Origin of the sequence: Qipengyuania soli (genome assembly GCF_015529805.1) — a bacterium.
Taxonomy (GTDB): domain Bacteria; phylum Pseudomonadota; class Alphaproteobacteria; order Sphingomonadales; family Sphingomonadaceae; genus Qipengyuania; species Qipengyuania soli.
This window is the reverse complement of the sequence record NZ_CP064654.1, coordinates 1,691,268-1,746,792: the sequence shown is the minus strand read 5'-3', so window position 1 is coordinate 1,746,792 and position 55,525 is coordinate 1,691,268. Positions and strand designations below refer to the sequence as shown.

Sequence of the window (55,525 nt, the reverse complement as noted above, 5' to 3'; positions counted from 1 at the left end):
CGGAACATCTCGGGTATCGGGTGTTCAGCATCATCCCTTCGAAGCATCGGAGGCAAACTCCCAAGCGGAACGATTCAGACTTGTGCAAACGCCGCGTGTTTCGTCGTTGCCGGAATCTAGGGGTCAGTAGCCTCATCCGACGCCTTCGCCGCTTCCTGCTCGTACCGGATCGCGTCGAGGATCTTTGCGCCGCCGAGGAACACTGCACCGGCAGTGGCTGCGAACAGCAGGTAGCCGCCGAAACCCGGATACTGCGTGGTGTAATGCGCACCGCGGGTCATGGCGCCGAGGGCCAGGGCATAGATGATCAGGTACGCTTCGAAGCGCGTCTTGATCACGAACAGCCTTTTGACCTTCTTCCACACGTTCCTGCGGTCTCCTTGTTTAACCTTTCGGACTGCAAATCCCGTGCCATCAACGATGTGCTGCGGGGTCCGGTGGTTAACGCAAGGAGAAGTGTAAGACCGCCCGACGAATGGTGTCCAGCGTGTTAACCACGCCGTCCCGGAATTAGGCGAGTTCGTCCAAGGACAGGACAGAAAGCAACGCCTCGCGCGCTTCAATCACTGTCTTTGCAAGGGCTTGGCTGCCGATATCGGACGGATCGATCTGTTCGGGCCACATCTCTGCGATCACCGATTCGATGCGATCCGCGCGCGCCTCGTCGAGCATGAAGCGGCCATCGACCGTGGCGGGATCGGCGACCACGCGCAGGCGCAGGCAGGCGGGACCGCCGCCATTGGCCATCGACTGGCGCACATCGACCGGAATGACCTGGCGGATCGGGCCGTTCGAGGCGATCATGCTCTCGCACCAACCCCATACGGCCGAGTTGTCCTGGCACTCGCTCGGCACAACCAAGGCCATCTCGCCAGAGGGCAGGGTGAGCAGCTGCGCGTTGAAGAGGTAGGACTTGATCGCATCGGCGAGGCTGACTGCGCTGTCGGGCACTTCGACCACTTCGAGCGCGGGGAAGGCGGCGCGGATCGCGTCATAGGCACCCTGCCGGTCGGCAAAGGCGCGCTCGTGGGTGAACAGCACGCGCTCGTTGGCGACGGAGACCACGTCATTGTGGAACGCGCCTGCCTCGATCGCCTCGGGGTTCTGCTCGATGAAGACGCAGGCCTCGGGGTCTAGGCCGTGGAGGCGCGCGACCGCACGGCTGGCCTGCTCGTGCTGGCGCGCGGGGAAGCGGCCACCGGGGCGGCCATAGACGAAGACTTCGACGCCCTTCGATCCGTGCCCTTCGCAAAAGCGCATGTGGTTGGCCGCACCTTCGTCACCGAAGGTCGGCGGGACGGCGTCGTGGACTGCGAAGTGGCGCTCGTCGCCGAAGGCGATCTTCAGCTGCGCCTGCGTGTCGCGCCATTCCTGGGCGCGGTGGATCATGGTGACGAGGTTGGCAGGGGTCAGGTGGCAGCGCCCGTCCGCCGTATCGGGGGCGGGGCTGACCGTCGCCGCATTGGCGGTCCACATCGAACTCGCCGACCATGCGGCTGCGAGCAGGGCGCGGTCGTGTTGCGGATCGACCGCAAGTTGATGCAGCAGCTCGTTGTTCGGACGCGGCAGGGGCAGGAGGTAGCCCTGCGCCAGCCCGCGCGCCATGTTGCCGCGCATCTTGGCGACACCCTGCAGCGCCGCTGCGCGTGGATAGCTGGGATCGCCCTTGTGGCTCGCGCTGGCGATGTTGCCGAGGCTGAGGCCGGCGTAATTGTGCGAGGGGCCGACGATGCCGTCGAAATTGATCTCGACGAGCTTGCTCATCGCGCCACGCTCCACACTTCGTCGCCTTCGCCGACGCCGAGTACCTTGGCGCAATTGGCGTCGATCGCGACCGTTCCGTCCTCGCGCAATTCGCGCAGGCCATAAGCGCAGCGGAAGGTGTCGAGATGGCCGGTGGCGATGAGGGCCTTTTCGCCGGCTTCGACATCGGTCGACTCAAGCTTGGCCGCCACGGCCTCGCGCACGCTGCGCACCTGGTCGGTACGCGCGGTCATGGTCGGCCCGCCGTCGAAGATGTCGACATAGCCTTCTGCGGCGAAGCCCTCGTCTTCGAGCATCCGCATCGCCGCGCGTCCGGTCGGATGCGGCACGCCGATGACCTTGCGCGCCTCGCTGTTGAGCATGGCGACATAGACCGGATGCTTGGGCATCAGGTCGGCGATGAACTGGTTGCCGTTGATCGCGTTGAAATAGTCCGCTTCCTGAAAGCCCATGCCGAAGAAACGGCCCGCGACACCGTCCCAGAATGGCGATCCGCCGCGGTCGTCGATCACGCCGCGCAGTTCGGCGAGGATACGGTCGGCAAAGCGCTTCCGGTGCATCGCGACGAAGAGGTAGCGGCTGCGCGCGAGCAGCAGGCCGAGACCGCCTGCGCGGGCTGCGGGGTGGAGGAACAGCCCGCCGACTTCGGACGAACCTTCGAGATCGGTGACGAGGCTCAGCAGTTCGGCGCGCACGGTGCGGTCGAGTTCCTGGCTGTGCTGGGTCAGCGTGTTGAGGCGATAGGAATAAAACGGCCACTGCTGGCCGACCATGCTCATCAGCTGGCAGGTGCCGCGCACCTCGCCGGTCTCGCTATCTTCCAGGATGAGGACGAACTGGTCGTCGCCGATGGTATCGTCGTCGCGTCCGAAAGCGGCCGCGGCCCGTTCCAGCTTGCGGGCAAGTGCGGCGCGGTCGGCGGGCAGGTTGGTGAAGCCGCCACCGGTCAGCTTGGCCATTTCGTAAAGGTGTTCGAGGTCGCCCGTATTGGCGGCACGAAGGCGGAAGGTCACAAATGGTCTCCGGTGGAAAGCCTCGTGAGGACGAGGGCGGACAGCGCCGCGCGCTCCCTCAGCGAAGGAACGATCATGAACTCGTCGGGTGAATGGATCGCACCGCCGCGCACGCCCATGGTGTCGACCACGGGCACGCCGCAGGCGGCAATGTTGTTGCCGTCGCAGACGCCGCCGCTGGGTATCCAGCCGATGGTCTGGCCCAGTTCCGCGCCGCAGGACTTAACGAGGTCGAACAGGCGCTGCGCCTTTTCATCGACCGGCTTGGGCGGGCGGGTGACGCCGCCGTGGCGATGGATGCCTACCTCGTGCTCGGCCTTGATCGCGGCAAGGACCGCATCGAGCTGCGCGTCGAAGCGGGTCATCGCCTCGGTCGACTTGGGGCGGATGTTGAAACGCAACACGGCAAGGTCGGGGACGACGTTGTTGGCCGAGCCGCCCTCGATCTTGGCCGGGTTCACGGTGATGTCGTCCGCCGCCAGCGCGGCGATCCGCAGGACCAGGTCGGATGCCGCGACCACGGCATTGCGCCCCTCGTGCGGGTTGCGTCCAGCGTGTGCCGAGCGGCCGTGGATGGTGATCGAGTAATTGCCCGTGCCGCCGCGCGCGTGGGCCAGCGTCCCGTCGGGCAGGGCGGAGGGTTCGTAGGTCAGCGCGGCATATTTCCCGCGCGCGAGCGCCTCGATGAGGCCGCGGCTGGCGAGGCTGCCGGTTTCCTCGTCCGAATTGATCATCACATCATAGCCGACGCGGTCCGAACCCTCGACCGTCTCGAACAGCTTCAATGCGTGCAAGATGACGTCGAGCCCGCCCTTCATGTCCGCAGTGCCGGGGCCGTTGAGTGTGTCGTCGTCAAGCCAGCCGACCTGCTGAAACGGGTGGTCGACGGGGAAAACCGTGTCCATGTGCCCGGTCAAAACGAAGCGTCGCTCTGCCTGGGGGCGTACCCGCAGGACCATGTGGCGGCCATGCGGTTTCTCGAACTCGTGGCCGTCCGCCGAAATCGCGGTGACGGGTGCGGGGTCGACCAGCTCGACCGCGCCGGGCAGGGCGGAGAAGGCATCGGCCAGCACGCCGGCCATCGTGTCGAGCCCGGCAATGTTGGCGGTGCCGGTGTTGATCGCCGCCCACTCCTGCACTTCGCGCAGCATGGTTTCGCCGTCCACGGCGTCGAGCAGGGCTTGCGGGGCGCTATCCGGTTTCATCGGAAACGGTCTCTACGCTTCGCCGCGCCCGAGTCCACCCCTCGGCCATTGGGCGAGGTTGCAAAGCGGTGGATGCTTGGTATGGGGATGCCTCCTCCCCGGGACCGACATTGCCATTCGCTTACCCAACGAGGAGTTCCATGACCGAATATGTGACGCGCGCCGGTATCGAGACCGATCCGCAGCTGGCTGCCTTCATCGAAACCGAAGTGCTTGGGCCGCTGGGGCGCGATGTGGATGCCTTCTGGCAGGGATTCGCCGCGTTGCTGGGCGAGTTTGCACCGCGCAATGCCGCGCTGCTGGCCAAGCGCGATGACCTCCAGGCGCAGATCGACGCATGGCACGTCGCGCGCAAGGGCCAGCCAATCGACCAGGGTGAATACCAGGCCTTCCTGCGCGAGATCGGTTACCTCGTGACCGAGCCGGGCGATTTCGCCATCGGCACGCAGAACGTCGATCCCGAGATCGCGACCATGGCCGGACCGCAATTGGTGGTGCCGATCCTCAACGCACGCTTCCTCTTGAACGCCGCCAATGCGCGCTGGGGCAGCCTCTACGATGCCTTCTATGGCACCGATGCACTCGACGCGCCGCCCGCGCGGCCCGGCGGCTATGACGAGGAGCGAGGCGCGGCGGTGATCGCTGCGGGGCGCAAGTTCCTCGACGAGGCGCTGCCGCTGGTCGGCCAGAGCTGGGCCGACATCGCCGACGAGCACGACGGCAAGCTCCAGGACGAGAGCCAGTATGTCGGCAAGACCGCGAAGGGCCTGCTCTTCCGCCAGAACGGCCTCCACATCGAGGTCCAGTTCGACCGCGAGAGCCCGATCGGCAAGACCGACAGGGCGGGCATCTCCGATATCGTCCTCGAAGCCGCGCTGACGACCATCGCGGACTGCGAGGATTCGGTGGCTGCCGTCGATGCCGAGGACAAGCTGCTCGCCTATTCGAACTGGCTCGGCGTCATTCGCGGCGACCTTTCGGAAAGCTTCGAGAAGGGCGGACGGACCCTGACCCGCACGCTGGCAGGCGACAAGGACTACACCACGTCCGACGGCAGCGCGCACAGCCTGCCGGGCCGCAGCCTGATGTTCGTTCGCAATGTCGGCCACCTGATGACCAATCCGGCGATGCGCTGGGACGGCAGGGAAATCCCCGAGGGCATCCTCGACGCGGTCGTCACCAGCGCCATCGGCGCGCACGACGTTGCGGGTCTCGGCAAGTTCGGCAATTCGCGCCGCGGTTCGATCTACATCGTGAAGCCCAAGATGCACGGGCCCGAAGAGTGCGGTTTCACCAACGACCTGTTCGACGCGGTGGAGGACCTGCTCGGCCTGCCGCGCCACACGATCAAGGTCGGCGTGATGGACGAGGAGCGCCGTACTTCGGCCAATCTCGCCGCCTGCATCCACGCGGTGAAGGACCGCATCGTCTTCATCAACACCGGCTTCCTCGACCGTACGGGCGACGAAATCCACACCTCGATGCGAGCCGGCCCGATGCTGCGCAAGGGCGCGATGAAGACCAGCACCTGGCTCACCGCCTACGAGAAGCGCAACGTCGGCATCGGCCTCAAGCACGGCCTTTCGGGCAAGGCGCAGATCGGCAAGGGCATGTGGGCAGCACCCGACCTGATGGGCCAGATGATGGTCGAGAAGATCGGCCATTTGCGCGCCGGGGCCAATACCGCCTGGGTACCGTCGCCCACCGCCGCGACGCTCCACGCGATCCACTATCACCGCGAGGACGTGTTCGCGATCCAGAAGGGCCTCGGAGACATCCCGCCACTCGACCAGCTGCTCTCGATCCCGCTGGCCGACGGCGTGAACTGGTCGGCGGAGGAAATCCGCGAGGAACTCGACAACAACTGCCAGGGCCTGCTCGGCTACGTGGTGCGCTGGATCGACCAGGGCGTCGGCTGTTCCAAGGTGCCCGACATCAACGACGTCGGCCTGATGGAAGACCGCGCGACGCTGCGCATTTCCAGCCAGCACATCGCCAACTGGCTGCTCCACGGGGTGATCTCCAAGGAGCAGGTGATGGAATCGCTGCGCCGCATGGCCGCCAAGGTGGACCAACAGAACGCGGGCGACCCGTTCTACGAGCCGTTGCTGGCAAACGAGGGCGGCGCCGCCTTCAGCGCGGCGAAATTGCTAATCTTCCTAGGCATGGAGCAGCCGAGCGGCTACACCGAACCGCTGCTCCACGCCTGGCGGAGGCGCAAGAAGGCGGGGGGCTGACCCCCGCCGACCGGCTCTATTCGGGCATTCCCGACAGTCCGCTGGCCTTGCGCAGCGCGTCGCCCGAGAGGCGGTAGCCGTCGAGGAAGACGGTCTCCACCTTGCGCAGCTTGCCGATGTCCTGCGACACGTCGCCATCGACGAGGACGAGGTTGGCGACCTTGCCTTCGGTCACCGAGCCGAAATCCTTGTCCATGCCTGTGAGGCGGGCAGGGATGATCGTGGCGGTCTGCAGCGCCTCGGCGTTGGTCAGGCCGGCGTCCTCGTAAAGTTCGAGTTCGCGCACGAGTTCAAGGCCCCAGCCATCGGTCCCGGCGACGATCGGCGCACCCGCCTCGTGGAGACGGCCGACCAGCCCGACCAGCTTGTCGAAGCTCTTGCGGAAGTCGTCACGGGTCAGGCCGTCGAACAGCGGATAACCGGCAATCTTCCATCCGCGCGAGACGCCGGGAGGCGAGATTTTCGCAAACGGCGCATAGCCGGGGGCGATCTCGCTGCCGTCGGAAGTCAGCGCCGGTTCCCACACGACGAGCGTCGGGTCGATATAGGTCCCGCGCTCGCCAAGCTCCTTGTAGAAGGCGGTCATCTCGGGGGAATCGAGGTCAACGTCCTTGCCGTACTTGGCCGGACCTTCGAGCCGCGCGGCAGTGTTGGACTTGTCGACCACCTCCTGCGGCATGGCCTGCATCATGATGAAGTTGATGTGCGTGACCTCGTCGTAGCCCGCACGCACGGCGTCGAGCGGACGCATCCCCGCCGGGATGTGGCCGTGAACGTGCAGGCCGAGCTTGTGGGCTTCGGCTGCGGCCGGTGCGATCCAGGCGGGGGTCATCGAGGTGTAGAACTTCACCCCCCACATTCCTGCATCCTTGATCTGGTGGACCGCAGCGATCGTTTCTTCGAGCGAGGAAACCGTCAGCGAACCCTGGGCAGCAAGCGGGTCCTTGCGGTCGACGATGATCGAGGTCATGCCCTCGGGCGCCAGCAAATCGCCGGCGGCGCGCCGGGTGACGATGCTGTGCACGTCGTCGATCTCGGATCCGGGGCTGCGGTAATTGGTCATGCCGGTGGCGACATTCTGCAGCAGGTTCCAGTCGTCACCCCCACCGACGTGCCGGTGCGCATCCCAAAGGCCTGGGACGAGCGTCTTGCCCTTGCCGTCGATGACGGTGGCGAGCTTGGAGGCCTTTACCGTTCCGGCGGGGCCGACCTTGGCGATCTTGCCGTCGGCGATCAGCACCGAGCGGCCGGCGAGGTAGGTGCCCGCGAGCGAATCGAACACGGTGACATTGTCCACCAGCGTCGGGGTCTGGTTGGCTGGGGTCAGGAACGTGTGCGCGACTTCCTTGACCTTGTCGGCAGTGGCGGCATCCTGGATTTCCTTCAGCTTCAGCGCATTGGCTTCATAGCCTTCGGGCAGCATCGACATGCCGCCGGCAAATCCGAAGAGCCGGTTGTCCTCGGTCAGCCAAAAGGGCGAGGGCGAAAAGCCGTAGCCCTGCACGAAGGCGAGGCGGACTTTCTCGGGCCCGTTCGGTCCGTCGATGTCGACCAGCTGGCCGAGCGAAACCTCGGCATGTCCGGAAGGAAGGAGGTCGAGCCCCTTCTCCCCCGCAGCGATCAACCCGGCGAGATCGTTCTCCGCCGCTACCCAGGGACCGCCGTAATTGCTGTAGAACTTGCCGGCGTAAGGTGCCGATCCCTCGTCGACCGAGGTTTTCCAATGGGCGATACCGTCAGCATCGACCGTCAGGCTCTCGGTCGCGTCGCCGGAATCGGTAAAGCCGTGCACGGCAACCTTGATTGGGCGCCCATCCGCGCCGTTGACGATCGTCTGGTCGGTCTCGGTAATCCAGCCGCGCAGGCTCATCGACATGCGATAGGCCTTGGTCCCGTCGGGCTGCTCCCAAGCCCACAAATCGCCGTGCTTGCCGGCCTGCGAGACGATGACGTAGTGGCGCGCGCCATCGGGGGCGACCATCAGGTCTTCCTTCTTGGCAGGCTCTGCCAGAGCGGCAGTCGAAAGGCTGGTGGTGATGGTGAACGCAAGCAGCGATGCCGCAAGGAATTTGCGCATGGACTCGACTCCCTCCCAATAGGACCGCCGAGGGAGTGGCACTGCAATGCAGCCTCCGCAATTACTTAAGCTACATGCTACCTCGCATTAGTCGCGGACACGCCCGTGATCGGGCCTCTCCTGACGCCGATTGGGAAACCATCGGCAATCCGTCGTGCCTCCATCATGGTCGCGTGAGCCATGGGCATTCACCTTCTCGGACAAACGAGGAGAAGCGTGATGTCAAAGGGTTCAAATATCTTGGCAAGCATCCTGGCCACCTGCCTGCTCGCTTCATGCGGGGGTGACGATGGTATGCCGACTTCGGGTGGGGGTGGGACCAGTTCTACACCAACTCCCACCCCAACTCCCACCCCGACCCCGACACCGGTGGGAGCTACGGACAAGATCATTTACAATGCGACAGAGTCGATGCTGTTCGCCGATGCGGGGCAATATTTCACCGATGGGGGCCTGCGGCTTGCGTTCGACGCACCGACGGGGACCTACCACGTCACCAATCCAGCTTCGACTTCCTTCGAGATCGTCGAGCGTAACCCGAACTACGCACCCCAGGCCGGCGACCCCTGGGTGGTGTTCATCGTCGGGGGCTATCTGAGCCTCAATCTCAGGGTGTCGGGCGGATATTCGGATTCTGATCTGCGTTATCTCTATTCCAACCTCATAACCTGGAGTTTCGGATCATCTCCCTCCGTCGCACTCGGAACGACAGCTGTCGGCATGCCGGGGCCGGGCCTTACGAGCGGCAGTGCGATCTACGAGGGCAGGTTCGAAGTCGAAAGCTCTCGCCGGGTGGTTTACGAAGGAACGCCTGTGCCGGACATGTTCGATGGCACTGTACAGCTCGTCTTCGATGCATCGGCAAATACGGCGAGGCTGACCTTGGTCCCTTCGCCATCCGGTGACGCCGATCCGGATTCCGTCACTCCTGTTGACCTTGTCTGGAGCGCCGGTGCCTCGCTGTTCCACCAGCCAGACCCTGCAAGTTCCACCAGCCTGAATTATCCGGTGATAGGTCGGTTTGCGGGACCGGCCGGACAAGAGCTGATAGGCGGGGTGCGGTTCGAATATACCTCGAAGGCCGACGGCAAGACCTACGAGGCGAGGGGGGCCTTCGTAGCCAAGAAATGATGCGGGTGTCGGCTCAGCGCGACAGCGTGCGCGCAAGCTCGACGAACTCCGCCACGCTAACCGTTTCGGCGCGGCGCTGGGGGTCGATGCCCAGTGCCTCGGCAGCCTCGACCGCGCCGGGTACGCCCTTGAGGCTCTGGCGCAGCATCTTGCGACGCTGGCCGAAGGCGGCCTCGGTCAGGCGTTCGAGCACGCGGGCGCTGACGCCATCGGGCATTGCATCCGGCTCGACATGGACAATGGCGCTCATGACCTTGGGCGGCGGGGTGAAGGCGCTGCGGTGGACCTTCATCGCCATCTTCGCCTTGGAACGCCACTGCGCGAGGACGGCAAGACGGCCATAGGCGGAGGTGTCCGGTGCGGCGACGATGCGCTGTGCGACTTCCTGCTGGAACATCAGCGTCAGGCTGGTCCACAGCGGGGGCCATTCCTCGCCCCCAAGCCACCGTACGAACAGTGCGGTGCCGACATTGTAGGGCAGGTTGGAGAGGACCGCGAAGGGCTCGCCGCCCATCAGTTCGCCATGGTCGATCTTGAGCGCATCGCCCTCGATCACGCGCAACTGGCCGTGAAAGGCCTCGCCCAGTTCGGCAAGCGCGGGAAGGCAGCGCCGGTCCATCTCGATCGCGGTCACGCGCGCTCCGGCTCGGAGAAGGGCGCGGGTCAGGCCGCCCGGACCGGGTCCGACCTCGAGCACTTGCCTGCCGGCAAGGTCGCCGGGAATGGCGGCAATGCGGTCGAGCAATTGCTCGTCGAAAAGGAAGTTCTGGCCGAGCGCCTTGGACGCGGAGAGCCCGTGGCGCGCAATCACTTCGCGCAAGGGAGGGAGATCAGCCATGCGCGGCCCGTCGTGCGGCAATCTCGCCTGCCATCTTCAGGGCCGCAATCATCGCGCCGGGATCGGCGATGTTCCTGCCCGCGATGTCGAAAGCGGTGCCGTGGTCGGGGCTGGTCCGAACGATGGGCAGGCCCAGCGTCACGTTGACGCCCTCGTCGAAATCGAGCGCCTTGAGGGGCACGAGCGCCTGGTCGTGATACATTGCCAGCGCCACGTCGTAGGTCGCGCGGGCGCGCGGCGTGAAGATCGCGTCGGCGGGGTGGGGCCCTGTCACCGCGAAGCCCTCGTCGCGCAGCTGCGCTATGGCGGGTTCGATGATCTCGCGTTCCTCGGTGCCGAACTTGCCACCTTCGCCGGCGTGCGGATTGAGGCCGCAGATCGCGATGCGCGGCGCGGGGATGCCGAAATCGCGGCGCAGCGCATCGGCAACGATGCGGGCCTTGGCGTAGATCATGGAAGTAGTGAGGGAGCCGGGCACGTCGGCCAGCGCGCAGTGCACGGTGAGTGGCACTGCCTTGAGGCTCGGCCCAGCCAGCATCATCACCCCGTCGTCGACCGGCAAGCCGCAGGCGAAGGCGAGGAATTCGGTCTGGCCGGGAAATTCGAAGCCGACCTTGGCCAGCTGTGATTTTGCCACCGGCGCGGTGACGATGCCGCCGGCCTTGCCGAGCAAAGCCATGCGCGTGGCTTCCGCGAGCGACGACAACGCCAGTGCCGCGCCTTGCTCGTCGGGGAGGCCGGGCATGTACTCGCAATCGTCGACGCCCATGACCGGTATGCCGCGTGCGAAGGCCTCGCTCGCCTCGTCCGGCTCGTCGATCCGCACAACCGGGCAATCGAGCTTGCGGGAGCCTGCCGCAGCTTCGAGCAATCCCGCCCCGCCGACGACGAAGAAGGGCGCGAGGTCCTTTTCGGTGCGTCGCGCCCAGCTTGCGGCGATGATCTCGGGCCCGATCCCCGCCGGATCACCGATGGATACGGCGAGGGGAGCCACGGCCTGCGTCAATTGTACTCGATGTAGGCGTCGTTGCGCAGGTCGCGCAGGTAACGCTGGGCACGCTTCTGGATACGCTCGTCCTCGAGCTGGCCCATCAGCGTGTCGAAGTCCGGACCCGCCGCCGACTTGGGATCGTCGCGACCGCAGAGCATGAGCACGCGGACGCTGTCGTCGATTGAGCCGAACGGCGGCGAAAGCTGGCCGACCTGCATCTGCAGCATGATCTGCTGGAGCTGTTCGGGCAGCGCGCGGACCGCGATCTGGTCGTTGGTCACTACCGTTGCACCAAGTGCGCCGGCGGCGTTTTCCGCATCACCACAACCGCGAACCTGGCCGATACCCTGGAGGAAGGTCTGGAGTTTGCTGTTGCGATCCGCGCCGGACATCCCCGGTTCGAAAGACAGCTGGATCTGCTTGAGCGAAAGCATCGCGTCGCGCGGGTCGGCCATCAGGACCTGACGCTTGTCGATGAGGACACCGATCCAGTAGCCGCCGGGAATCTCGATCGGACCAACCAGCTGGCCGGGGCTCATTTCTGCGGCCACCGCTTCAAGAGTTGCGTTCTTGAGCTGTCCGAGCTGGATCCAGCCGAGGTCGCCGCCGACCGCAGCGGTCGACGCTTCGGAGAACTGGCGGGCATAGGCAACGAAGCTGCCGCCCTGGCGCAGCTGTTCGACGATCTTCTCGGCATTGGCCTTGACCTGCCCCGCATTTTCAGGGGTCGCCGAAAGATAGATTTCGCCGAGACGATACTCGTCGGTACCGCGGCTGGCTTCGAGCCGCTGGATGAGTTCGTTCACCTCGTCGGTCGATACGTTGACGAAGGGCGCGACATTGCGACGCAACAGGCGCTGCCAGGCGAGTTCGCCCTGGATCTGGCGCTTGAGCGAAGCGGGCGAGGATCCGATCGAGCGCAGGTATTCGTCCATCGCCTGCGGGCGCTGTTCGAAATTCTGCGCAGCGACGCGGGCATAGGTCTGGTCGATTTCGGCCTGCGGGATATCCATTTCCTGCGCCTGCGCAGCCTGGATCTGCAGCGTTTCGTCGATCAGGTTACGCAGCACCTGCATCTTGACGCGCTCGAGCTCCTCGTCGGGAATGCCCTGCCGGTTGGCCGCCACGAGAAGCGCGGTGCGCTGGTCAACGTCGGTCCCGGTGATCACGTAGCCGTTCACAACCGCGGTCGCCTTGCGGACGTTGGGATTGGCATTTCCGAGCACGCTGACATTTGCCGGAAGGTTCAGCGGGGCGTCAGCGCCAGCCGCTTCCTGGGCCGCGCCAGCGACTGGCGACAGCGCCAGACTGGTCGCCGCTGCGAACGAGAGGAACTTGGAAATCGAGTGTGCGCTCACGTGTGATACCCAGTTGCGATACGGCCAGCGTATCCGGATTGAGCCAGGCCTGTGCCGCTGCGCGGCTTAACCAAAGCTGATTGCCCCATAATTTCGGCGTGGCGGCGGATAGCGTGTTTGCGCTGGGCTGCCAACGGTTGCGCCTTAGCGAAATCCCAGATTTCGCAAACTGAAATATAGCTGGAAGGTATTGCCGCGCCGGGCATCGCCCGAGTTCACGTAGTCGCGCCGCCAGGTCAGGCCCATTTCGAGACAGTCGTCGGCATAGGCAATGCCGAGGCGGGTGCGGATCGGTTCGAACCCGTCGGACTGCAGTGTCGGGTCCTCCTCGCGATCAGTCAGATTGAACACGCCCGATCCGAACAGCGACCAGTAGTTGGCAAAAGCGACACGCACTGCGCCGCGCAATTCCTCGCGGTCCTGCAAATCCTCGACCTGGGTAATGTCGCGATTGAGGCGCAGGTAGCCGAGTTCGACGTAAGTGCGGCTGGTCCCGACCGTCGCATCGACCTCGTTGCGGCGAACCGCGAAATTGTCCTTGTCGAGCCGGAAGCGGTGGGTGAGCTTCACGAGGTCGCGATAACGCACTTCGGTGCGACCGACGAAGTCCGAAACCTGCTCAGATAGTCCCGTCCCGTCGGGCAGGATGTCGCGATCGGTATCGAAGCGATAGGACTGGCCCAGCGTAGTCTTCAGTTCCCAATCGGGAATGCGCAGCTGCCAGTCGAAGCCATAGGTGATCCGCGCCCCGTCCTCGACTCGGTCGTACCCGGGAAAACGGTTGAGCGCGAAGAGGTTCGAATCCTCGAGGTCGATCGCGCGGGCATCCTCGTTGGGAATGGCGAGGTTGCGGATCGGCGGCGTCGCGACCAGCTGCACGCGCGGAGTGAACACCTGCTCGCCGCCGAACGCCTGCCCGACGAAGGGCCATTCGACGTCGACTGCAGCGAGTGCGACACCGCGTGTCTGCCAGCCCGGATTGCCGCGATAGGACGCGGTATCGGTCAGATAGTTTTCGTCGGAATGGTAGACGTCGCCGCGCACGAGGCCGGTCAGCGTCACCACCTGGCCAAGGCCGGTGACGCGGCTGAGATCCCACTGCGCCTTGGCAAAGGCACGCTGTGTGTCCTGTCCCGTGCTGCGCGCGATGGCGAGCGTATTCGCCTGCAATTCGACCTTGCCGCCGAGAACCGGCTCGTCGAGGCGGTAACGGAAGTCGATGACGGGCAGGGCAACGGGCACCTCGCCCTGCGGCTGGTTGAGACGCAGCGTCTGCGTTGCCCAGCCGGACAGCGAGAAATAGCTGTTGTCGACAATGCGCTCGGCATTGAACATCGAACGCAGGCGGTCGTCGCGGCTTATGTCGTAACGGCGCAGGAAGGTCCGGTCGCTGGCCACGCGGATCGAGCTCGTCAGGCTCCATGACGGGGAGAACTGGAACTTGCCGTTGGTGAACAGGTAGCCGCGGAAGTCCTTGGACTGGGTCGGCGTGGTGCTGGCGATGCCAACACGCTCGCTATAGGTCGCGTAGCCAGAGATCTGGTAGGCGCCCTTGTCGGTCAGGTGACGCCACTGCGCCCCGACCATCGGCGGCGCCTCGCTATAGACATGCGCGTTGAGCGTCAGGTCCTTGTTGTTGCCAAGCCGCAGGTAATAGCTGCCGCTGACCTCGACGCCGTTGCTTTCGGAAAAGCGCAGGTCGGGAACGAGGAAGCCGGATACAGCACCGCCATCGGTTCGCACGGCCAGCCCGGGCAACGGCAGGATGCGCATGCCGAAGAGCTCGAGGAAGGCGCCGCGAAAGGAAATGCGTTGCTGGTCGGGATCGTAGATCACCCGTTCGGCGGTGATCCGCCAGCTCGGCTCCTTGGGACACCCATCGGGCGTCACGACCTCACAGCCCGAATAGACCGCCTGGCTCAGCGCCACGGTCCCGTCGCTTTCGCGAATCCCCTTGTTGGCGGCAAGGCGGCCGCCCTGGCGCAGGGCGAGGAGGAGGTTGTCCATCGCGCCCGCTTCGAATTCGTCGGTCAGTTCGATGCGGTCGGTGAAGAGCTGGTTGCCGTTCTCGTCGACGAAACGGACCCGCCCTTCGGCAAGGATGACACCGGTTCGCCTGCTCCAGCTGACCGAATCCGCGCGAAGCGAGCGGTCTTCGCTGCGCAGCACGACATTGCCGGTTGCAGTCACGATGTCCGCATCGGAATCGTAGGAGAGGATATCCGCCTCGAAGGCGATCTGCCGATTGCCTTCTGCGTCCACGCCCGGCCCGGTCGTGGCGGGCGGCGGATCGAGTTCGGGATAGGGTGCCTGCAACGAAGGCTGGTCGCCCGGCTGGCCCTGCGGATCGACCACCGTGCCGAGATCGTCGGCAGCATCCTGCGCGGCAAGCGGCGCGGCCATGGCGAGCGCCGAAGCCAGCGCGAGCGAACGCGCCGCCAGCCGGCTGGCTTCGAAAGCTGTCTCGGCGGGCGGGACCATGCCTTGCCTATCGCATCGGCCACGCCTAATCGCAATCGCCATCCTACGGGGCGTTCCGCAGGCCGGTCCGTCGCCACCAGCAAATTCTTCGGGAGAACCCATGCACATCCAGTTCAGCCAGACCCGTCCGCAATCGGCGCGCCTTCTTGCGCATGTCGTCGACAAGGGCAAGCTGCCATCGGATATAGAAAAATCGATCAGCGAAGGTGCCGCCGCAGCCCGCTTCAAGGGCAATGCAGGACAGCTCTTCGAAGGCTTCGTCGAACGTGACGGCAATGTCGTCCACCTCGCGCTGGTGGGCGCCGGCGACAAGAGCGACGAGGGCCGTCAGGCGAATCTGGAAAAGGCCGGCGCAGCGCTGACCGCCAAATACCAGTGCAGCGGTTACGGCGAGCTGCTGCTCGACCTTGCGGGCAGCGGCCTTTCGGCAAGCGATACTGCGGCGGTCCTCCTCGGACTGCGCCTGCGCAACTGGCGTTACGACATCTACCGCACCAAGATGAAGGACGAGCAGAAGGTCACGCTCGAAACCGTCACCGTGGTCAATGCGCCCGAGGGTGCCGAAGCAGCCTGGGCGGAAATGTCCCACCTCGCGGCCGGTGTGGAATTTACTCGCGAACTCGTCACCGAGCCCGCCAACATCATCTACCCCGAAAGCTTCGTCGAACGGTGCCGCAAGCGGTTCGAAGGCACGGGTGCGGAGCTGATCGTGCTCGACGAATACCAGATGGAACAGCTCGGCATGGGCTCGCTCCTCGGTGTTGGCCTCGGCTCGGAGAAGGAATCGCGCATCCTCGCGATCCGCTGGAACGGCGGCAAGCCGGGTGAGGCGCCGACCGCGTTCGTGGGCAAGGGCGTCACCTTCGACACCGGCGGCATCAGCCTGAAGCCGGGGCCGGGCATGTGGGACATGAAGTGGGACATGGGCGGCGCAGGTGCCGTGGCTGGTGCCATGCTCGCCATCGTCGGGCGCAAGGCCAAGGCCAATGTCGTCGGCGTGATGGGCCTCGTCGAGAACATGCCCGACGGCAAGGCGCAGCGTCCCGGCGACGTCGTGACGTCCATGTCCGGGCAGACGATCGAGGTGCTCAACACCGACGCCGAAGGGCGCCTGGTCCTTGCCGATGCGCTGCACTGGACGCAGGAAGAGTTCCAGCCCGCGCGCGTCATCGACTTCGCCACGCTGACCGGCGCGATGATCATCGCGCTCGGCCATGAACATGGCGGCCTGTTCTCGAACAACGACAAGCTGGCAAAGGACCTGACCGAAGCGGGTCTCGCGACGGGTGACAAGCTGTGGCGGATGCCGCTTGGACCGGCCTATGACAAGCTGATCGATAGCCCGATCGCCGACATGAAGAACATCGGCGACAAGGGCGCCGGGTCGATTACCGCAGCCCAGTTCCTCCAGCGCTTCATCGCCGACGATACGGCTTGGGCGCACTGCGACATCGCGGGCATGGTCTGGTCGGACAAGCCGGGGCAGACCTGGGCCAAGGGCGCGACCGGCTATGGCGTGCGCCTTATGGACCGGCTGATCGCCGACACGGCCGAGAAGTAAGGACGAGGGAGGTCCCCCGATGGCGAAAATGCGCCGCAAGGGGGACCTGCCGACCAAGACCTGCGCCACCTGCGGCCTCGAGTTCGCCTGGCGCAAGAAGTGGGCGAAGGACTGGGACGAGGTGAAATACTGCTCCGAACGGTGCCGGCGGAACAAGGGCGTACCTGCGTGAGGGTCGACTTCTACCAGCTCAGCCGCGATCCGGTGGATCTGACCGTGGCCAAGCTTGCCCGCAAGGCCTTGCAGGCGGGCGAACGGCTGGTGGTCGTGAGCAGCGACAGTTCTCAGCGCGAGGCTGTTTCCAAGGCGCTGTGGGAGCAGGGTGGTTCCGCCTTCCTTGCCCATGGCAATGCCGGCGAGCCGCACGAGGCACGCCAGCCGATCCTGCTATCCGATAGCTGTGTCGCACCCAACGAAGCGCGCATGGCGATCATCGCCGACGGCACCTGGCGCGAGGAAGCTTCGGGTTTTGCGCGGGTCATGTTGCTGTTCGATCCGCAGGGACGCGATGCTGCTGCGCAATTGTGGCGCCGCTTTGCCGCGGACGAGGCGGTCGACAACCGAATATTCAAGCAGGATACCAACGGTTCTTGGCGCGAAGGCGCCTAATTCCTACCTAAGTCCCCGATACAGGGGAGAATTTCTACAATGCGTCTTCTGCTTCTGGTCGGCCCTATGCTGCTGGCTGCCTGCAGTCCGGGTAACAAGGAAGCGGCGGACGCGGAAACCACCTCTAACGAGGTCGGCTCCTATGAAATGAGCGGCGGTGAAACCACTGCCCGCATCCGCGCGGAAGACGGTTCAATTACCTCCATGCGGTCCGGTTCCCAGGTTCCCGTTAGCCTGCCTGCGGGCTTTTCCGTCGCGCCCGGCCTCACAGTGCTCAACAACACCCATGTCGAGCGCGGCGACGCGCGCTACGTCCTGCTGACAATGGAGGGCGCGCAACCGGTTGCGCAGGTTGTCGGTTTCTATCGCAAGCAGGCCGAAGCCGCCGGCATCGAGGTCAATGTCGATGTGACAGCCGCTGATTCGACCACGATTGCGGGAGAAAGCCGGTCGGGGCTGGCCTTCTCGCTGATGGCCGGCCGTAGCGGCGACAAAACCACCGTGCAGCTGACCCTCAACAAGGGCATGGATCGATCGACGCAAGGCGGAGGCCTCTAGCCTCTTGCCCGCGCGCACGCGCGGCGCTAGGGGCGCGCGCAATCCAATTCCCCCAAATCCTGCAAGGACATTTCCCATGGCGGTCACCCGCACCTTTTCGATCATCAAGCCCGACGCCACCCGCCGCAACCTGACCGGTGCGGTTACGAAGATGCTGGAAGATGCCGGCCTGCGCGTCGTCGCATCGAAGCGCATCCACATGACCCGCGAACAGGCCGAAGGCTTCTACGCCGTCCACAGCGAGCGTCCCTTCTTCGGCGAACTGTGCGACTTCATGATGAGCGAGCCCGTCGTTGTGCAGGTTCTCGAAGGTGAAGACGCCGTGACCCGCAACCGCGACATCATGGGCGCAACCAACCCGGCCGACGCCGCCGAGGGCACCATCCGCAAGGCCTATGCCCTGTCGATCGGCGAGAACACCGTCCACGGTTCGGACAGCGAAGAGAACGCCAAGATCGAGATCGACTTCTTCTTCAAGCCCGAAGAAATCGTCGGCTGACCTTGCTTGCGGCGACCAATTCGGTCGCGCGCAGACAGAAATTAGACGTTTTGACGGGCCGGCTTCGTGGTAAGCACGGCCCGTCATGCTGTTTGGCGGATTCTTCGGGGGCCTGACGGGCAAGCGCAAGCGCACGCAGACCGTGCATCGCTTGGCTGCGGCGCTGAACACGCTCGACTATGACATCGTGCGTTCGCTGGTGACGCCCGACATCAAGATCCGTGATGCAGCGAACCGAAGTATCGAAGGGGCCGATGCCTTCATCGCTGCCGACCGACGCTTCCGCGAGGATACTCACAGACCCCAGGTTCGTTTCGACCAGATTACCGAGCATGACGACTGGTTGCTCGTGTCCGGCAAGTTGGAAAGCGCGCTTCCCGAACTCGATGGACCGGTGCTACTGCGCATACGATTCGAAGGGTCGCAAATTGCCGAAATCGAGATCACCCGGGCCGAACCACAGCTGAGCGTGACCAAGTACGACCGGATGATTCGTCGCTAGGCATCCCTGGCCGGTCAGCGGCGCATTCCGCCGGATTTGGCGTCCCACCCAGATTGCTGTATGAGTTTGCGAACAGGTCGCAAGAACTTGGGTCGCGCCTCTGAGGGGAGGACACCATGGGACGGTACCTGATCATGGCGATGGCGATCGCCATCTATTTCGCATTCTTCGGCACATTCCTCTATCTGATCGGCTTTGTCGGCGGGTTCGAGTTTATGCCGACACACGTCAACAAGGGCATCGCAGCAAGCCCGGCGACGGCGGCTTTGGTCGACCTTGCCCTGATTGCCTTGTTCGGCATCCAGCATTCGGTAATGGCACGACCCGGGTTCAAGGCAGGATGGACAAGGATCATCCCGGCCCCGCTGGAACGCAGCCTCTATTGCCTTGCGACGGTGGTCGTACTCGTCCTGATATTCGCTTTCTGGCACCCGATCGCCGGGACGGTGTGGTCGATCACCAATGAGACCGGGCGGATGATCATGTTCGCCCTGTTCTTCCTTGGCTGGGGCGTGCTGTTCATCTCGACCTGGCTGCTCAACCATTTCGAACTCTTCGGCTTGCAGCAGGCGTGGCAGAACATGATGGGCACGCATGCCAGCCCGCCGCGGATGCGCACGCCCCTTTTTTACAAGATGGTGCGGCACCCGCTCTACACCGGGTTCTTCATCGCCTTCTGGGCGACGCCCGACATGACTTTCGGACACCTGCTGTTTGCGGTGGCGATGACGATCTACATCCTGATCGGCATCGCTCACGAAGAGCGCGATCTCGTCGATGTTTTCGGCGAGGATTACATTGCCTACCGCCGGACGGTCGGAGCCTTCATTCCCGGGATCGGCAAGAAGGCCTGATCTTCAGGCGAAACTCTCGATCTGCGAGCGATGTGCATGATGCGGGTCGCTCGCGGATCGTTCGTGCTCCAGCGCCATTGCATCTAGCGACGCTTCGGGCAGGTCGAGGCCGAGGTCCATGTGGAGGTGCCGCATGGCGGCGCGCCAGTCGGCACCCAACTGGTCGAAATCGACGTGAGCCACCGGGCCGCAAAATCCTGCGAGTGCTGCGCTCATCCGTTCTTCGCGCAGTGCCAGCTTGCGCCGCCATTCGGTCTCAAGTGCGTCCAGATCGGCATGATCGGTCTGGAACGCCATCTGGCTGGCGACCATCGATACCGAGCTGCGCAGGACTGCATCGCCGCAACGCCGGGTCACGACCACCCGTGCATCGGGGAAGCGATGAAGCAGTGCTGGCAGGTCCTCGGCAAACTGCGGGCACTTGAGGACGCGGGGGCGCCCGCCATCACCCATGATGGCAGCATCGGTGCGCAGGATGCGGGCGAACTCGGCATAGATCGCGCTTGCGTCCCGTGCCTCGCTGAAGGCGACATAGGAGGGGATCCGCCACTGCGCCTCGAACGCGCACGCGTCGAGCGCGCCGGAAAGCCAGCCGATCTCCTCGTCAACACGCGTCGCGCCGAAGGGGTGGAGCATGTCGAGCCAGGGATTGATCTTCCTCGCGATCGCAAGGCCCAGAGTGCTTTTGAGCGGACGCAGGTCCGGTGTGCGGGGCACGGGATCGTGACTGTTGCAGAAACGCGTGCCGCAATTGCGCGGATCGGCGGCGAGCAGGCGGTGGACGCGTGTCGTCCCGGCGCGCATCTGGCCAACCACTATGATCGGAGGGGCAATCTCCGCAGAGGCGAGTTCGGGGGAATCGGCCCAGAAGCGCCCCATCGCATGGCGCTTGCGGATGGCCGAAGTCAGCTGGCCATATGCCATGGTGTGGCCGAGGGGATTGAGCTGCGCCTCTGCCCGCAACGCCTGGCAGAGTCGCTCCAGTCGCTCGCGAAAATCGGCCACCTCGGCATCGCTGCGGAGCGAGACTTCATCACTTTTATTGAATCCCTTGGCACCGATCGACCAGAGGTAGTCGGGCTCGAGCGGCGGCTTCTCGGTAAGGCCGCGGTCCCAGATCGCCTTGACCGCGCGGCCTGCCCACATGGCAGCCTTCGAGCGGGCGAAGGGATGCGGGCGCGGCGGTGCGTTCACTCGCGGCGGTCCCTCGACGCATTGAACTTCGCCAGTGCCGTGCGCATGCCGAAGAGGACGAGCATCACGCCGCCGACCACCAGAAGCGTCTCGGTAAGGCTGGCCTGTCCCTGGCGGCCCTCGATATCGTCGGCATTGAGGGCGATGATGACAAGGCCGATGGCCACGACGGTATAGAAGATGAAGGAGCGACCCATCCGGTCACTCTAGAACGCATCGGCCGCATCGAGAAGCCCGGTGAGGCGGGAAGGCGCGACTTGTCGCCAGCTTCGCTGCAGCCAGTCGGCGACATTGTCCCAATCGACGCCCTGCCGGTTGAGGATGATCCCGATCCACCCGCTCGCGCCGTAGTAGGCGGGCTTGTGATAGGCATGGGGCTGCGCTTCGACGAGGCCTTCGAGCTCGTCCATGCTGTCGCACTTCACCAGCAGCGAGATATGCGGCGTGCCGTGATGCTGGTCGGCGAAATAGGCGAAGAACTTTCCGGTCTTCTCGCTCCCGACACGGAAACCGGGCGAGCCATGGCTGGTCCGCTCATGCGTTTCGGGCAGGGCGAGGGCAAGTTCGGTGACCCGCTGCAGCAGCCATTGCGGATCGCTTTCGCGCGACACGAAATCGGCCAGAACGCGCGGGTAAAGCTGGTGTTCGGCGATCCGCACGCGTTCGGCGAGTGAATCAAGACCTTCATTCGCTTGTATCGCGACTGCGATCTGGCCCAGCGTTTCGCCAGAATCGAGTTCCTCGGTGACGAGGTGGACCGTCGCCCCGGCATGGCTGTCGCCCGCGGCAATCGCCCTCGCATGGGTGTCGAGCCCCGGATATTTCGGCAGGAGCGAGGGGTGGATGTTGAGCATCCGGCCGCTCCACCGCTTGACGAAACCGGGGCTGAGAATGCGCATGTAGCCGGCGAGCGCGATGACCTGTGCGCCGGCCTTCTTGGCTGCTGCCTCCATCGCGGCATCATGGTCTTCGCGGGTCATGCCCTTATGGGCGAGAGCGAAGATTTCGACGCCTTCCGACCTGGCGAGCGCCAGACCTTCGGCCGCCGGATTGTTGGAGGCGACGAGGACGATTTCATACGGGCTGCCGGGCAGGCGACTGGCATAGAGCAGGGCGGCCATATTGGTGCCCTTGCCCGAGATGAAGACGGCAACCTTCGCCTTCTCAGGCATTATGGGTCGCCGACCAGTCCTCGCGCGCGGACCAGGTACCAGTCGATCCGCGCACGGTGCAGCCCTTCGCGCCCTCGACGATCCGGCCCACCGCAAGGACGGTTTCGCCCGCGTCCTCCAGCCGGCTGCGGACCACTTCCGCATTGGCCGGATCGACCGCCAACACCATGCCGACGCCGCAGTTGAAGGTCCGCGCCATCTCGGCCGGCTCGATATTACCCTGCGCCTGCAGGAAGGCCATCAGTCCCGGCTGGTCCCACTGGTCGGCATCGACCTCCGCATGCGCGCCCTGGGGCAGCACGCGCGGGATATTCTCCAGCAGGCCACCGCCGGTAATGTGAGCGAGCGCATCGACCAGCCCGTCGCGAACGACCGGGAGCAAGCTCTTTACGTAGATCTTCGTCGGCTCGATCAGCGCATCGACCAGCAGGCGGTCCTGGTCGAACAGGGCGGGGCGGTCGAGCTTCCAGCCCTTGTCCGCGGCCAGCCTGCGGACCAGCGAATAACCGTTGGAGTGGACCCCGGAGCTCGCAAGGCCGAGAAGGATGTGCCCCGGGGCCACGCGCGCACCCGTCAACTGCTCGCCGCGTTCGACTGCGCCGACACAGAAGCCGGCAAGGTCGTAATCGCCGGCAGCATACATGCCCGGCATTTCTGCCGTCTCGCCGCCGATAAGCGCACATCCGGCCATCCTGCAGCCCTCGGCAATGCCCGCGATCACGCGTTCGGCAATACCGTTCTCGAGCTTGCCGGTGGCGAAATAGTCGAGGAAGAACAACGGCTCCGCGCCCTGCACGATGAGGTCGTTGACGCACATGGCGACGAGGTCGATCCCGACCGTGTCGTGGCGCCCGGTGTCGATGGCGAGCTTGAGCTTGGTGCCCACGCCGTCGTTGCCCGCGACCAGCAGCGGATCCTTGTAGCCCGCAGCCTTCGGATCGAAAAAGCCGCCGAAGCCGCCGATCTCGCCATCCGCACCGGGGCGCATGGTCGCCTTGACCAGCGGGCCGATCGCCTTGACCAGTGCATTGCCTGCCTCGATCGAGACACCCGCCTGCTCGTAGGTGTAGGAGGGCGTATTGTTGCGGGGTTCGTCGCTCATGCGCTCCGCCTTACGCATTCGCGCTTGGATTTCCAGTTTCCTTTCGGCAAAAGGCCCGCTGTTTCCCCGATGGACCACGCCATTTCCCTCCAGCCCGCCCTGCGCCGCCCGATTCTCGCCATTCTCGGGATCGCCTTGCTGTGCGCGCTTGCCCTTGCGGTAGTCGCGCAGGTTGGCGGCGATCGCGGCATTGCGCCCGTTGCTGCGTCGCGCGACATCCAAGTTTCGGGCATCGAGGTGGACGAGACGGCCAAGACCGGCTCGGAAGCGCGCGAAAAGGCCTGGGCGGAGGCGGCACAGCTGGCATGGGCCAAGATCAAGGGTCCCAAGCTCCCCGATTCGCAGGTCTCCGGCCTCGTCTCTTCCATAGTGATCGAGCGCGAGCGGCTCGGCCCACATCGCTATATCGCCACGCTCGGCGTCATTTTCGACCGCACCCGGGCCAGCCGCTACCTCGGCAGCGAGGGCGAGGCGGTACGTTCCGCTCCGATGCTGCTGCTTCCGGTGACGATCTCGTCGGGCACGGCAACCATGTACGAGCAGCGCACCCCCTGGCAGCGCGCCTGGGCGGAGTTCCAGGCCGGATCGAGTCGCATCGACTATGTCCGCCCGACCGGTGCAGGCGGGGATTCGCTGCTGCTTACTTACGGCCAGACAGGGCGGCGCAGCCGTATCTGGTGGCGCGGGGTACTCGACCAGTTTGGAGCCGCAGACGTTCTCGTGCCCATCGCCAAGCTGCGCTACACCTATCCCGGCGGACCCGTCGAAGGCACGTTCACCGCGCGCATGGGTCCGGACAACGAGTTCCTCGAGACCTTCAAGCTCAAGGCAGCCAATCCAGACAAGCTTCCCGAAATGCTCGGTCAAGCCGTCGTCCGCTTCGACAAGATTTACGAACAGGCGCTGGCCGACGGGAAGCTCAAGCCCGATCCGACTCTGAACCTCGGCTCGCCCGACCTTGATCCGGCGATCCAGCGCCTCGTCGAACTCGGTCGCGCCCTGCTGGCGCAGGACCGTGCCGCCGCTGAGCCGCGCCAGTCCGACCAGGCCACCAGCGAAAGCGGCGATGCCATCACTGCCGCGCCGATCCGCACGCCCCCGCCCGAGGGATCGGTGGCGCTCTACACCGTGCAGGTTGCGACGCCGGATGCAGCGGCGTTCGACGGCGCGATCTCGGCAATCCGCGGTACTTCGGGTGTTCGCAGCGCCGGTGTGCGCAGCACCGCCATCGGTGGTACCTCTGTGGTCACGGTCAGCTACTCCGGCTCGATCTCCGAGCTGGCCGACGCGCTACGGGCGCGCGGCTTCACCGTCCGCCAGGGCAGCGCTGCGCTCGCCATCAGCCGCTGAGGCGCGGCGCATGTCGCAGATTGCACTCCCGCTTTCGCTGTCCGGCTCGGGCGAGGCCGGCGTCATCGTCGTCGGTTCCGGCAACCGGGCGGTTGCAGATGCGCTCGCCGCACCCGAGACGTGGCCATATCGGACCGCGGTGCTCATGGGACCATCGCGCTCGGGCAAATCGCTGATGGCGAGATGGTTTGAGAAGTCGGGACTGGGCGATGCCATCGACGGCGCCGACGGGCTGCCGCAGGACGAGATATTCCACCGCTGGAACCGCGCGCAGGAAAGCGGCACGCCGCTGTTGCTGGTCGTGAACGGTGAGCGGTGGGACATAACCCTGCCCGACCTCGCCAGCCGCATGGGCGCAGCGCTGCAACTCGAAATCCAGCCACCCGATGACGAGATGGCCGCCGACCTCATGCTCGCCCTCGCTGCCCAGCGCGGCCTTGCGCTGGGCGAGGGCGCGCCCGCCTATCTCGTTCCACGGATGGAGCGCAGCTATGCGGCAATCGAACGCGTGGTTGGCGAAATCGACCGGCTGAGCCTTGAACGCATGGCTCCCGCAACCCTATCTATCTGGCGGGACGCGCTCGAAGCGGTGCAGGGCCCGGAGCAGGGTCGCTTGCTTTAACAGCCGCTTGATGGGAGAATAGGGTCAATGTTGGAACGGCTTGTCGCCTATCTCGACAGCGTCAAGGCACGCGATCCGGCGCCTCGTTCGCGCTGGGAAATCCTGACATATCCGGGCGTCTGGGCCTTGGGCTATCACCGCATCGCGCACTGGCTGTTCGAGGCGGAACTGTTCTTCCTTGCCCGCCTGGTGAACCACTTCAGTCGCATGCTGACCGCGATCGACATCCACCCGGGTGCGAAGATCGGGAAGAACTTCTTCATCGACCACGGCTTCTCCGTGATCGGCGAGACGGCCGAGATCGGCGACAATGTCACGATCTATCAGTGCGTCACCCTGGGCGGCACCAACCCGACCAACGGCAAGGGCGGCAAGCGCCACCCCACGATCGAGGACGATGTCATCATCGGTTCTGGCGCGCAGGTCATCGGACCCATTACCGTGCACCGCCGCGCGCGCATCGGGGCCAACGCGGTCGTCCTCGACGAGGTGCCCGAAGGCGCGACCATGATCAGCCTCAAGGCCCGCAGCACGCTCGTGCCGGCAGAGGAATGGGTGAAGGAATTCCTTCCCTACGGTACACCGTGCGACGATCCGTGCGAAAGTGCCAAGGAGCTGGGACGCGACTGCGTCGACAAGCTCGAAAGCGAGATCAAGGCCCTGCGCGCGGAGATTGCCGAACTCAGGGCAGAGCGTGAACCTGTGATGCGGAGCGGGACTGACGATTGATGAACTACCTCGGTGACACCGTCATCGCATTTCCCGGTCGGCAACCGCTGCAGATCGGCTTCACTCGCGAGGAACTGACCCGCATCCTCGATCTCTATGGGCGCATGGTCGCTGCCGGACAGTGGCGCGATTACGCGATGGACTTCGCGAAGGACGCAGCCAGCTTTGCTGCTTTCCGCCGCACCGCCGAACGCCCGCAGGCGCGGATCGAGAAACGTCCCGCACTGCGCGGCAAGCAGGGCATGTGGACGCTGTTCGGAGAACATGGGCAGGTGCTCAAGCGTGGCCATGAACTGGCCGGCGTTATTGCACCTGTAGAACGACGCCTGATGAAGGCCGTCGACGACTAGCCTGTCAGTCGCTCGCGCAGGAAGAACGCAGTCGTGATTATCGAGGGGAAGATGAACCCCTTCAGATAGGACAGCGGGTGTCGCCCGGCGACGAAGTCGGCCTGCACGAAGCCGAAGTGCGCGTAATATTGCGTGGCGATGAGCGCGGCGATGCTCGCCCACATGGTCCAGATTGCACCGCGCACCCCCAGAACGACACAGGTCAGGCTTGTCGCGATTGCCAGGCGGAGCACCAGGTGGATGGCATTGTAGCCGTTATCGCTGCTCAGGCCGCGACCCGCGAGAACGTCGTAGATCATCGTCAGGTGGTAGAAGACCAGCAGGCCGGCAGGCACCAGTATGACGATGCGCAGGAGCGGAGAAAGCCAGGCTGGCGAACCCGTGGCGAGATTGTCCATCATCGATTTCTCCTGGAAGAGAAAAGGGCCCGCGCCTGAGCGCGAGCCCTTCCTACCGTCAAATTGTCGATCAGGCCGTGGCCGGAAGGCGGCCACGCATGTCGCCCGGCAATGCCGTGACGACCGCACGGCGGATCGGTGTCCACAGTGCGCTCAGCGTCAGCAGGGCCGACCCGATGACCAGTGCCGTGAGCGCGAAATTCAGCTCCACTGCCCCGAACTGGCGGAACAGGAAGGTGAGCGCGATCAGCACGTAGGCGAGGGCCGAGACGAGCAGGGCCCGCCGGTCGACAGCCAGGGCCACGAAGGCGAAGGCTACATAGACGGCGATCACGGCCAGAGCCGCGCCGACGCCGATATTGTCGCCCTCGGTCACGCCGATGAGAGCGAAGACCGGGTGGGCGATCATCGGGGCAGCGAGGAGGTGGAGCCAGAAGGCTACGTCGCTGCGCCGGGTCGACCGCTGCGTATCGCTCATGTCCCAGCGCATGGCGAAGGCGAAGATCACCAGGCCGGCGATGAAGGTCAGGCTGAGAATGATGGTGTCGAGGTTGCTGTTCTTCGGCCCGATTGCAGCCACGATCAGCAGTATCGCCGTACCGGCCAGCGCTGCCGTTCCGGCGGCGATGGTAATCGGAACCATGAAGCGGCGCCAATGGACCCATGCGGCGCCTGCAGTGACGAGCGCCGCTGCTGCGAGGAGGATGACGCCCAGTGTTTCCTTGGTCGAATCCCCGGTGGCCACGAGCCCGGTGATCAGCCCAGCCTGTGCCACCATGACGCCGCCCACGAAGGCGAGAAGCAGGATGATGCTGGGCAAGGCCATGCGGCGCTTCAACGTAAAGAATTCGGCGAGCATCCAGGACGTGCCAGCCACCAGTGCAGCGGCAAGGCACATGGCGATGCCTTCGGCCATCTGGCGCTGCGGGCCGGTCTGTTTCCACCATTCGGCGTCCCATTCGGCCCCGGTAAAGACCGGCTTCGGATAGATGGCGCCGCCGATAGCCTGTCCAATCGCGCCCATCGCCAGCAGCATGATGACCACGCCAATTGAGACGAACACGTCGTTGAAGCCGGTGATCAGGCGGAAATGCTCGGCATCGGCCGGAACTGCATCGCGCTGCGCGGCGACATGGGCACGCAGAGCATCGGCTGCCTCGGCGCTGATTGCACCGGCGGAAACCGCAGAATTGAGGTCTTCCTGGCTGTACATCAGCCTATCCTCCCCTGTTGTTGATCGGGCAGGCTTACGCGAGGTGTATTACTTAGTCAATACGGCTCGCCGGTCAGCCCCTGACGATGTTCACCCTCGGGCGGCTCGGTGCAGGCTCGGGCAATTGCTTGGGCTCGACGGTCGGCAGGTAATCCACCTGCGCCGCAGTGATCTTGGCGGTCAGCCGGGCGAAGAGGAAGGCAGAGCCTAACAGCAGCAGGATGGCGAAGCTCAGCAGTGCGAATTCCATCCACAACGGGGTCATGATGATCATGTTCGTCCCCAGGTCGAGCGTGAACTTGACCAACAGAGCACTGAAAACGAGCAGGCCGACGATGACGGCTGTCCACCAGGCAGTCACATCTTCCACCGTCGAGTGGGCGAAATCTTCCGGCTCGCCATGGCTGCGGTTGTACAATTCGCGCATCGCCTCGAACGGCAGGATCAGGTTGATTATCGGGATGAGATAGGCGGCCACGGCCTTGCCGGGACCATATTTCGAACGAATGCCGGCTTGCGCAATGTTGGCGTGGGCGCGCCATACCCAGAACATTGCCGCAAGCAGGAAGGCGAAGGCGGCAAGGCCCATGACGACGAAGGCTATTCCCGCAGCGGACGTCCTTCCCGGGTCCTGCGGGACCGTGAGGAAGCGGCCCTCGCCAATAAAGGCGCTGCTGCTCTTGTTGTATTCGGCATAGGGATCGTTGCGCTGACGGTAGTAGCCGTGAAAGGCCGAAGCCTCGCGTGCTTGCTGTTCGACCAGGGCAATGCGGTCGTATTCCTGTTTCACCGCCATTCCGCCAAGCCCGATCTGGACCGCGCCTGCAAGGATCAGCACGACGGCGAAAATGGTGATGGCGATGGACGCACCGCGCAAGGTGCGCAGGTTCGACGCGTTATTCATGGACGACCCCCAAAGAAAAACCCCGCTCCATCATGCAATGGCGCGGGGCTTTCTTCAACCGGTACGGGCCGGGTTTACCCCCGCGTGCTGGTCGGCACGCTGTCGCCGAGGACCTTCTGCATGGCGGTCAGGATCGCGCCCGACTGCTCGCTGCCCGACATCGGGGCCTTGAGGTTCGAGAACTCGCTGATCTTGTCCCAGTGCGCGGCGAAACCTTCGACCGTGCGCTCGGCCTCGGGCAGCCAGACGGCGTCGTTCATCACGGTCCAGGCCGAGTGATAGCCACCGGCGCCCGCGCCGACGATGGCATTGGTCGGCGCATCCTCGCTGACGAGGAAGAGCGCGGCCGGGACCACGTTGACCGGATCGAACAGCTTGAAAGCCTGTTCGGGGAACAGATCCTCGGTCATGCGCGTGCCGGCGACCGGCGAGAGCGTGTTGACCTTGATGTTGTACTTCGCGCCTTCGAGCTGGAGCGTCTTGGTGAGGCCTGCCAGGCCGAGCTTGGCGGCGCCGTAGTTCGCCTGGCCGAAGTTGCCGAACAGGCCGGTCGACGAAGCAGTCATCAGGATGCGGCCGTAGGCCTGCTCACGGAAGGTTTCCCAGCACGCCTTGGTGACCATGGCCGAACCGGTCAGGTGCACCTTGACCACGAATTCGAAATCGTCCGGGGTCATCTTGGCGAAGGTCTTGTCGCGCAGGACGCCCGCGTTGTTGATGAGGATGTGCACGCCGCCCCACTTCTGCTTGGCGTCGGCGACCATCTTTTCCATCTGCTCGAATTCGGTAACCGAGCCGCCGTTCGAAATGGCTTCGCCGCCCATGGCCTCGATTTCCTCGACGACTTTGAGCGCCATGTCCGAATGGCCGGTACCGTCGCGTGCGCCGCCGAGGTCGTTGACCACGACCTTCGCGCCGCGGCGGGCGAGTTCGAGCGCGTATTCGCGGCCCAGGCCCCCGCCGGCGCCGGTGACTATGGCTACCTTGTCCTTGAAGTCGATGCTCATGGGGCTGCTCCTGCTTTGTCGTTTACGTAAGGGTCAATTCGGCGCGCGGAGTGGCATTTTCCGCCGGTCCTTGCAACCGTATGCGCGGCGTATCGCCATGCCGTAGGGGCAGGGTGCCCCGGCGAGACGCCTAGAGCCGCTCGAGAGCCGGGATGAGCTCGGCGAGCGAATCGATATGCGTGTCTGCCCCGAGCTCCGGCCCCGGCTTGTCGCAATAGCCATAGGCTGCCGCTACCACCGGCACGTCGGCCGCACGGGCTGCCATGACATCGTAGGAGGAATCGCCGACGAAAACGAGACTTCCCCCCCCGCCGCGCTTCCGCGCTTCGAAGATCGGGTCAGGCGCGGGCTTGGCACGGCCCTTGCCCATGGTGTCGCCGCCGATGATGGAGACGAAGTGGTCGGCAAGGCCCAGCGTGGTCAGGATTTGGCGTGCGAAGCTTTCGAACTTGTTGGTCACCACCGCCATCGCAACGCCGCGACGGCCCAGTTCGGCGAGCGCGTCCGCCGCATGCGGATAGGGCCTGGTGTGGACCGCATTGTGCTCCGCGTAGTAAGCGAGCATTTTCTTGTAGAGCCTGCGGAACTCCTCGTCCGGCATGCCACCCTGCTCGTCGACTGCCTTCTGCAGCATGATCTTGGCCCCGCCGCCGATGAGGTCGCTGGCATGGTCTGCCGGGACCGGCGCGAAGCCGCCGAGGCCGAGTGCATGGTTGACCGCTGCGCCGAGATCGCGGTGCGTCTCCAGCAGCGTGCCATCGAGGTCGAAGCCGACAATGTCGAAGCGAATTGTGCTCATCAGCGGTGTGGGTGGCGGATGGTTCTTCAAACCGCAAGGGTTTGGTGGCATGGCCCTTCCCATGAGCCAGAGCAGAGACTTCGCCGCCGTCATCCTCGCCGCAGGTAAGGGCACCCGCATGAAGAGCGGGCTGCACAAGGTGCTGCACCAGATCGCCGGGCGGGCGATGATCGATCACCTGATGGCCTCGGTCGACAGCCTTGCGCCGAGCCACAAGGTCGTGGTCGTGGGGGCTGGGCGCGAACAGCTCGAAACCGCACTGGGCGTGCGGGCGAAGACCTGCCTCCAGGAACCGCAGCTGGGCACTGGACACGCGGTGCAGCAGGCACAGGCGCAGCTGGGCGATTTCGCGGGCGACGTGTTGGTAATGTATGGTGACGTGCCCTTCGTCCGGACTGCGACGATGCAGGCGATGCTCGACCGCCTGCACGGCGATGACAACCCGGCCGCGGTGGTTCTCGCCTTCGAGCCCGAGGACGCGCTCGCCTATGGCCGCGTGATTGCCGACGATGCGGGCCGGATCTCGAAGATGGTCGAGTTCAAGGATGCCGACGAGGCCGAGCGGGCGTGCCGCCTGTGCAACTCCGGTCTACTTGCCGCCCGCGCGGCTGATCTGTGGGCCCTGCTCGACCGCGTCGGCAACGACAATGCAGCGGGCGAGTACTACCTGCCGGACATCGTCAACATCGCCATCGCCGACGGGCGCACCTGCGCTGTGGTGACGACGGAAACGCCCGACGAGGTTGCCGGAATCAACTCCCGCGGCGAACTCGCAGCTGCCGAAGCGCAGTGGCAGCAATTGCGGCGTGAGGAAGCAATGGAAGCGGGGGTCACCCTGCGCGCGCCGGAGACGGTCTTCTTCAGCTACGACACCGAGATCGCCGCCGACGTTACCATCGAACCCAATGTCGTCTTCGGTCCCGGCGTGACGATCGCCAGCGGGGCGACAATCCGCGCCTTCAGCCATCTCGAGGGAGCAAAGGTGGGTGAAGGTTGCGAAGTCGGCCCTTATGCCCGTCTGCGCCCGGGAGCAGTGCTGGAGAAGGGCAGCAAGGTCGGCAATTTCGTCGAAATGAAGAAGGCCGTGCTGGGCGAAGGCGCCAAGGCCAATCACCTCACTTACCTCGGCGATGCGGAGATCGGTGCGGGAGCCAACATCGGCGCGGGCACGATCACCTGTAATTACGACGGCTATTTCAAGTACAAGACCGTGATCGGCGAACGCGCCTTCATCGGCTCCAACAGCGCTCTCATCGCCCCCGTCACCATCGGTGCCGACGCCATCGTCGCTGCGGGCAGTGCGGTCAGCCGCGACGTCGCCCCGGGCGACCTGCGTATGGTCCGCGCCGAACAGGCGGTGAAGCCAGGTTGGGCCGACCGCTTCCACGATACGATGAAAAAGAAGAAGGCGGCGGAGAAGAAGGACTGAGCGAGGGACGCACCTGCTGCTGGCTTTGCGAGCGTCCCATCGGGACCATCGTCCAGTACCATCATCCTGTGCCCAAGGCGAAGAAGGGGCGCTTTACCGTTCCCGTCCATCCCATCTGCCACAAGGCGATCCACGCTAACTTCACCAATGCCGAACTCGCCCGCATCGGCGAGGACCGCGAGGCCATGCTGGCCAATGATGCAATCGCGAAATTCGTCCGTTGGGTGGCCGACAAGCCGCCCGATTTCCACGCACCGACGCGCTAGTCGGGCCTCTGCCAGACGGTAATATCGCGCTGGAGGATTCGGCGCGTGGCGAGCCTGCGATAGTGCGCTGCTAATTCATCCTCCACCAGCCGGGCGACTTGCTCGTTGGGCTCCGTCACCGGGAAATCGGCAGTCACGATAACCGGTGGGCGCGTAGCGAGGATGCGCTGGACTTCCGCCACCTGCTCGACCTCCAGCGCATTGTGTTCGCGCCAGTTGTTGAGGTGGTCGGGATATGCCCAACGGGTCGGTACGCAGCTGCCCGACGCGCGATATAAAGCTACGGGGCCGTCATGGATCCAAAGGCACTGGCGCTCTTGGTCGACTTGGGGCGCGATCACCGAAACAAGATCGACGAACGAGCCGCGATTTTCGCGAGTCATCTGGAAGTTCTCGATCGGGAACGTCATGAAAATCCACAGCCACCAAATTAGCGAGTAGGGCAAAATTAGCCACCGTGATCCTTGAGAGACCAAAGGTGCAGCTACTAGCAACGTCCCCGCCACAGCCATTGCGAGGTAGTAGCGCAACACCATCGCTGGCAGGAAAACCCCTATCATGAGGGAACTCCCAAAACCGAGAAGAGCGAGATAGCGCGGATTTCTCAGGATGTCCTTTTGCTGGCTTGCAGTGATCAGGCCACACGCGGCTGGCGCAAGTAAAATGAGCGTCGCTCGCTCGATCATGCCGTACCATCGGCTAAGACCGTCGCGCTCGAAAATTGAAACAAAATTGGCGAACCAGAATGTCTGAAACGCGCCGGTCGCTGCATATGCGAGTCCGACGAGAAGCGTCGGAAGGAGGCCGATTGCGACGAACACCACGGCAAGCCGAAGGAGGCGTATCGGGCCTGCCCCGTTGAGACGCAGATACCACAGGGACTGCAGACCAAGGAATAGGCAGGCGGGAAGCACGGTATACTTGATCTGGAGCGCCAGTCCGCAGAGCAACATTGCCAATGCCAGGCGAGCCGGTCGCGCGCGATCCCTTTCGCCAAGGACAATGATGAAGGCGCCAAGCAGGAAAGGCATGAAGATAGCCTCGCTCTGCCCGGAATGGTTGCCCCACACGGACATACCCACCGGGTACAGCAGGGCGAGCATGATCCCGCCCACCTGGCCCGTGATCGGCAGTATGAGTTTACGGATTTGCCATGCGCCAAGCAGAACCAAGCCGCTTGCAAGAAGCTGATAGGCCAACGGACCCGGCCCGCCGAGTAAATGGGCGAGGGCATAGAGTGCAAACAGGCCGAAAGGTTTGCGATCCCATGTTTCGACGTAGGGCAAATGCCCCTCGAGCAGGCCTCGCCCGATGTGGGAGTAGACCTGTTCGTCATAGTCCGCGACCGGATCACCGAACCACATCGCCCGGAGCGCAAGTACGACGATGGTGAGCGCAAGGAATGACCATACCGCGGAGCTGCGCGCTGAGCCGAAAGCTTCCCCCTTCATGGTGTGAGGGCTAGCCGATGATAGTCGCACACGCGACTGAATTCGTTACCGAAGTGAGAGCCGGGATGCTGCCTGCATCCCGGCCCGGGTTCTCGCCTCAGTCCTTCAGCTGCTGGAGCAGGTAGACGAACTGGAGCGCCTGCAATTGCGCGCGCTGTTCATTGTCCACGCCGCCCGAGTGGCCGCCGGTGGTTTCCTCGTAATAGTAATAGGGCTGGCCGAGCGCCTTGAGTTTCGCCGCACCCTTGCGCGCGTGTGCCGGATGCGTGCGGTCGTCCGCGGTCGAGGCCCACAGGAACGGGGTGGGGTAGTCCACGCCTTCGACAATGCGCTGGTAAGGCGAATAAGGCTCGATCCACGCGCGCTCTTCAGGATTGCGCGGGTCGCCATATTCTCCGGTCCATGATGCCCCGCGCCCGATCAGGTGGAAGCGCAGCATATCGAACAGCGGAATCGCCACGATCGCAGCATTGAACAGGTCGGGGCGCTGGGTCAGCGCCGTGCCGACCAGAAGCCCGCCCTGCGAGCCGCCCTGTATCCCGAGATGCTCCGGACTGGTGATCTTGCGCGCGACAAGGTCGTCGCCGACCGCCTGGAAATCGTCCCAGGTGCGCTGCTTGTTCTCGCGCATCGCCGTCTGGTGCCACTTCGGTCCGAACTCGCCGCCACCGCGCAGATTGGTCAGCACATAAGCCCCGCCATTCTCGAGCCACAGCTTGCCGGTGGCGCCGAGATAGCTCGGCAGCATGGAAATCTGGTAGCCGCCATAGCCATACATCAGTGTCGGGGTGGTCCCGTCCATCTTCATCCCCGCCGGCTTGACGAGGAAATAGGGGATCTTGGTGCCGTCCTTGCTGGTCGCTTCGAACTGCTCGACGCTCATACCCTCGGGATCGAAGTAGGAGGGCGAGGTCTTGAGCACCGCCGGAGCGGCGCTGCCGTCGGTGTAATACAGCGTCGTCGGCTGGAGGAAGCCCGAGACCGTGTACATGATCTGCTCGGTCTTGTCCGAACTGGCCGCGATGCCCACGGTGGCATTGTCGGGCAGGGCAACCTGCTGCTGCACCCACTTGCCGTCCTCGAAATCGATCTTGAGGACCTTGCCCACGACATTGTCGAGCAGGCCGATGTAGAGCGAGCTAGCGGTGTTGGCCCCGCCGCTCTTGGTCTGCCGGTCACCCGGCGCCCAAACGAGCGTCTTGGCCGCGCCGTTGGGATCGGACTTCCACTCGTTGAGATCCATCGCGACGATGCTGTCGGCGGGGAAGGTCTGGCCGTCGACGGTCCAGTCGACATCGGTCGAATAGAGCATGTGGCCATCGACAATGCCGTAAGGGCTGGCCTTGGACGGGATTTCCAGCTTCAGCCATTTGCCGTCCTTCTCGACGTAATATTCGCTGTCGTGGAAACTTACGCTGCGATAGGCGATGCGACCGTGGATCACGTCCTCGCTGTCACGCAGCAGGTAGACCCCGGCCGAAACGTCGGTCGGCTCGCCGCGGTAGATTTCCTCGGCGTTGACGATATCGGTGCCGCGCTTCCACAGGCGGGTGGTGAAGGGATATTCGCTCTCGGTCAGCGTCCCTTCGCCGAAATCGCGGCCGACCAGCAAAGTATCCTTGTCGAGCCAGGAAACGCCACCCTGGCTCTTGTTCGCGAGCGTGAAGCCGTCCTCGACCCAGGTCTTGGTCGCCGTGTCGAATTCGCGCAGGATCGTCGCGTCCTCGCCACCATCCGACAGTGCGATCATGCACAGGTTCATGTCGGGCGGCAGGCAGCTTGAGCCCTTGTAGACCCACTCCTTGCCCTCCGCAGCAGCCAGTGCATCGATGTCGAGCACGGTTTCCCATTCGGGATGTTCGGTGCTGTAGCTTTCGATCGTAGTGCGACGCAGCAGCCCCTTCGGGTTCTGCTTGTCCTGCCAGAAATTGTAGAGCCCGTCGGGGCGGAAGCTGACGAAGGGAATGCGGTCCTGGCTGTCGAAGATTGCCAGAGCCTCGGCCTTCAGCTGGGCGAAGCGCGGATCCTTGGTCAGCATGCCGAGCGTGCGCTCGTTCTCGGCCTTGACCCATTCCATGGCCTTGTCGCTGCGCGCTTCTTCCAGCCAGATAAAGGGGTCCTGCTCGGGGCCGGGAATGCCGTCGTCCTGAGCGTTTGCGGGGGTAGAAGTCGCCAGCGTCATGGCGGCGGCCATGGCGAGCATGGATACGAGTTTCAAGTGCAGTCTCCCAATGCATTCAATGCAATGGCGATTGGCCTAGCATTGCGCGGGGCCACTTGTGGCCAACCGCTCGACGAGGAGACGACTCGCGTGGACGAAGGGTCAGTGCGGCACTGTGTCGCGCCGGGCCCAGACGCGGATCTTGCGCTTGTGCAGCTCCTCCATGGCGATCTCGACATAGTCGTGTTTGACAGTTGTCCAGACCAGAGCCTTTGACTCCTCGTTCTGAGGGGTAAATGCGGTGTCGGCCGTGACAATCACGGGCGGCTTCTTTGCCAGAATGCGGCCCACTTCGGCAACTTGCGAGATGCCTAGCGAATTGCGCTCGAATGCATTGTTGAGGTGGTCGGGATAGATGTAGCGCGTGGGCAAGCAGGAATTCGTCATGCGATAAAGCGCGGTGGGACCGTCGAAGATGTAGAGGCAATTGTTGCCGCTCACCCTCGGTTTGATCGCCGCTGCAAGGCTGGTCATTTTCTCGCGATGCTCGTCGGCCTTCTCATACTTCCCCGGCAGGAATTGGAGGTAGCCGAATGCGATCAAAGCCAGCATCAAGGGAATTGGGCCGATCGCGCCTTTGCGGTCGAGAATGGGCAGGCTGGTAAGCGCAACGACAGGAGCGAGTGACGCGTAGTAATAAAGATAGACAGTCGCAGGCAGGTAAATCGTGCAAACGGTCGCGCCCAGCCAGAGCACAAAGAACCGGTAATTGTGTGGGACTCGCGGTGTCGAAAGTCGGAAGGCTGCATAAAATCCGAGTGCCAGCAAACCAAAGACGGGCAATAGGAAGACCAAGTGCCCCGATGCAATTCTCCCTGAATTAGCCGGAAGGCGCTCGAAAAAGGATACGAAGTTGGCGAACGCGAACTCGTCCCAATGCCCGGCAACCCCATATGCCAGCCCGATCAAAAATGTCGGGAGGATTCCGAGTGCCGCGAAGCTGACAGCTTGACCAACAAGTGCTGACCACTGTTTCCCCATACGGAACTGCCCCCACAATGCCCACAATCCGAAGAAGATGCACTGGGGGAGTACTGTGTATTTCACCTGGAGCGCGATGCCTCCGATCGACATTGCGATCAGGGAGCGCTGCAAGGCGCGAGCATGGTGTGGATCGATGACCAGCAGCGCCATGCAGAGCATCATCGGAACGAAAAAAGCCTCCGCCTGTCCCGATTGGCTTCCGTAAATCGAAAGCAGGAAGATGTAGAGGAGCCCCGCGCCGAGTGCGGTTATCCGGTCGACCAGGCTTCTCGCCAACCGGTAGGTCATCCACGCTCCACCGACGGTGAACAACGCTGCCAGCACCTGGTAGGCAACGGGTCCCGGCCCGCCAATCAGGTGGGCGAGGGCAAACAAAGCGAACAGGCCAATCGGCTTGCGGTCCCACAGGTCGACGTATGGGAGCGCGCCGTGGGTCATCTCGAGCCCGATCAGCGAGTAAAGCTGCTCGTCGATGTCGGCATTGGGATCGCCGAACCATGCTGCGCGGACGGCGAAGGTCACGAGTGCAAGCGCGGCGAGCACGGCGATCTCGCCATACCTGCCGCGCCTTTCGGTCTGCACCGCGCCTGCCTGAGCCGCTGTCATTGCAGGGTGATGCCCTTGCTAGGTACCAGTCGCCAAGGCGAGGTGGCGGGTTTTCACCTGTTGCGGAAAGTACGGCCGATGAAACGAAAAAGGGCGGCCCCGCAGGACCGCCCTTTCGAATTTCACGAGCTGCGGAAGGATCACCCTTCGACGTGCTCCGCCAGGACCGTCAGGCCCTTTTCCGAAACCTCGGCGAAGCCGCCGCGGACTTCGATGGTCTCGGGCGCGGCGCCTTCGGTCTTGTAGACCTGCACGGCACCGTCGCGGATCGTCGACATGAAGGGCGCATGGCCCTCGAGCACGCCGAATTCGCCTTCCGTGCCGGGGACGACCACCATGTGGACTTCCTCGGAGCGGACCAGCTTCGCCGGCGTGACGAGTTCGAAGTGGAGGGCCATGTGCTTACGCGTCCTCGGCCAGCTTCTTCGCCTTGGCGACTGCCTGGTCGATACCGCCGACCATGTAGAAGGCAGCTTCCGGCAGGTGGTCGTATTCGCCGTCGACGACAGCCTTGAACGACTTCACGGTGTCTTCGAGCTGGACGAACACGCCCGGGATGTTGGTGAACACCTCGGCGACGTGGAACGGCTGCGAGAGGAAGCGCTGGATCTTGCGGGCGCGGGCCACGGTCAGCTTATCTTCTTCCGACAGTTCGTCCATGCCGAGAATGGCGATGATGTCCTGCAGGCTCTTGTACTTCTGCAGCGTTTCCTGGACGCGGCGAGCAGTCTCGTAGTGCTCGGCACCGACGACGCGCGGTTCGAGAACGCGGCTGGTCGAGTCGAGCGGGTCAACTGCCGGGTAGATGCCGAGTTCCGAGATGGCGCGCGACAGCGTGGTCGTTGCGTCCAAGTGGGCGAACGAAGTTGCCGGAGCCGGGTCGGTAAGGTCGTCGGCGGGGACGTAGATCGCCTGCACCGAGGTAATCGAGCCCTTGGTGGTCGAGGTGATGCGTTCCTGCAGGTTACCCATGTCGGTCGACAGGGTCGGCTGGTAGCCGACGGCCGAAGGAATACGGCCGAGAAGCGCCGACACTTCCGAACCCGCCTGGGTGAAACGGAAGATATTGTCGACGAAGAACAGCACGTCCTGGCCTTCGACGTCGCGGAAGTATTCCGCCATGGTCAGGCCCGACAGGGCGACGCGGGCGCGGGCGCCCGGCGGCTCGTTCATCTGGCCGAAGACGAGGGCGACCTTCGAACCTTCCGAAATCGCCTCGCCGGCCTCGTTCTTGGCGATAACGCCGGCGTCGAGGAATTCGTGATAGAGGTCGTTGCCCTCGCGGGTACGCTCACCGACGCCCGCGAACACGGACACGCCGCCGTGGCCCTTGGCGATGTTGTTGATGAGTTCCTGGATGAGCACGGTCTTGCCCACGCCGGCGCCGCCGAACAGGCCGATCTTGCCGCCCTTGGCATAGGGGGCGAGGAGGTCGATAACCTTGATGCCCGTGACGAGAATGGCCGCTTCGGTCGACTGATCGATGAAGAGCGGAGCCTCGGCGTGGATCGGGCTGCTGGTTTCGGCACCGATCGGGCCGCGCTCGTCGATCGGCTGGCCGACGACGTTCATGATGCGGCCAAGCGTCTTCGGGCCGACAGGGACCGAAATCTGCGCGCCGGTGTTCACGACTTCCTGGCCGCGGACGAGACCGTCGGTGCCGTCCATCGCGATGGTGCGGACGGTGTTTTCACCGAGGTGCTGCGCGACTTCGAGGACCAGCGTGTTATCGCCGTTCTTCGTTTCGAGCGCGGTCAGGATCGCCGGCAGTTCGCCGTCGAACTGTACGTCGACGACGGCGCCGATGACCTGGCTGATGGTGCCGTTGGGGCTCTGGTTAAGCTTGGGTGCGGTGGCCATGATGTGTGTGTCCTACTGGATCAGGAGGCTTTGTGGTGGGCGCCATGCTCGGCGCAAACGGTCGCGGCGTCGGCCAGCATCCATGCGGTGCTGTCCTCGTTCGCGGTGATGGTCGCCTTGTGGCGCAGGTAAGTGTCTTCGCCGAGGCCGTATTCGCACACGACGTCCTTCGAACCCATGCCGGCGCGCTTGCACACGGCGGTGTTCACCGGCTCGGCACCTTCACATGCTTCGCCGAAGAGCTTGCTGAAGGTTTCCTGGTCCGGCGCGGGCAGGGTGTTGACCGGCTCGGGAGCGGCCGCAACCGTCTCGGCAGCTGCCGGTGCTTCTTCGGCCTGCTGGCCGCAGGCGGCGAGGGCGAGAACGGGGAGAAGGAGGGCGATTTTCTTCACGTGAGGGTCCTTACAGTGCTTCCGCACCGGCAATGATTTCGATCAGTTCGGTGGTAATCGCGGCCTGGCGGCTGCGGTTGTACTGGATCGTCAGCTTGTTGATGAGGTCGCCGGCGTTGCGCGTGGCATTGTCCATGGCGGTCATCGATGCACCCTGTTCGGATGCCTCGCGTTCGATCAGCGCACCGAAGACCTGGGTCTTGACGTAGCGCGGCAGCAGTTCTTCGAGGATTTCCTCCTCGCCCGGCTCGTACTCGACCACGGCATCGCCACCGGCTGCGGTATCGGTCGCAGGCGAGGGGACCGGGATCAGCTGGTCGACCGTCGGTTCCTGCGCCAGGGCCGACTGGAAGATCGGGTAGACGAGGTGGGCGACATCGAATTCGCCCTTTTCGAAACGTGCGATCAGGTCGTCTGCGATGGCTTCGGCTTCCTCGAAACCGGGCTGGCGCACGGCAGAGGTGTCGAACCAGTGGTCGATCCGCTCGGCATAGTCGCGCTTGATCGGGGCACGGCCCTTCTTGCCGATGAGGTAGAAGTGCACTTCCTTGCCCTCGGCGATCAGCTTGGCGGCCTTCTGCTTGGCAGCCTTGACGATGTTCGAGTTGAGGCCGCCGCACAGGCCCTTGTCGGTGTTCACGACCACCAGCAGGTGGCGCTTGTCCGAACCGGTGCCCTTGAGCAGCTTCGGCGCGCTGTCGCCGCTCACCTTGGAGGCGAGCGAGGCCATCACGCCCGACAGCCGTTCGGCATAGGGGCGTGCGGCTTCGGCGGCAGCCTGCGCACGGCGCAGCTTGGCCGCTGCGACCATCTGCTTGGCCTTGGTGATCTTCTGGGTCGACTTGACCGAGTTGATCCGGCCCTTGAGTTCTTTCAGCGAGGCCATGACGGCTCCCTAGCTAGTCTCTTGGGTCTCAGGCGAACTGCTTGGCGAAAGCCTGAAGCGCGTCGACGACCTTGTTCTTCACATCGTCCTCGAACTTGCCGGTGTCGCGGATTTCCTTGAGCACGGCGGCGTGTTCGGTACGCATGAAGGACAGCATCTGCTCTTCATAGGCGGTGACGCGGTCGGTCGGGATCGCGTCGAGGTAGCCGTTGGTGCCTGCGAAGATCGAAACGACCTGCTCTTCCACCGGCATCGGGTTGAACTGGCGCTGCTTGAGCAGCTCGGTCAGGCGCGCACCGCGGTTGAGCAGCTTCTGCGTTGCGGCGTCGAGGTCCGAGCCGAACTGCGCGAAGGCGGCCATTTCGCGATACTGGGCGAGGTCGAGCTTCATCGAGCCCGCGACCTTCTTCATCGCCTTGGTCTGGGCGGCACCGCCCACACGCGACACCGACAGGCCGACGTTGATGGCCGGACGGATGCCCTGGTAGAAGAGGTCGGTTTCGAGGAAGATCTGGCCGTCGGTGATCGAGATCACGTTGGTCGGAATGTAGGCCGACACGTCGCCCGCCTGGGTTTCGATGATCGGCAGCGCGGTCAGCGAACCGCCGCCGTTTTCGTCCGACATCTTCGCCGCGCGCTCGAGCAGGCGGCTGTGGAGGTAGAACACGTCGCCGGGGTAGGCTTCGCGGCCCGGCGGGCGGCGCAGCAGCAGCGACATCTGGCGGTAGGCGACGGCCTGCTTCGAAAGGTCGTCGTACACGATCACGGCGTGCATGCCGTTGTCGCGGAAGAATTCACCCATCGCGGCACCGGTGTAGGGCGCGAGGTACTGCAGCGGAGCGGGCTCCGAAGCGGTAGCGGCGACGACGATCGAGTATTCCATCGCGCCGTTTTCTTCGAGCGCGCGGACGATCTGTGCGACGGTCGAGCGCTTCTGGCCGACGGCGACGTAGATGCAGTAGAGCTTCTTGCTCTCGTCGCTGCCCTGGTTCGCTTCCTTCTGGTTGATGAAGGTGTCGATCGCGACGGCGGTCTTGCCGGTCTGGCGGTCACCGATGATCAGCTCGCGCTGGCCACGGCCGACGGGGACGAGGGCGTCGATGGCCTTGAGGCCCGACTGGACGGGTTCCGAAACCGACTGGCGCGGGATGATGCCCGGCGCCTTCGATTCGACGCGTGCGCGCTTCTCGGCGACGATCGGGCCCTTGCCGTCGATCGGGTTGCCGAGTGCGTCGACGACGCGGCCGAGCAGGCCCTTGCCGACGGGAACGTCCACGATGGTCCCGGTGCGCTTGACGCTGTCGCCTTCCTTGATGGTGGCGTCCGAACCGAAGATCACCGCACCGACATTGTCGGCTTCCAGGTTGAGGGCCATGCCCTGCATGCCGTTGGAGAATTCGATCATCTCGCCAGCCTGCACGCTGTCGAGGCCGTGGATGCGGGCAATACCGTCACCCACCGACAGCACGGAACCGACTTCGCTCACCTCGGCTTCGGTGCCGAAGTTGGCGATCTGGTCCTTGATGACCTTGGAGATTTCTGCGGCGCGGATATCCATGTTTCTAGTCCTTTAAGCCTTCATGGCCTGGGCGAGAGAATTGAGACGGGTGCGGATCGAGGCGTCGATGCGCTTCGAACCGATGGTGACGACAAGGCCGCCGAGGAGATCGGGGTCGACCTTGGTGGTAAGCTTTACAGTGCGGCCCTCGCGCGCGGTCAGCTTGGCCTTGAGCTGGTCGAGCTGCGCGTCGGTGAGGGCATGGGCGCTGGTGACTTCGGCGGTGACTTCGCCACGCTGGGCAGCGGCAATAGCGCGAAAGGCGCGGATCACGGCCGGCAGCTGCGACAGCCGGCGGTTCTGCGCCAGCACGCCGAGGAAGTTCTGCGAAAGGGCCGAAAGGCCGAGAACCTTGGCCACACCTGCCAGCGCCTGTTCCGCAGCAGCGCGCGAAACCTTGGGGTTGGTAGTGAGCAGCGAAAGCTCGTTCGATTCGGCGAGAGCAGCCTCGATCTTCTCGAGATCCGATTCGACCGCGGTAACGGTCCCGTTCTCGGATGCGAGATCGAACAGGGCCGATGCATAGCGGCCTGCCAGGCTAGCCTGAATACCGGCGGAAATATCCACGCGCTTGAGGTCCTCTTGGGTCCGGAAGAAAAGTCTGTGCAACCGCACCGATAGGCAGGCGAAACAGAGTCGCCCCGGCAGGGTCGGCGCGCGCCTAGCAAAGGGTCTTGGCACTTGCAACCCGAGTCAGCCCCGGAAAGATTGGACTTTGGGTCGGACAGGCATAGACTGTCGCCGAAGCACGCGCGGTCGCAAGGGAAAGATGCGATGGAAATGGTGCCGCTGGCCCCCAATTGCGGGGTCGAATTTTCCGGTGTCCGCCTGGCCGAGGCCGAGGGCGCGGCGATGGATGCGATCAAGCGCGCCATCTACGAGCACGGCGTGGCCATCTTCCGCGACCAGCACGATTTCACTCCCGAGGCGCATATCCTCTTCGCCCAGCGCTGGGGCGGGATCGACATCAACAATTATTTCCCGCTGACCGAAGAGCATCCCGAAATCGCCATCGTCAGGAAGCGCGAGGACCAGACCACCAATATCGGCGGCGGCTGGCACACCGACCATTCCTATGACCAGGTGCCCGCGATGGGCTCGGTGCTGGTCGCGCGCCATCTTCCGCCTACTGGCGGCGACACCATGTGGGCGCACATGGGCGAGGCCTACGACGCGCTGCCCGACGATCTCAAGGCCGAGATCGAGGGGCTGCAGGCCTACCACACGGCCGATCACATCTATGAAGAGGGCGGTCTTTACGCCAAGACCGACATGGGCAGCGAACTGCGCGGCCAGTCACTGAAGACCGGCGCCACCCATCCCGTCGTCATCCGCCACCCGCAAACGGGCCGCAAGCTGCTCTACGTCAACAGCGCCTTCACCTGGAACATCGTCGGCAAGACGCGCGAGGAAAGCATGCCGTTGCTCCAGCGCCTCTATGCGGCAGCGACCGCCGCGGACAACACCTGCCGGCTGGAATGGAAGCCCGGCACGGTGGCGATCTGGGACAACCGCACCACCTGGCATTATGCGCTGAACGACTATCAGGGATACGCCCGCGAAATGCACCGCATCACGCTGAGCGGGGAGGCGCTGGCGGCCTAGTCGGGTCCTGCTGAAAAGCTCCGGCTCTAATTCTTCGGGCTGCACTCGTAGACCAGCCGCTCGTTCGGCTGCTGGGGTAGCTGGCTGGTAACCTCGCCCTGCAGGTCGCCGAGGCTGCCCGCCGCACCTTCGACGCCGCATTGGGGTGCGCTGTACTTGCCGCGCGCGATGCGTGCCTCTTCCATCGCGCTGCGCGACAGGAGGTAACGTTCGACGCGGTAGATCTTGCGGTCGGGATCGAAGCTGTTGACCGAGACCGCGTCTTCCGAATTGGGCACGAAGATGCGCGACCACGTGCCGCCGGAGAATCCGTACTGGGTACGCTCGTTGACGCAGCCGCCGCTGGTCCAGTCGAAGTCGACGTCCTCGGTGTCCGAAGTCGTGATGCGGCTGCGTTCCGGGATGAGGACGCACTTCAGCGCCATGTCGCCGGTCTCTGGCGCTTCATTACCGTGGTCGGGTGCATCCTCCTGCATGGCGGCGGCCACGCGCCGGTCGATTTCGTCGAGGCCCGGACGCGTCAGGTAGGCGGCCAGCGCAGCCAGCGTCACAGCCGCCGCAGCCCCGCCAACGATGCGCAGGCGCTTCTCGTCGCGCGGTTCGGCATTCCACAGCGAAAGCGCCCACTGACCAAGCCCGAAAGCGACAAGGAGCAGGACGAAAGACAGGAAGACGCGATCCTCGCGGTCGGTGATGACTCCCTGTTCCGCTTCCAGCATGGCCCGCTCGCGCTTGGTGCGCAGTTCTTCGGTCTGCTGCTCGAGGTCCTGCCGCGCGACCATCTGCTCGCGCTCCATCCGCTGGCGTTCCGCTTCGTCGAGGTCGGCCATTGAGCGACAGGGCAGGTCGTTCACCCGTGGCGTGACGCCATTGGCCTTGAGGAAGGGGATCAGTTCGCGGTTGGATACGGCGAAGAAGAATTCCGCATCGCCCCCATCGTTGTCGGACCCGAAGCTGTTGACGCCCAGCACGCGCCCGCAATTGTCGAGCAGCGGGCCACCCGAATTGCCGCGCGCGATGGGGGCGGTGTGGAGGATCGAATCGAACTGCTTGCTGGGCCGCGCTCCCGAAACGAAGCCACGGCTCTTCACCGGCGGCTGGCTGCGGAAGAGGTCTGCCAGCGAAAGTCCCTGCGCGCGGTCGACATTCATCGGATAGCCGACGCTGGTCACGTCGCCGCTGTCGGGCGGCGCTCCACCGGCCAGTGCGAGTTGCGGCAAGCGGAGCGATCCGGTGATGCGGACGAGCGCGAGATCGTTCTTGGTCGAGGTGGTGATCAACTGGCCGTAAACCGCCTCGCCCCCACCGCTGGGAATAATGCCGATCCGCAGCTCGTTGTCGCGCATCGCATCGCGCACGACGTGGGCGTTGGTCACGATCTTGTCGGCTGCCACGGCAAAGCCCGTGCCATGACTGACAGGGTAAAGCTCATCCCCGTCCTGCCCGATGATGACAACGCGCACCACGCCCCGCGCGGCAGCGTCGATGTCCGCCGGATCGGCCAGCGCCATCGCAGGAGCAAGGAGCGCTAGCAGCGCGGCGAACAAGGTGAAGATGCGTCCCATCCGCGACCACTTTTGGCCGTCATCGGCTTTGACCGCAAGACACGGGATGCGCGCTCCGCACAGTACGGCCAGAACGAGGTCAAAGGAGTATTGGACAATGAATTACGTTATCGAAGGCCTCGATCCCGCGCCGTTCGCCCCCTTGTTCGGCATGCCGGATGACGCGCTTGCCGAAATGGGTGTGGTGCGGATGCGGGCCGACGAGGCTCCGGGGTTCCCGTGCCGTGTAACTCTCGACGAAGTGCCGGTCGGTGACACCTTGCTCCTGCTCAACCACGAGTCGCGCATGGGCGATACGCCCTTCCGCGCGAGCCACGCGATCTTCGTGTCCGAAGGCTGTGCGGCACCGGCTCGCTACTGCGACGAGCTGCCGCCGGTGATGCAGTCCCGCTGGATGTCGTTGCGCGGCTTCGACGCAGACGGGATGATGGTCGATGCCCGGCTCACCGCTCCGGGAGAAGCGAACGCGGGATTGCGCGAGCTGTTTGCAGACCCCAGAATAGTCGAGATCGACGCGCACAATGCGGTGCGCGGTTGTTTCGCCGCGCGCGCCAGGAGGGCATGATGGCATCCGTCCCCAATGACGATACCGCATGGGCTGCCGTGCTGCGTCGCGACCGGGCGTTCGACGGACGCTTTGTTACCGGCGTGCTGACCACGGGCATCTATTGCCGCCCGTCCTGCGCGGCGCGCCATCCCCTGCGCGAGAATGTGCGCTTCTATGCCAGTGGCGCTGAGGCGCGGGCGACCGGCCTCAGGGCTTGCAAGCGCTGCATGCCCGACGACGTCTCTCGCGACGAGGCGGCGGTGCTGGCGGCGATCGACGAAATCAAGCAGGCCGAAGACGCGCCCTCGCTGACGGCGCTTGCGGACATCGCCGGGTATTCCCCGACGCATTTCCAGCGCGTGTTCAAGCGAGCCACGGGCCTCTCGCCCGCCGCCTATGCCCGCGCCCTGCGCGAGGAGCGGGCGCGCGATGCGCTGAGTGCTGGCGAAAGCGTCACGAATGCGATCTATGACGCGGGCTACGGTTCGGCCTCGCGCTTTTACGAGGATACGAAAGGACGGTTGGGAATGACGGCAAGCGCATGGCGTGATGGCGGGGCCGGGGTGACGATCCACTGGGCAGTGGTGAAGACCACGCTCGGCCCGATGCTGGTCGGCGCCACCGACAAGGGGGTCTGCCGCCTCTCCTTCAACGAGGACGAGAGTGAACTCGCCCGCCGCTTCCCCAAGGCCGAACTGGTCGAGGGCGGAAAGGATTTCGAGCGGCTGCTCGCCGACGTCGTCGCCAGCGTCGAGGCACCGGGTGACTTCGCCCATATCCCGCTCGACGTGAAAGGCACCGCCTTCCAGGAAGCCTGCTGGAAGGCCCTGCGCGACATTCCTGCGGGCGAGACGCGGACCTATGCCGATATCGCGGCGGCGGCAGGCAATCCCAAGGCGGTGCGTGCCGCCGGGAGCGCCAATGCCCGCAACAATGTCGCCGTGCTGATCCCCTGCCACCGCGTGATCCGCACCGGTGGTGACCTCGGCGGCTACGCCTACGGCCTCGATATAAAGCGCGAACTTCTCGCGCGGGAGAAGAACTGAGATGAGTAACAAGGTAGTCCAGTTCCGCGCCATGCACGTGCCCGGCAATCCGCTGGTGCTGTACAATATCTGGGACGCCGGTTCGACGAAGGCCGTGACCGAAGCGGGGGCGAAGGCAATTGCGACTGGCAGTTATGGCGTCGCCGAGGCGCAGGGCTTCCATGACGGCGAAACCCTGCCGTTGGAAATCGTGCTCGAGAATCTGCAGCGCATCCTCTCGGTCACCGACCTACCGGTCACGATCGACATGGAAGCGGGCTATGGCGATACGCCGGAGGAGGTCCGCGCATCGGTTGCCAAGGCCTTCGAACTCGGTGCCGTCGGGATCAACATGGAAGACCGCCTGCCGGGCGAAACGGCGCTGCTACCGGTGGCGGACGCAGCCGCACGCATTGCGGCAGCCGCATCGACCGGCATCCATGTCAACGCCCGCACCGACGTCTATCGCGGCAAGGACCCGGCGGATTACTCGCAAGGCCTGATCGACGAGGTCCTCGAACGCGGCCGCGCCTATGCCGAAGCCGGGGCGGGCAGCCTCTTCGTGCCGTTCCTCGGCGACCATGCGACGATCCGGGCTATCTGCGAAGGATCGCCGCTGCCGGTCAATGTCCTCTGGGCGCCGGGGCGCGGCACGACGGCCGAACTCGCGGCACTGGGCGTCGCGCGCATCAGCTATGGCCACGGCCCCTGGGCGGCGACAATGAACTGGCTCAAGGAACAGGCACAGGCGGTCTACGCGCAGGGCTGACGCGCCCAGCCTTCCGCCGCCGGTTCAAGCGTGTCGAGGAACGCCGCGGCACTCTCCAGATATTCCCGCTGCTTGACCTCGCCCATCCGGTCCCAGCTTGCGTAGATACGCCCGATACGCGGGTTCTTCTCGAACCGATCGCGGTGGCGCGCCAGGAAGTGCCAGTATAGCGGATTGAAGGGGCACGCGCCTTCGCCAGTCTTCTGGCTGACCTTGTATCGGCATCCCGAACAGTAGTTGGACATTTTGTTGATGTAGTTGCCCGACGCCGCATAGGGCTTGGACGCCAGCTTCCCGCCGTCGGCGTAGAGGATCATGGCGGCGACATTGGGCAGTTCTACCCAGTCGTAGGCATCGGCGTAGACGACGAGGAACCAGTCCTCGACCGCCTGCGGCTCGATCCCCGCGAGCAGCGCGAAATTGCCGAGCACCATCAGCCGCTGGATGTGGTGCGCATGGGCATTGTCGCGGGTCGAGCGAATGCAGTCGGCGAGGCAGGCCATTTCGGTCTCGCCGGTCCAGTAGAATTCGGGCAGCGGGCGATGAGCATCTAGAGCATTGGCCTCGGCGAGGCCGGGCATCTGGTTGAAGTAGAAGCCGCGCACATATTCGCGCCAGCCGATGATCTGGCGGATGAACCCCTCGACCGAGTTGAGCGGAGCCTTCCCGTCACGATAAGCCTGCTCGGCTCGGCGGCACAGGTCCAGCGGGTCGAGCAGACCGAGGTTGATGCTGGTCGAGAGCATCGAATGGAACAGATCGTCCTGCCCGGCGATCATCGCATCCTGGTAAGGGCCGAAGCATTCGATCCGCTCCGCAAAGAAAGCGTCGGCGGCGCGTTCGGCCTCGACGCGGGTGACCGGCCATCCGAAGCGTTCGAGCGAACCGAAATGGTCGCCGAAGCGCGATTGGACGAGGTCGATGACCTCGTGCGTGATGCCGTCGGGTTCGAATTTCGGGCGCTCGGGTGCTGCCAGGCCTTCTTTCGGCGGCTTGCGGTTTTCGCTGTCGTAATTCCACTGGCCACCGGCTGGCTCATTGCCGTCCATCAACAGCCCGGTCTTGCGCCGCATCTCGCGGTAGAAGAACTCCATGCGGAGTTCCTTGCGATCCTTCGCCCAGTCGTCGAACTCGGCCTGCGAACAGACGAAACGGTCGTCACGCAGGATTTCCACCTCGCAGGCGAACTTGTCCGCCCACTGATCCATGTCCTGCCGAACGCGCCATTCCCCCGCCTCGACCACGCTGACGAGGCGCGGGTCGTGCCGTTCGATGGCCCGGGCCAACTCGCCCGTGAAGCTGCCTGCATTGTTCGGGTCGTCGAGCCTGACATAGTCGACGGTCCAGCCCGCTTCGCGCAACTCTTCCGCGAAGTGGCGCATGGCCGAGAAGACGAGGACGATCTTCTGCTTGTGGTGCCTGACGTAGGTTGCCTCGTCGCACACCTCCATCATCAGGATGACGGTATCGGCCTTGGTGCGCCCGCCCAGGCTGGCAAGTGTGCGCGTCAGCTGGTCGCCGAGGATGGGAACAAGTACGGGGCCGGGCATTGCGCCATCAATGCACCGGCCCCGTCATGGTGCCTCACAGCTGGGCGATTTCCTCCTTCGCTGCGGCAAGGCCCGCCGCAATTGCATCGGGACCGTACCCTGCCTTCTCGACCCGGACGAAGTGAAGATCGTCCACCCCTATAAAGCCGAAGAAGGTCGTCAGCAGGCTCTCCTGGTTCTCGGCCATCTGGTCGGTCGAATATTCGCCGCCGCGCGCCGAGGCGACCACCACCTTGCGTCCGCCTGCGAGGCCTTCCGGACCAGCGGCCGAATAGCTGAAGGTCACGCCGGGCACGCCCAGGCGGTCGAGCCATGCCTTGAGCTGCGAGGGGATCGAGAAATTGTACATCGGCGCCCCGACGATCACCACGTCGGAAGCGAGGAATTCGTCGAGCACGGCACGCTGGTTGGGATAGGCGGCGGCGACGGCCTCCTCGTGCGTTTCGGGCGGCGTGCGGATCGCCTTGGTGGTGATCGGGTCGATATGCGCCAGCGGGTCGGCCACGAGGTCGCGGGTCACGACCTTCGCATCGGGATGCTTGGCGGTGAAATGGGCGAGAAGTTCGTCGGTCAGCTTGCGGCTGATCGACTGGTCGCCGGTCGTCGAACTGTCGATGCGAAGGATTTGCATATGCGGGACTCCATAGTTACTATTGATAACCTGGAGGCCATATGGAAACTGCACCCCGACCTGCGCAAGAAGGCACTTTCCTGTCCGATAGGGACACCGGTGTTACCCTTGAAGTTCACGACACGCCGCAATGCACGGCGGTGAATGACATCCTCGCCCGCGTCGGCGACAAATGGTCGGTGCGCGTGGTCATGGGCCTTGCGGATGGATCGCGCCGTTTCAACGAATTGCGCCGCGACATTCCCGGGATTTCGCAGCGCATGCTGACCCGCACGCTGCGCGGACTGGAGCGGGACGGGCTGGTCAATCGCACCGTTACGCCCAGCGTTCCGCCGCGTGTCGATTATGCACTGACGGCACTCGGGCGCTCGCTTTGCGATCCCGTGGCGCGGCTGGGCAATTGGGCAATCGCCAATATCGGCAAGGTCGAGGCGGCGCGAGCCGTGTTCGACAGCGAGCAGGACTAGACGAAACTGTAGGGGTCGACGTCCACCGCCACGCGCACGCCGGGAGGGTGGTCGACCTGCCGCAGCCAGCCGCGAATGACGTCCTGCAGTTGCACAGAACGCCGCGCATTGATGAGGAAGCGATAGCGATAGCGTCCGCGCAGCAACGCCATCGGGGCAGGGGCGGGGCCGAGGATCTGGCAATCATCCACCTGCGGGCGGAAGGCGCCCAGCCGGTTGGCAGCCTCGCGGGCTTCGGCATCGTCCTCGGAGGAGATGATGATCGCCGCCCAGCGGCCGAAGGGCGGCGCGCCGGCATGACGACGTCCCTCGGTCTCGGCGGAATAGAAGGCGTCCCGGTCACCAGCGGCGAGCGCGGCGATGACGCTTGCCTCGGGGTGGCGCGTCTGGATCAGCACTTCGCCCGGCTTTGAGCCGCGACCCGCGCGACCGGCAACCTGTGCGACCTGCTGGTAAGTCCGCTCGCCCGCGCGCAAGTCCCCGCCTTCGAGGCCGAGATCGGCATCGACCACGCCAACCAGCGTCAGCTCGGGGAAATGGAACCCCTTGGTTACCAGTTGCGTGCCGACAATAACGTCGATCTCGCCTGCTTCGACCAGCGCAATGAACTCCGCTGCCTTGCCGGGTGAGTTGAGCGTGTCCGAAGTCGCGACGAAGACCCGCGCATCGGGCAGGCGCTCGGCCACCTCGTCGGCGATGCGTTCGACCCCCGGCCCGCACGCGACGAGGCAATCGGGCTCGCCGCATTCGGGACAGGCATTGGGGCTGGGCGTTTCGTGCCCGCAATGGTGGCAGGCAAGACGGCGCGAGAAGCGGTGCTCGACCAGCCAGGCGCTGCAATTGGGGCACTGGAAGCGGAAGCCGCAATTGCGGCACAGCGTCAGTGGGGCATAGCCGCGGCGATTGAGGAACAATAGCGACTGTTCGCCCCTGGCCAGCCGTTCCTCGATCCCGTCGACCAGCCGCTGGGCCAGCCACATGCCGTGGGGCGGCTTCTCCTGTGTCAGGTCGATGGTATCGATCGCGGGCAGTTCGGCACCGCCGAAACGGCTCGGCAGGTCGATCTTGGTGTAGATCCCGCTTTCGGCCATCTGCAGGCTTTCGAGCGCGGGCGTGGCACTGGCGAGAACCACCGGCACCTTCTCGAAATGCGCGCGCATCACCGCGACGTCGCGCGCGTTGTAGCGCACGCCGTCCTCCTGCTTGAAGCTGACCTCGTGCGCCTCATCGACGACGATGAGGCCGAGCATGCGAAACGGAAGGAACAGCGCAGAGCGCGCACCGACCACGACCTGCGCACTACCGCTGGCAACCGCGCGATAGGCGCGCCGCCGTTCGGTCGATTTCAACGAAGAATGCCAGAGTACCGGTGCCGCGCCGAAACGCTCCTCGAAGCGGTGGAGGAAATTCTCGGTCAGCGCGATTTCGGGCAGCAGAACGAGCACCTGCCGCCCCATCCGCAAAGCCTCTGCGACAGGTTCGAAATAGGTTTCGGTCTTGCCCGATCCGGTCACGCCATCGAGCAAGAATGGAGTAAATTCGGCCTTGCGCACGGCCTCAGCAAGGGTTGCCGAGGCTTCGGCCTGTTCGGGGCTGAGCTCGACGTGGGCGAAATCGGGCCGCGCCTCGTCGTAGGGGCGGTCGCAATCGACTTCGACCGGTTCGAGAACGCCCTGGTTGACGAGACCGCGCAGCACGCCTTCGGAGACGCCCGCAAGGCCTGCGAGTTCGCGGATATTGGCCTGCTCGCCCTCCAGCGCCTCCATTGCGGCGAGGCGTTGCGGGGTCAGCCGCTCGGGCATCCCGCCGGTGAGGCGATACTCGGTCATTGTCGCCGGACCCTTGAGCGCACCACCCGAACTCAGGGCCATCCGTGCGACACCCGCCATGGAGGCGACGTAATAGTCGGCCGTCCATTCGATCAAGCGCCGCAGCGGAGCCGACAGCGGCGGGACCGGAAGCACATCGCGCAAGGGACGCAGCTTTTCCGCCGGAACCTCGGTCCCGGGCAGCCGTTCAGCCTCCCATACGATCCCGATCACGGTGCGCGGGCCCAGCGGGCATTCGACCACCGAGCCGGGCTCGACCTCCATGCCGTCGGGCACGCGGTAATCCAGCGGGCCGAGTGCGGCATTGAGGACGAGGCAACGAACGCGGTTCATGGTCCCGCCATATGGGCGGCGGCACGATGGCCACACAAGGGTGGGAAGCAAGAGGACTGACGATATGACCCAATTTCTCGAACAACCCACCGGTCGCAGGGCCTTCCTTGGTGGACTGACGCTGGGCGGCGCGGCACTCGCGCTCCCGTCATGCGCCGGCCTGCCCGGTTTCAGCATGGTCGACGCGGTTCAGCGGCTGCTCTTCCTGTCGAGCGAGCGCGCCTTTGGCCGCATGCTCCAGTCCGACGGCTTCTGGGACAGCCAGGTTGCGCAGCTGGGCCTCGGCAACCTGCTTGGCACGCGTGGCGACGTATTGAGCCGGATCCTCACCTCGAGCCTGTTCAAGAACCGGCTGGAAGGTGCCTTTGCCGATATCGCTTACGAAGGTGCAGAACGAGCCGCGCCGCTGGTGACCGAGGCAGTGCGCACAATCGGTATCCAGAACGCGATCGACCTTGTTCGCGGCGGGCCTACCGCTGCCACTTCATTCCTGCGAGGTTCGATGGGCACATCATTGGTCGAGGCGATGGTTCCCGAACTGGGCGATGCCATGCGTGTTGCCAGCGATCCTCTGGTCGGCGAGCTGCTGCGTGGCCTCACCGGCGTCGACCTTGCCGGTGCCACCAACCGCTTCGCCAACAACATCGACAACACCATCTGGCGCGAGATGGGGGTCGAGGAAGCGGCGATCCGCGCCAATCCGCGCGAGACCAATGACCCGCTGATCATCGGCGTCTTCGGCGTCGGCGGCGCGGGCTACTAGAAGCTCCAGCCGCCCGACAGCATGGGTGCGTGGATGACGCGTGTCGGCAAGTCGTCGCGCGCCGGGGCTATGATCAGCGTGTAGCCGAACCCGGCGTGGAGATGCTGGCCGATGTCCTGCCGCACGCTTGCGACCGTGCGCCACTGGTCGCGGGCCGGCAAGGTATCGCGCCGCTCCGAACGGACCGAATCGATCCATTCCTCCGCGACGCTGATGCTGGTGTGCTCGGCAAGGTTGAGCTTGTACTTCACCTGCACGCGTTCGCGCAGGCCCAGCCGGTCCACGCCGCCGCCGGTTATCTCTTCGAGGCGAAAGCGCAGCGAGAGGTCACCCTTCGAAAGTTCGACCTGCTGGAACGGGCGGAACGAGTCCGGCCCGACGACATAGGTCAACCCGCCGCCCACGCTCAGCGCGCTCGACAATTCACGGTCGAGCGCCGCGCGCAGCACGACCTGGTCTTCTCCCCGTGCGGCGTCGCGAAAGCGGGGCATGACGAGGAAAGTCAGGTTGGTCCGCGCATCGAGCGGCATCGATGCGTCGAACATCAGCCACAGCTGCGTTTCATCGTCCGCCGCATGTGCCGCACACGGTTGCCATGCGGCGAGCATGGCGGCAAAGCAGGCACTGATCCTAAGTCTGGTTCTTCCCATGCCGATCGCATAGGGGCGGGCGCAGACTTCGCCTATCCGGATTCGGGAGCCATCATGAAATTCTTCGTCGACACCGCAGACATCGCCGACATCAAGGAGCTGGCTGAGACCGGCCTCCTCGACGGCGTCACCACCAATCCCTCGCTGATCGCCAAGTCGGGCCGGGACTTCATGGAAGTGACGAAGGAAATCTGCGGCATCGTCGACGGTCCGGTCAGCGCCGAAGTCGTCGCGCTCGACCACGAGACGATGATGAAGGAAGCCGAGACTCTGCGGAAGATCGCCGACAACGTCTGCATCAAGGTTCCGCTGACGATCGACGGGCTCAAGACCTGCAAGAAGCTCACCAATGACGGGACGATGGTCAACGTCACCCTGTGCTTCAGCGCCAACCAGGCGCTGCTCGCGGCCAAGGCCGGTGCGACCTTCATCTCGCCCTTCGTCGGCCGGCATGACGACAACGGTTTCGACGGCATGGCGCTGATCGAGGATATCGTCACGATCTACAGCAATTACGGCTTCGAGACCGAGGTGCTGGTCGCTTCGATCCGCAATCCCGTCCACGTGCTCCAGAGCGCGCTGATCGGCGCCGACGTCGCGACCATGCCTCCGGCGGTCATCAAGGGGCTGTTCAAACACATCCTGACCGACAAGGGCATCGAAGGCTTCCTCGCCGACTGGGCCAAGACCGGCCAAACCATTCCCACGGCATGACCATCCCGACCAGCTGATGGCCGAACAGACGCCTCTCGACCTGTTCAAGCAAGCGCTGACCGGCGCGTCGCGCGCGCTTGCGCACGAGCCGGAGGTCGAGGTGGCGTGGAGCGCGGATGCACCGAGCCAGGCGGGCAAGAACTTCCGCGTGCCGTTGCCGGGCCGCAACCTGCCGCGCGAGCAGGCGACCGAGGCGCGCGGCTTTGCCGACAGCTTCGCGCTGAAGCTGCGCCATCACAACGAACGGCTCCATGCATCGGGCGCACCTCCCGAACCGATCGCGCGGGCCTGTTACGACGCGATCGAGCAGGTTCGCTACGAGGCGATCGGGGCGACCAACTACGCAGGTATCCGCGACAACCTGCATTCGGCAGTCGAGATGCGCACGGCGTCGGATCCCATCGCGCGCGCCGATGATCCCACGCAGGTTCCGCTGCCGACCGCCCTGTCCCTGATGCTGCGCGAGGCACTGACAGGCGAGGCGATCCCCGATCGGGCAAAGGCCGGCGTCGAGATGGTCCGCAAGGACATCCTCGCCAAGATCGGCACCGATATGGAAGACCTTGCGGGCGCGCTCGACAACCAGCGCGCCTTCCAGGACCTGGCACTCGACATGTTGCGGCATCTCGAGCTGACGCTGCCCGACAATCCCGATGCCACCGATGCCGACGACAGCCCGGACGAGGACGGCGAGACACCCGACGACCAGGAAAGCGGCGAGGACGAACAGGAAGGCGCCGCCGAACCGCAGGCGAGCGACGCCCGCGCCGAGGTCAGCGACGGCGAGGCCGACGGCGATTCCGACCGCGAGGTCGAGGGCGAACAGGAAATGTCCGACGGCGACCCGGATGACGAGGGTGAAGAGGGCATGCAGCCCGTCCGTCCCAACCGCCCCTGGACCGATTT

55 protein-coding genes (1 of these 55 running past the window's edge) are annotated in these 55,525 nt (G+C 64.5%); 23 read left to right on the top strand and 32 right to left on the bottom strand.

Annotation, left to right across the window (positions count from 1 at the left end; genetic code table 11):
* Positions 1-116 precede the first annotated feature (116 nt).
* From IRL76_RS08760 to IRL76_RS08745, 4 genes are all read right to left on the bottom strand, one after another.
* The gene (locus tag IRL76_RS08760) at positions 117-365 is read right to left on the bottom strand and encodes a hypothetical protein (protein ID WP_200980994.1); all 249 of its coding nucleotides are present in this window, start codon (positions 363-365) and stop codon (positions 117-119) included.
* A gap of 145 nt (positions 366-510) precedes the next feature.
* Positions 511-1,764 carry an N-succinylarginine dihydrolase gene (locus tag IRL76_RS08755; protein ID WP_200980993.1) on the bottom strand — a complete coding sequence of 418 codons (1,254 nt, stop codon included), beginning with the start codon at positions 1,762-1,764 and terminating at the stop codon, positions 511-513.
* Positions 1,761-2,777, bottom strand: coding sequence for an arginine N-succinyltransferase (locus IRL76_RS08750; RefSeq protein ID WP_200980992.1), 1,017 nt, complete (start codon positions 2,775-2,777; stop codon positions 1,761-1,763). Before IRL76_RS08750 ends, IRL76_RS08755 begins: the two co-directional genes overlap by 4 nt.
* Positions 2,774-3,982, bottom strand: coding sequence for a hydrolase (locus IRL76_RS08745; RefSeq protein WP_200980991.1), 1,209 nt, complete (start codon positions 3,980-3,982; stop codon positions 2,774-2,776). The genes IRL76_RS08750 and IRL76_RS08745 overlap by 4 nt, the downstream gene beginning before the upstream one ends.
* Before the next feature lie 140 nt (positions 3,983-4,122).
* Here IRL76_RS08745 and IRL76_RS08740 point away from each other — a divergent pair, with 140 nt between their 5' ends.
* A complete protein-coding gene (locus IRL76_RS08740; protein ID WP_200980990.1) occupies positions 4,123-6,219 on the top strand; it encodes a malate synthase G in 2,097 nt (698 codons plus the stop codon).
* 16 nt (positions 6,220-6,235) lie between these two features.
* On the opposite strand, the gene IRL76_RS08735 is transcribed toward IRL76_RS08740, so the two are convergent.
* Complete coding sequence (locus tag IRL76_RS08735) at positions 6,236-8,296, bottom strand: amidohydrolase family protein (protein ID WP_200980989.1); 2,061 nt, start codon at positions 8,294-8,296, stop codon at positions 6,236-6,238.
* 411 nt (positions 8,297-8,707) lie between these two features.
* Between IRL76_RS08735 and IRL76_RS08730 the strand changes: the two genes are divergently transcribed.
* Complete coding sequence (locus IRL76_RS08730) at positions 8,708-9,427, top strand: hypothetical protein (protein WP_200980988.1); 720 nt, start codon at positions 8,708-8,710, stop codon at positions 9,425-9,427.
* 13 nt (positions 9,428-9,440) lie between these two features.
* Here the strand turns inward: IRL76_RS08730 and rsmA are convergent, their stop codons facing one another.
* The 4 genes from rsmA to IRL76_RS08710 form a co-directional block, all read right to left on the bottom strand.
* Entirely contained in the window at positions 9,441-10,265 is an 825-nt protein-coding gene (rsmA, locus tag IRL76_RS08725; protein ID WP_200980987.1) for a 16S rRNA (adenine(1518)-N(6)/adenine(1519)-N(6))-dimethyltransferase RsmA, read from the bottom strand.
* On the bottom strand, positions 10,258-11,259 hold the full coding sequence (pdxA, locus tag IRL76_RS08720) for a 4-hydroxythreonine-4-phosphate dehydrogenase PdxA (RefSeq protein WP_246449627.1): 1,002 nt from the start codon (positions 11,257-11,259) through the stop codon (positions 10,258-10,260). The genes rsmA and pdxA overlap by 8 nt, the downstream gene beginning before the upstream one ends.
* A gap of 8 nt (positions 11,260-11,267) precedes the next feature.
* Positions 11,268-12,614, bottom strand: coding sequence for a peptidylprolyl isomerase (locus tag IRL76_RS08715; RefSeq protein ID WP_200980985.1), 1,347 nt, complete (start codon positions 12,612-12,614; stop codon positions 11,268-11,270).
* A 144-nt stretch (positions 12,615-12,758) separates the two neighbouring features.
* On the bottom strand, positions 12,759-15,095 hold the full coding sequence (locus tag IRL76_RS08710; protein WP_200980984.1) for an LPS-assembly protein LptD: 2,337 nt from the start codon (positions 15,093-15,095) through the stop codon (positions 12,759-12,761).
* Between the two features lie 100 nt (positions 15,096-15,195).
* Between IRL76_RS08710 and IRL76_RS08705 the strand changes: the two genes are divergently transcribed.
* The 7 genes from IRL76_RS08705 to mddA all read left to right on the top strand — a co-directional run bounded on the left by IRL76_RS08705 (position 15,196) and on the right by mddA (position 19,678).
* Positions 15,196-16,656 (top strand): leucyl aminopeptidase, encoded by a 1,461-nt coding sequence (locus IRL76_RS08705; RefSeq protein WP_200980983.1) that lies wholly within the window; start codon positions 15,196-15,198, stop codon positions 16,654-16,656.
* 19 nt (positions 16,657-16,675) lie between these two features.
* Positions 16,676-16,828: a DUF2256 domain-containing protein gene (locus IRL76_RS08700; protein WP_200980982.1), complete on the top strand. Its 153-nt coding sequence runs from the start codon at positions 16,676-16,678 to the stop codon at positions 16,826-16,828.
* Entirely contained in the window at positions 16,825-17,265 is a 441-nt protein-coding gene (locus IRL76_RS08695) for a DNA polymerase III subunit chi (protein WP_200980981.1), read from the top strand. Before IRL76_RS08700 ends, IRL76_RS08695 begins: the two co-directional genes overlap by 4 nt.
* Positions 17,266-17,304: 39 nt before the next feature.
* On the top strand, positions 17,305-17,823 hold the full coding sequence (locus IRL76_RS08690) for a hypothetical protein (RefSeq protein ID WP_200980980.1): 519 nt from the start codon (positions 17,305-17,307) through the stop codon (positions 17,821-17,823).
* A gap of 76 nt (positions 17,824-17,899) precedes the next feature.
* The gene (ndk, locus tag IRL76_RS08685) at positions 17,900-18,322 is read left to right on the top strand and encodes a nucleoside-diphosphate kinase (RefSeq protein WP_200980979.1); all 423 of its coding nucleotides are present in this window, start codon (positions 17,900-17,902) and stop codon (positions 18,320-18,322) included.
* 85 nt (positions 18,323-18,407) lie between these two features.
* Complete coding sequence (locus IRL76_RS08680) at positions 18,408-18,824, top strand: nuclear transport factor 2 family protein (protein ID WP_200980978.1); 417 nt, start codon at positions 18,408-18,410, stop codon at positions 18,822-18,824.
* A 116-nt stretch (positions 18,825-18,940) separates the two neighbouring features.
* The gene (mddA, locus tag IRL76_RS08675; RefSeq protein ID WP_246449624.1) at positions 18,941-19,678 is read left to right on the top strand and encodes a methanethiol S-methyltransferase; all 738 of its coding nucleotides are present in this window, start codon (positions 18,941-18,943) and stop codon (positions 19,676-19,678) included.
* 3 nt (positions 19,679-19,681) lie between these two features.
* Here mddA and IRL76_RS08670 read toward each other — a convergent pair whose 3' ends face one another.
* Genes IRL76_RS08670 through purM form a run of 4 tightly spaced genes read right to left on the bottom strand, consistent with a single transcriptional unit; the run spans position 19,682 to position 23,146 of the window.
* Positions 19,682-20,872 carry a sulfotransferase family protein gene (locus tag IRL76_RS08670; RefSeq protein WP_200980977.1) on the bottom strand — a complete coding sequence of 397 codons (1,191 nt, stop codon included), beginning with the start codon at positions 20,870-20,872 and terminating at the stop codon, positions 19,682-19,684.
* Positions 20,869-21,069 carry a hypothetical protein gene (locus tag IRL76_RS08665; RefSeq protein WP_200980976.1) on the bottom strand — a complete coding sequence of 67 codons (201 nt, stop codon included), beginning with the start codon at positions 21,067-21,069 and terminating at the stop codon, positions 20,869-20,871. Before IRL76_RS08665 ends, IRL76_RS08670 begins: the two co-directional genes overlap by 4 nt.
* Positions 21,070-21,078: 9 nt before the next feature.
* Entirely contained in the window at positions 21,079-22,044 is a 966-nt protein-coding gene (gene purN, locus IRL76_RS08660; protein WP_200980975.1) for a phosphoribosylglycinamide formyltransferase, read from the bottom strand.
* Positions 22,037-23,146: a phosphoribosylformylglycinamidine cyclo-ligase gene (gene purM / locus IRL76_RS08655; protein WP_200980974.1), complete on the bottom strand. Its 1,110-nt coding sequence runs from the start codon at positions 23,144-23,146 to the stop codon at positions 22,037-22,039. Before purM ends, purN begins: the two co-directional genes overlap by 8 nt.
* Before the next feature lie 69 nt (positions 23,147-23,215).
* Between purM and IRL76_RS08650 the strand changes: the two genes are divergently transcribed.
* From IRL76_RS08650 to IRL76_RS08635, 4 genes are read left to right on the top strand one after another with little or no spacing between them, the layout of a single operon-like run.
* A complete protein-coding gene (locus IRL76_RS08650; RefSeq protein WP_200980973.1) occupies positions 23,216-24,496 on the top strand; it encodes a heavy-metal-associated domain-containing protein in 1,281 nt (426 codons plus the stop codon).
* Between the two features lie 10 nt (positions 24,497-24,506).
* A complete protein-coding gene (locus IRL76_RS08645; protein WP_200980972.1) occupies positions 24,507-25,118 on the top strand; it encodes a P-loop NTPase family protein in 612 nt (203 codons plus the stop codon).
* 27 nt (positions 25,119-25,145) lie between these two features.
* Positions 25,146-25,847: a serine O-acetyltransferase EpsC gene (gene epsC / locus IRL76_RS08640; protein WP_200980971.1), complete on the top strand. Its 702-nt coding sequence runs from the start codon at positions 25,146-25,148 to the stop codon at positions 25,845-25,847.
* The gene (locus IRL76_RS08635) at positions 25,847-26,197 is read left to right on the top strand and encodes a DUF2794 domain-containing protein (RefSeq protein WP_200980970.1); all 351 of its coding nucleotides are present in this window, start codon (positions 25,847-25,849) and stop codon (positions 26,195-26,197) included. The genes epsC and IRL76_RS08635 overlap by 1 nt, the downstream gene beginning before the upstream one ends.
* Here the strand turns inward: IRL76_RS08635 and IRL76_RS08630 are convergent.
* The 5 genes from IRL76_RS08630 to IRL76_RS08610 form a co-directional block, all read right to left on the bottom strand.
* A complete protein-coding gene (locus tag IRL76_RS08630) occupies positions 26,194-26,598 on the bottom strand; it encodes a hypothetical protein (protein WP_200980969.1) in 405 nt (134 codons plus the stop codon). The two genes, IRL76_RS08635 and IRL76_RS08630, sit on opposite strands and share 4 nt — an antisense overlap.
* Before the next feature lie 67 nt (positions 26,599-26,665).
* The gene (locus tag IRL76_RS08625; protein ID WP_200980968.1) at positions 26,666-27,808 is read right to left on the bottom strand and encodes a hypothetical protein; all 1,143 of its coding nucleotides are present in this window, start codon (positions 27,806-27,808) and stop codon (positions 26,666-26,668) included.
* A gap of 73 nt (positions 27,809-27,881) precedes the next feature.
* On the bottom strand, positions 27,882-28,712 hold the full coding sequence (locus tag IRL76_RS08620; protein ID WP_200980967.1) for a DUF4328 domain-containing protein: 831 nt from the start codon (positions 28,710-28,712) through the stop codon (positions 27,882-27,884).
* A gap of 74 nt (positions 28,713-28,786) precedes the next feature.
* Positions 28,787-29,719 (bottom strand): SDR family NAD(P)-dependent oxidoreductase, encoded by a 933-nt coding sequence (locus IRL76_RS08615; protein WP_200980966.1) that lies wholly within the window; start codon positions 29,717-29,719, stop codon positions 28,787-28,789.
* 130 nt (positions 29,720-29,849) lie between these two features.
* Positions 29,850-30,518: an HAD hydrolase-like protein gene (locus tag IRL76_RS08610; protein WP_200980965.1), complete on the bottom strand. Its 669-nt coding sequence runs from the start codon at positions 30,516-30,518 to the stop codon at positions 29,850-29,852.
* Between the two features lie 61 nt (positions 30,519-30,579).
* Between IRL76_RS08610 and glmU the strand changes: the two genes are divergently transcribed.
* Positions 30,580-31,947 carry a bifunctional UDP-N-acetylglucosamine diphosphorylase/glucosamine-1-phosphate N-acetyltransferase GlmU gene (glmU, locus tag IRL76_RS08605; RefSeq protein ID WP_200984246.1) on the top strand — a complete coding sequence of 456 codons (1,368 nt, stop codon included), beginning with the start codon at positions 30,580-30,582 and terminating at the stop codon, positions 31,945-31,947.
* The gene (locus IRL76_RS08600) at positions 31,944-32,213 is read left to right on the top strand and encodes an HNH endonuclease (protein ID WP_200984247.1); all 270 of its coding nucleotides are present in this window, start codon (positions 31,944-31,946) and stop codon (positions 32,211-32,213) included. The genes glmU and IRL76_RS08600 overlap by 4 nt, the downstream gene beginning before the upstream one ends.
* On the opposite strand, the gene IRL76_RS08595 is transcribed toward IRL76_RS08600, so the two are convergent.
* The 9 genes from IRL76_RS08595 to IRL76_RS08555 form a co-directional block, all read right to left on the bottom strand.
* On the bottom strand, positions 32,210-33,577 hold the full coding sequence (locus IRL76_RS08595; RefSeq protein ID WP_200980964.1) for an ArnT family glycosyltransferase: 1,368 nt from the start codon (positions 33,575-33,577) through the stop codon (positions 32,210-32,212). The genes IRL76_RS08600 and IRL76_RS08595 overlap by 4 nt on opposite strands.
* A gap of 184 nt (positions 33,578-33,761) precedes the next feature.
* The gene (locus tag IRL76_RS08590; protein ID WP_343072226.1) at positions 33,762-35,882 is read right to left on the bottom strand and encodes a prolyl oligopeptidase family serine peptidase; all 2,121 of its coding nucleotides are present in this window, start codon (positions 35,880-35,882) and stop codon (positions 33,762-33,764) included.
* Between the two features lie 105 nt (positions 35,883-35,987).
* Complete coding sequence (locus IRL76_RS08585; RefSeq protein WP_200980963.1) at positions 35,988-37,412, bottom strand: ArnT family glycosyltransferase; 1,425 nt, start codon at positions 37,410-37,412, stop codon at positions 35,988-35,990.
* Positions 37,413-37,615: 203 nt separating this feature from the next.
* A complete protein-coding gene (locus IRL76_RS08580) occupies positions 37,616-37,873 on the bottom strand; it encodes an ATP synthase F1 subunit epsilon (RefSeq protein ID WP_200980962.1) in 258 nt (85 codons plus the stop codon).
* A gap of 4 nt (positions 37,874-37,877) precedes the next feature.
* Entirely contained in the window at positions 37,878-39,335 is a 1,458-nt protein-coding gene (gene atpD, locus IRL76_RS08575) for a F0F1 ATP synthase subunit beta (RefSeq protein ID WP_200980961.1), read from the bottom strand.
* A 20-nt stretch (positions 39,336-39,355) separates the two neighbouring features.
* Positions 39,356-39,727, bottom strand: coding sequence for a hypothetical protein (locus IRL76_RS08570; protein WP_246449622.1), 372 nt, complete (start codon positions 39,725-39,727; stop codon positions 39,356-39,358).
* Between the two features lie 10 nt (positions 39,728-39,737).
* Complete coding sequence (locus tag IRL76_RS08565) at positions 39,738-40,613, bottom strand: F0F1 ATP synthase subunit gamma (protein ID WP_200980959.1); 876 nt, start codon at positions 40,611-40,613, stop codon at positions 39,738-39,740.
* Positions 40,614-40,641: 28 nt separating this feature from the next.
* Positions 40,642-42,171, bottom strand: a complete 1,530-nt coding sequence (gene atpA / locus IRL76_RS08560) for a F0F1 ATP synthase subunit alpha (RefSeq protein WP_200980958.1) — start codon at positions 42,169-42,171, stop codon at positions 40,642-40,644.
* A gap of 12 nt (positions 42,172-42,183) precedes the next feature.
* On the bottom strand, positions 42,184-42,738 hold the full coding sequence (locus IRL76_RS08555) for a F0F1 ATP synthase subunit delta (protein ID WP_200980957.1): 555 nt from the start codon (positions 42,736-42,738) through the stop codon (positions 42,184-42,186).
* Positions 42,739-42,945: 207 nt separating this feature from the next.
* On the opposite strand from IRL76_RS08555, the gene IRL76_RS08550 reads away from it, so the two are divergent.
* A complete protein-coding gene (locus IRL76_RS08550; RefSeq protein WP_200980956.1) occupies positions 42,946-43,776 on the top strand; it encodes a TauD/TfdA dioxygenase family protein in 831 nt (276 codons plus the stop codon).
* Between the two features lie 26 nt (positions 43,777-43,802).
* Here IRL76_RS08550 and IRL76_RS08545 read toward each other — a convergent pair whose 3' ends face one another.
* Positions 43,803-45,341: a S1 family peptidase gene (locus IRL76_RS08545; RefSeq protein WP_200980955.1), complete on the bottom strand. Its 1,539-nt coding sequence runs from the start codon at positions 45,339-45,341 to the stop codon at positions 43,803-43,805.
* 97 nt (positions 45,342-45,438) lie between these two features.
* On the opposite strand from IRL76_RS08545, the gene IRL76_RS08540 reads away from it, so the two are divergent.
* From IRL76_RS08540 to IRL76_RS08530, 3 genes are read left to right on the top strand one after another with little or no spacing between them, the layout of a single operon-like run.
* Positions 45,439-45,906, top strand: a complete 468-nt coding sequence (locus IRL76_RS08540) for a DUF1203 domain-containing protein (RefSeq protein ID WP_200980954.1) — start codon at positions 45,439-45,441, stop codon at positions 45,904-45,906.
* A complete protein-coding gene (gene ada / locus IRL76_RS08535) occupies positions 45,903-46,934 on the top strand; it encodes a bifunctional DNA-binding transcriptional regulator/O6-methylguanine-DNA methyltransferase Ada (protein ID WP_200980953.1) in 1,032 nt (343 codons plus the stop codon). Before IRL76_RS08540 ends, ada begins: the two co-directional genes overlap by 4 nt.
* A gap of 1 nt (position 46,935) precedes the next feature.
* Positions 46,936-47,682: an isocitrate lyase/PEP mutase family protein gene (locus tag IRL76_RS08530; protein ID WP_200980952.1), complete on the top strand. Its 747-nt coding sequence runs from the start codon at positions 46,936-46,938 to the stop codon at positions 47,680-47,682.
* Here IRL76_RS08530 and IRL76_RS08525 read toward each other — a convergent pair.
* Together IRL76_RS08525 and IRL76_RS08520 are read right to left on the bottom strand one after the other, a co-directional pair.
* On the bottom strand, positions 47,667-49,232 hold the full coding sequence (locus IRL76_RS08525; RefSeq protein WP_200980951.1) for a cryptochrome/photolyase family protein: 1,566 nt from the start codon (positions 49,230-49,232) through the stop codon (positions 47,667-47,669). The two genes, IRL76_RS08530 and IRL76_RS08525, sit on opposite strands and share 16 nt — an antisense overlap.
* A 34-nt stretch (positions 49,233-49,266) precedes the next feature.
* The gene (locus IRL76_RS08520) at positions 49,267-49,863 is read right to left on the bottom strand and encodes an FMN-dependent NADH-azoreductase (RefSeq protein ID WP_200980950.1); all 597 of its coding nucleotides are present in this window, start codon (positions 49,861-49,863) and stop codon (positions 49,267-49,269) included.
* A gap of 41 nt (positions 49,864-49,904) precedes the next feature.
* Here IRL76_RS08520 and IRL76_RS08515 point away from each other — a divergent pair, with 41 nt between their 5' ends.
* Positions 49,905-50,330, top strand: coding sequence for a winged helix-turn-helix transcriptional regulator (locus tag IRL76_RS08515; RefSeq protein ID WP_200980949.1), 426 nt, complete (start codon positions 49,905-49,907; stop codon positions 50,328-50,330).
* Here IRL76_RS08515 and IRL76_RS08510 read toward each other — a convergent pair.
* Positions 50,327-52,492, bottom strand: a complete 2,166-nt coding sequence (locus IRL76_RS08510; RefSeq protein WP_200980948.1) for a primosomal protein N' — start codon at positions 52,490-52,492, stop codon at positions 50,327-50,329. The genes IRL76_RS08515 and IRL76_RS08510 overlap by 4 nt on opposite strands.
* A 64-nt stretch (positions 52,493-52,556) precedes the next feature.
* Between IRL76_RS08510 and IRL76_RS08505 the strand changes: the two genes are divergently transcribed.
* Positions 52,557-53,255, top strand: coding sequence for a DUF4197 domain-containing protein (locus IRL76_RS08505; RefSeq protein WP_200980947.1), 699 nt, complete (start codon positions 52,557-52,559; stop codon positions 53,253-53,255).
* Here IRL76_RS08505 and IRL76_RS08500 read toward each other — a convergent pair.
* Positions 53,252-53,905, bottom strand: coding sequence for a DUF2490 domain-containing protein (locus IRL76_RS08500; protein WP_200980946.1), 654 nt, complete (start codon positions 53,903-53,905; stop codon positions 53,252-53,254). The two genes, IRL76_RS08505 and IRL76_RS08500, sit on opposite strands and share 4 nt — an antisense overlap.
* 54 nt (positions 53,906-53,959) lie before the next feature.
* On the opposite strand from IRL76_RS08500, the gene fsa reads away from it, so the two are divergent.
* Together fsa and cobT are read left to right on the top strand one after the other, a co-directional pair.
* Entirely contained in the window at positions 53,960-54,619 is a 660-nt protein-coding gene (fsa, locus tag IRL76_RS08495; protein WP_200980945.1) for a fructose-6-phosphate aldolase, read from the top strand.
* Positions 54,620-54,635: 16 nt separating this feature from the next.
* Positions 54,636-55,525, top strand: partial view of a cobaltochelatase subunit CobT gene (cobT, locus tag IRL76_RS08490; RefSeq protein WP_200980944.1) — the 5' end (the start) only. Its footprint extends 934 nt past the window's final position; only the first 890 of its 1,824 coding nucleotides appear in the window; the start codon lies at positions 54,636-54,638; its stop codon lies beyond the right edge, outside the window.

Coding starts and splice junctions, on each gene's coding strand:
- IRL76_RS08755 (WP_200980993.1), bottom strand. CDS start 1,764: ATGAGCAAGCTCGTCGAGATCAATTTCGACGGCATCGTCGGCCCCTCG.
- IRL76_RS08745 (WP_200980991.1), bottom strand. CDS start 3,982: ATGAAACCGGATAGCGCCCCGCAAGCCCTGCTCGACGCCGTGGACGGC.
- IRL76_RS08740 (WP_200980990.1), top strand. CDS start 4,123: ATGACCGAATATGTGACGCGCGCCGGTATCGAGACCGATCCGCAGCTG.
- IRL76_RS08735 (WP_200980989.1), bottom strand. CDS start 8,296: ATGCGCAAATTCCTTGCGGCATCGCTGCTTGCGTTCACCATCACCACC.
- IRL76_RS08730 (WP_200980988.1), top strand. CDS start 8,708: ATGCTGTTCGCCGATGCGGGGCAATATTTCACCGATGGGGGCCTGCGG.
- rsmA (WP_200980987.1), bottom strand. CDS start 10,265: ATGGCTGATCTCCCTCCCTTGCGCGAAGTGATTGCGCGCCACGGGCTC.
- IRL76_RS08710 (WP_200980984.1), bottom strand. CDS start 15,095: ATGGTCCCGCCCGCCGAGACAGCTTTCGAAGCCAGCCGGCTGGCGGCG.
- IRL76_RS08705 (WP_200980983.1), top strand. CDS start 15,196: ATGCACATCCAGTTCAGCCAGACCCGTCCGCAATCGGCGCGCCTTCTT.
- IRL76_RS08700 (WP_200980982.1), top strand. CDS start 16,676: ATGGCGAAAATGCGCCGCAAGGGGGACCTGCCGACCAAGACCTGCGCC.
- IRL76_RS08690 (WP_200980980.1), top strand. CDS start 17,305: ATGCGTCTTCTGCTTCTGGTCGGCCCTATGCTGCTGGCTGCCTGCAGT.
- ndk (WP_200980979.1), top strand. CDS start 17,900: ATGGCGGTCACCCGCACCTTTTCGATCATCAAGCCCGACGCCACCCGC.
- IRL76_RS08680 (WP_200980978.1), top strand. CDS start 18,408: ATGCTGTTTGGCGGATTCTTCGGGGGCCTGACGGGCAAGCGCAAGCGC.
- mddA (WP_246449624.1), top strand. CDS start 18,941: ATGGGACGGTACCTGATCATGGCGATGGCGATCGCCATCTATTTCGCA.
- IRL76_RS08665 (WP_200980976.1), bottom strand. CDS start 21,069: ATGGGTCGCTCCTTCATCTTCTATACCGTCGTGGCCATCGGCCTTGTC.
- purN (WP_200980975.1), bottom strand. CDS start 22,044: ATGCCTGAGAAGGCGAAGGTTGCCGTCTTCATCTCGGGCAAGGGCACC.
- purM (WP_200980974.1), bottom strand. CDS start 23,146: ATGAGCGACGAACCCCGCAACAATACGCCCTCCTACACCTACGAGCAG.
- IRL76_RS08650 (WP_200980973.1), top strand. CDS start 23,216: ATGGACCACGCCATTTCCCTCCAGCCCGCCCTGCGCCGCCCGATTCTC.
- IRL76_RS08645 (WP_200980972.1), top strand. CDS start 24,507: ATGTCGCAGATTGCACTCCCGCTTTCGCTGTCCGGCTCGGGCGAGGCC.
- epsC (WP_200980971.1), top strand. CDS start 25,146: ATGTTGGAACGGCTTGTCGCCTATCTCGACAGCGTCAAGGCACGCGAT.
- IRL76_RS08635 (WP_200980970.1), top strand. CDS start 25,847: ATGAACTACCTCGGTGACACCGTCATCGCATTTCCCGGTCGGCAACCG.
- IRL76_RS08630 (WP_200980969.1), bottom strand. CDS start 26,598: ATGATGGACAATCTCGCCACGGGTTCGCCAGCCTGGCTTTCTCCGCTC.
- IRL76_RS08625 (WP_200980968.1), bottom strand. CDS start 27,808: ATGTACAGCCAGGAAGACCTCAATTCTGCGGTTTCCGCCGGTGCAATC.
- IRL76_RS08620 (WP_200980967.1), bottom strand. CDS start 28,712: ATGAATAACGCGTCGAACCTGCGCACCTTGCGCGGTGCGTCCATCGCC.
- IRL76_RS08615 (WP_200980966.1), bottom strand. CDS start 29,719: ATGAGCATCGACTTCAAGGACAAGGTAGCCATAGTCACCGGCGCCGGC.
- IRL76_RS08610 (WP_200980965.1), bottom strand. CDS start 30,518: ATGAGCACAATTCGCTTCGACATTGTCGGCTTCGACCTCGATGGCACG.
- glmU (WP_200984246.1), top strand. CDS start 30,580: ATGAGCCAGAGCAGAGACTTCGCCGCCGTCATCCTCGCCGCAGGTAAG.
- IRL76_RS08595 (WP_200980964.1), bottom strand. CDS start 33,577: ATGTGGTTCGGTGATCCGGTCGCGGACTATGACGAACAGGTCTACTCC.
- IRL76_RS08580 (WP_200980962.1), bottom strand. CDS start 37,873: ATGGCCCTCCACTTCGAACTCGTCACGCCGGCGAAGCTGGTCCGCTCC.
- atpD (WP_200980961.1), bottom strand. CDS start 39,335: ATGGCCACCGCACCCAAGCTTAACCAGAGCCCCAACGGCACCATCAGC.
- IRL76_RS08565 (WP_200980959.1), bottom strand. CDS start 40,613: ATGGCCTCGCTGAAAGAACTCAAGGGCCGGATCAACTCGGTCAAGTCG.
- atpA (WP_200980958.1), bottom strand. CDS start 42,171: ATGGATATCCGCGCCGCAGAAATCTCCAAGGTCATCAAGGACCAGATC.
- IRL76_RS08550 (WP_200980956.1), top strand. CDS start 42,946: ATGGAAATGGTGCCGCTGGCCCCCAATTGCGGGGTCGAATTTTCCGGT.
- IRL76_RS08545 (WP_200980955.1), bottom strand. CDS start 45,341: ATGGGACGCATCTTCACCTTGTTCGCCGCGCTGCTAGCGCTCCTTGCT.
- IRL76_RS08540 (WP_200980954.1), top strand. CDS start 45,439: ATGAATTACGTTATCGAAGGCCTCGATCCCGCGCCGTTCGCCCCCTTG.
- ada (WP_200980953.1), top strand. CDS start 45,903: ATGATGGCATCCGTCCCCAATGACGATACCGCATGGGCTGCCGTGCTG.
- IRL76_RS08530 (WP_200980952.1), top strand. CDS start 46,936: ATGAGTAACAAGGTAGTCCAGTTCCGCGCCATGCACGTGCCCGGCAAT.
- IRL76_RS08525 (WP_200980951.1), bottom strand. CDS start 49,232: ATGCCCGGCCCCGTACTTGTTCCCATCCTCGGCGACCAGCTGACGCGC.
- IRL76_RS08520 (WP_200980950.1), bottom strand. CDS start 49,863: ATGCAAATCCTTCGCATCGACAGTTCGACGACCGGCGACCAGTCGATC.
- IRL76_RS08515 (WP_200980949.1), top strand. CDS start 49,905: ATGGAAACTGCACCCCGACCTGCGCAAGAAGGCACTTTCCTGTCCGAT.
- IRL76_RS08510 (WP_200980948.1), bottom strand. CDS start 52,492: ATGAACCGCGTTCGTTGCCTCGTCCTCAATGCCGCACTCGGCCCGCTG.
- IRL76_RS08505 (WP_200980947.1), top strand. CDS start 52,557: ATGACCCAATTTCTCGAACAACCCACCGGTCGCAGGGCCTTCCTTGGT.
- IRL76_RS08500 (WP_200980946.1), bottom strand. CDS start 53,905: ATGGGAAGAACCAGACTTAGGATCAGTGCCTGCTTTGCCGCCATGCTC.
- fsa (WP_200980945.1), top strand. CDS start 53,960: ATGAAATTCTTCGTCGACACCGCAGACATCGCCGACATCAAGGAGCTG.